Consider the following 57,671-nt stretch of genomic DNA (forward strand, 5'->3'; position numbering starts at 1 on the left):
GTGGTACCCGTGCACGGCAACGACAAATCAGCCGAGGTACCGGCCGACTGAGCCGACACCGAGCCACCGCTGAACGAGCCGGAACCCGTCACGGTGTAGCCGACGATCGGATCGGTCGACGACACCGCACTCCAGCTCACCGTCACGACCACCGCAGAGGAGGTGCGCGACTTCTCCCGCACCGTCACCCCGGCGGGCGCGGCCGGGGCCGCGCCACCTGACGTGGAAGGCGGCGTGGAAGACGGCGGCGGCGAGCGGTCCGGGTCCTTCACCGGCACTTCGGGACTGCGGATCGTCAACGACCGCGTCGCGCCGTCGGTGTCGACCAGCACACCCGTCGAGGAGCCCGGCACGTTCACGAACAGCCGGCCGTCGTCGAACACGAGCTCGGGGTCGGACCCACCGGCGGTGCGCACGTCGTCGCCACCGCGGCTACCACCGCGGTCGAGGATGATGACCTTGCCGGATCCCTTGCACGGCACGTAGACCTTGTCGCGGTAGACAGCGGGCCGCCCCGGCTTCGGGCACCCCATCGCGCCGACGTCGATGCGCAGCACATCGCGCCCCACGACCAGCACGACCACCGAGGACGACGGCAGCGAGGCGGGCACCAGGTCCAGCGGCGACGACTGCGCGGCGATCACCTCGGCGTCCGAGCGGTCGGTCATCGACGACACGTCCTCACCCGTGCCGTCACGAACCACGACACCGCCGTCGAGACCGATCAGCGTGACGCCCTGGTCGTGCGGCACCAGCACCGTGCGCGGCCCGGCACCCGAGACCTGGCGCTGCGATCGCTCCTGGAACCGCTCCTCGTCGTCGGACCAGTCCAGCGACCGCAACGTGCCGCCGTGGTCGACCAGCCACAGCACGCCGCGCTCGTCCACGACGGCGTCGGCGAGGGGCTGGCCCGCCTCCCACGTCTGCCCGATGTCGGCCAGCGTCAACGGGTCCGCGGTGTGCACCGTGCCGGCCGCGCGGTCGACGACGAACACCATCCCGTTCGCCACCAGCACCTTGCTCGACGCTCCGGGCGGCGCCTGCCGGCGGCCGGACGCGAGCAGCGTGGCCAGGTCGATGACGGTGATCTCGCCGGTGCGCCGGTTCAGGACGATCAGCCGCCCGTCCTCCTGCGCGATCTCCAGCTGCGAATCAGGACCGCTGATCTGCAGGCGCGTCTGCGGCTTGCCCGACACCGGGTTCACCTGCACGACCTCGCCGCGCTGGTCGTCGCCCAGCCAGGTGAGCCCGTCGGAGACGTCGACCGACGTCCGGGAGATGCCCTGCCCGAGCGCGGCGCCCGCGAGCACCAGAACACCCAGCAGTGCCGCCACGAAACTCGCCGATTCCCGCCCTCCACCGGAGATAATGCGTTTGATCCGGTGCCACCAAGCCATGCGCGCCTCCCTCGCCCGCCGGGGATGCTAACCCCCGGCTCTGACAACTTCGGACGGCGCACGGTTCCCGGATCGCCCGGTCAGCCGACTGGCAGACATCAGCGAATGTAATGACGAGGTCTGACAGTTTTGAAAACCGAATGGCGCTACGCCGAACCGATCAACGCATAAGGCAGAGTGGACGCATGGAGATCCCCGGCATGGGACTTGCCAAGCAGGCGCTCAACACCGCGCTCGACACCACGGCCGCCGTCGCCGCGGTCCCCGGCCGCGTGCTCGACCTGATCACCGAGGTCGAACAGCTGGTCCGCAAGGTCAACGGCACGATCGACGCCGTCGACGGCATCGTGGCGAAGGCCGGCACGCTGGTCGACCGCACGGCGAACGTCGTCGCGGACGCCGAGAAGGCGGTGGACGAGGTCCGCGCGATCACGGCGAGCGCGAGTGACGTCGCCGAACGGGCCGCGCAGGTCGTCGTGACGGCCGGCCACACCGCGCACACGGCGAACGAGCTGATCGGCATCTACGAGCCGATCGCCAAGCAGGCCCAGCCGCTCGCGAAGCGGTTCGTGGAGGAACTCTCGCCGCACGAGGTCGAGGCCGCGATCAAGCTGGTCGACGAGCTGCCGGTGCTCACCGAGCACCTGACCAGCGACATCCTGCCGATCCTGGCGACCCTGGACCGGGTCGGCCCGGAGGTCCACCAGCTGCTCGAAGTCACCAGCGACATGCGTCAGGCGATCCTCGGCATCCCGGGTTTCGGGTTCATGCGCCGCCGCGGCGAGAAAAAAGAAGAGGAAGAAGGTGTGAAACCCGCCGAGAACGGGTAGCCCACCCGAATGACCGCTGACGCACGTGTGGATCAACTGACCTGGTGGCTGCTCACCAGCGTGTTCGGGCTCCTGTCCGCGATCAACGTCGCGCTGGCCGTCACCGAACGCACACCCTGGCCCTACGCGCTCGCGGCGTTACTTCTCGCCGCGAGCGCGTGGTGTGCCAGACAGGCGCTCAGGCCTTCCCCGTCGTCTGATGAGTCAGGTTCGACGGTGCTCCGAACCGGAACGCCCGCACCCGATAGGTCGCGGTCTTCTCGTCTGGGAGTGTGATCACTCCGTACGACGTGCTGTCCGGGTCGAGCTGCACGGCGACGCGGTAGTCCGCCGTGCCCGCGGGCCTGACCTCGATCAGGTACCCGTCCTCGTCAGCGGCACGGTCCTCCCAGGTGAACAGGATCCCGTTGGCGTGTTTCACCTCCGCCTTCAGGTTCCCCGCCGCCGCCTCCGGTGATGACACCGGCCGGGTGCCACCACCATCCTCGCGCGCAGCGGTCCAGTCCGGCCCCTCGATCTCCGGCACCTCGTCACCCGGCGGCAACGCGACGTCCACAGTGGCCGAAGCGGGCCCGCTGAACGGCCGGACCCGGTAGTAGAACTGTGTTTCCGGGATCAGGTCGGGGTGCCGGTAGGAGTCCCGGCCCGGCGGGGCGAACTCCAGGACCACGTAGTCGCCGTCGGCCGCGTTCGCGTACTCGACGACCTGCCCGGCCGCTCCCGCCTCCGGACGCCAGTGCAGCGTCACGTCCGTCGGCGAGGTCAGCTCGGACGTCAGCACGGGGTCCTGCTGTTCCTGGCCGCAGGCAGCCAGGAACAGCAGGAGTACCACCAGAGAACACTTGATCACTTGCGCCAGAACCGGATGTTGCTCCACACGACCGTGGCAGGTCCCTGGCCGCTGGCTGTCCGGTACGCGCCGAACTTGTCGTAGAACTGCGAACCCGAGCTCGCGTAGGTGTGCTTGCGCGAGCCGTTGATGTACGTGCGGTGTTCGTTGCCCACGTTGTGCACGGTGTTGACGCGCACAGTCGTGCCCACGGTCGCTCCGGTGGCAATGGTGTCGCCACCGTGCACGGCGTAGAGCCTGCCGCCGCGTTCCACGGCGAGCATGAAGAACGGTCCCGCGTTCGAGCCGTCCCGGAACGTCTGCTTGAGACTGACGCGGGTGCCGCCGAGACTCGTGATCCGGAAGCTCCCTTCGAACTGCCGCGTGCCGCCGGTGTAAGTGGCGTACCGGCGCTCGGCACGCTGATCACCGCTCGCGGTGGAACAGGTGAGGGTGAACGTGAGGCCGCTGACCGTGCCGCAGCCGCGTTGCTGAACGCTGAACGACGGCGATTCACTGGTCCACGGACCGGTTTCCACCTGCGCCAGGGCGGGAGAGCCCGCCACGAGCAGACCGGTCGCCAGCGCGAACCCCGCGACGATGCGGAGTCGTTCGGACATACCGATACCTCCTCAAGACGTGCTGAGGACAGCACGTTCTTTCTCAGGGGGCGGTGACGGCAGCGTAGCCGATAATGATCTGATGTTCGACCTCCACCGGCTGCGACTGCTGCGCGAACTTTCCCAACGGGGCACGCTCGCCGCCGTCGCGCAGGCGCTGAACTACAGCCCGTCCTCGGTGTCGCAGCAGCTGTCGTTGCTGGAGACCGAGGTCGGTGTGCCGTTGCTGGAGCCGGTCGGAAGGCGAGTGAAGCTCACCCCGCAGGCCGAGATCCTGGTGCGGCACACCGAAGAAGTGCTGACCCGGCTGGAACAGGCCGAGTCGGAGGTCGCCGCCTCGCTGCACGAGATCACCGGGACGCTGCGGGTCGCGACGTTCCAGACCGCGGCACTGGCGTTGATCCCGGCGACGCTGGCGCGCATGAGAGACGAGCATCCGTCGCTGCGGATCGAGTTCCAGGTGCTCGACCCCGCGGAAGCGCTGTCCGCCCTGAACGCCAGGGACTTCGACCTCGTCTTCCTGGAGGAGTGGCCGGACCAGCCAGAGCCCCGGTTCGCGGGCCTGGAATACCGGGAACTGTTCCGGGATCCCATCCGGCTGGCCGTCCCACGTGGACTGCCGGTCGCCGAGGCGAGCACGTTCCCGTGGATCATGGAGACCCCCGGCATGCCGCAACGGAGCTTCAACACGAACTGGTGCCGCCATCAGGGTTACGAGCCCGACGTGCGGTTCGCCTCGGTCGACGTGCTGGTGAAGCTGCGGTTCGTGGAACGGGGTCTCGCGGTCGCGCTGCTGCCGGACCTGGTCTGGTACGACCGCGAGATCACCGTCGACCTGCACGAGTTGCCGGTTCCCCAGTCCCGGCTGCTGTTCACTGCGGCACGGGCAGGACGAGGTCAGCATCCCGCGGTGCGGGCGTTTCGCGAGGCGCTGGCGGTTTCCGCAGCGCCGCTCCCACCCCGGCCGTGATCACCAACGCGATGGCGCACAACGAGACCACGCCCAGGTGCTGGCCCAGCAGCACCGCACCGGCCAGCGCCGCCGCGGCCGGTTCGAGCGCGAGCACGACGCCGAAGGTGCTGGGCTGCAACGTCTTCAGCGCCCTGATCTCCAGCGTGTACGGGATCGCGGACGCCAGCAGCGCCACCAGCGTGCCCAGCACCAGCATCCTGGGCTCGAACAATGCCGCGCCGGCCGTCGAGAGCCCGTACGGCAGCGTCAGAGCGGCCGCGATCAGGCTCGCGCCCGCGAGCCCACCGGTGCCGAGCCCGGCCGTCGCGAGCTTGCGGCCCGCCAGCACGTAACAGGCCCAGAACGCGGCCGCGAACAACGCGAGGACCACCCCGATCAGGTCGAGCCTCGCGCCGGTGTACTCGCGCACCCCGAGGATCACCACGCCGGCCAGCGCGAGCCCCACCCACACGAAGTCCCGCGGCCGCCTGCTCAGCACCGCCGCGAGCCCCAGCGGCCCGAGGAACTCGATCGTCACCGCCACCCCGAGCGGGATCCGATCGAGCGCGAGGTAGAACGTGCCGTTCATGCCGGCCATGGTCATCCCGAGCACGACCGTCTCCTGGCGGAACTTCGGCCGTACGACGATCGCGAGCATCACCGCGGCGATGCCGAGCCGCAGCGCCGTCGCGCCCGGCGCGCCGATCTGCCCGAAGAGCTGACTGGCGAAGGCCGCGCCGAACTGCAGTGAGATGACCGAACCGAGGACCAGGAAGACCGCCATGGCCACAGCCTCGTTGACCAGTTCTCTTCGGTACAGCGAATGTTTTCGAGCGATATCGTTCGGTTTTTTCGAACGTTTAGACTGACCGTGCGATGAGACGCAAACCTTCCTCCCCTCTCCCCCAGCGCAACGGCCTGGACGCGGCGCGGCTGAAGCTGCCGCCAGAAGGCCACTGGGTGCTGTTGCGCGACCACCTCGTGGAACGGCTGCCGCGGGTGGCCGCCGAGCGCATCGAGGAGATGCTGCGCGAGGAACGGATCTGGGGCGTGACCGGCCCGTTGGGCATCGACACGCCGTTCGTCCCGGACAGCTACATCTGGTTCCACCGCGACCTGCCCGTCGAGGTGCCCGTGCCGTTCGAGGTGGGCGTGGTCCACCAGGACGAGAACATCGTGATCGCCGACAAACCGCACTTCCTGGCCACGATCCCGCGCGGGCAGCACATCATGCAGACCGCGCTGGTGAAGCTGCGCGACTCACTGGGCCTGCCCGACCTCTCCCCCGCGCACCGGCTGGACCGGGTCACGGCCGGGCTGGTGCTGTTCGTCGTGCGCCGCGAGCTGCGCGGCAAGTACCAGACGATGTTCCGCGACCGGTTGGTGCGCAAGGAGTACGAGGCGATCGCCGGGTACGACCCCGCGCTGGAGCTGCCTCGCGTCGTGCGGTCGCGGATCATCAAGGAACGCGGCATCATCACCGCGTTCGAAGTGGACGGCGAACCGAACGCCGAGACGCACGTGTCCCTTGTGGAGCATCGCAACGGCCTGGGCCGCTACCACCTGAAGCCGCTGACCGGCCGCACCCACCAGCTGCGTCTGCACATGTCCGGTCTGGGCGTGCCGATCGTGAACGACGACTTCTACCCCGCGCTGCGCGAACGCCCGCTGGACGACTTCTCCTCGCCCCTGCAGCTCCTCGCCCGCACGTTGTCCTTTGTGGACCCCGTGACCGGCGAGGAGCATTCCTTCACCTCACGGCTGAAGCTGTCCGCCTGGTCATGAGATGTGCGTGCGCCGGGTCTCGATCGGCTGCGGTTCCCAGATCCGGCTCATCCGCTCGAGCAACCGCCCCGCGAGCGCGCTCATCGCGGGGTGGGTCTCGGTGAACCCCGCCACCACCCGCGCCCGGAACATCAACCGACCGCGCGCGGTCGTGCTGTACCAGAACCAGTCCTCGTCGACGACCCTGGCGAGGTGGTCGGTGCCGTCCCGCTCGGCCCGCTGCACCAGCGCGTCACCCTGCACCAACCACCGCACGCAGGCGTCCTCCAGCGGCTCGGCCCAGCCACGTTCGGCGGGGTAGGCCTGCTCGGCGGCCTCCATCAGCTGTTTCGGCGTCTCCGGCACGAGGGCTCGGGGCAAGAACCCCGATGCGAAGGTGCACGAGCTCGGTGGCCAGTCACCGAATTTCGCGCTGAGGGCAGGGCCCCGCCCTCCTCGGGGGCAGACCGGCCAACAAATCCAGCCTATTCGAAAGTTCGCCGTGTCAAGCGACCTCTCGGCGATCTGTGGACAACTCGGCACCAGCCAACCCCCGACCGCCGGGTTGTCCACAGATCGCTGAACGGCACCTTGACACGGCGGCGGCGCGGCTAAAGTCAGCCATGCGCAGTGGTGGTTAGTCCCCCGTGGAGGGCGGGGCCCTGCCCTCCGGCGTAGTCGATCACCCAGTCCTCGTCGAACGGATGGGACGGCAGCCGCTCCAGCACGACGGTCCGCGCGTCCTCGTCGACATCGAGGACGCGCGGCACCATGCCGGTGTGTTCGGCCAGCCGCAGCGCGGTGACCTCGCGGGTGAAAGCGGCCGCATCGCCGACAACCTGCTTGACGATGCGGTCGCCGTCAGCCCACACGCGGGACCGCACTCCGCTTTTCAGTCGTTCCATCAGGCAAGTGTGAGCGCGTACAGCTCCACTCGCGGGTCGTTGGGCAAAGTCACCGAACGGACCGTCTTGGCCGCGTCCAGCCGCAACGACTGCCCGAACAACCGGACCGGCGGCCCGTCGACGCCCTGGCCCGCCTTGATCCGGTGCGGCATCTCCAGCACCACCGGGCCACCGGCCGCCCAGTCCGGCACCGTGGCCGCCACCTCGGCCGACGTGCCGTCGGTGTACCAGACGGTGAAGGCCGTGGACACCGGGCCGTTGTGCGACGCGCCCACCACGTGCAGCCAGGAGAACTGGCCGGCGGGCAGCAACAGCCCCTGCCCCCGCGCCTCGACGAAGTTCGGCGTGGTGCCCGCCGGATCCGGTGCCTGGTAGGTGATCCCGCCCCACGTCACGGGTCCGGCCGGCGGCAGCAGCGCGGCGTCGTAGCTCCAGCCGCCGCCGTCGAAGTCGCCGGAAGCCGAGTCGGCGACCGTCGCCGTGCCGTCGTGGTTGCGCTCCGGGCCGACGTCCACCGCACAGGTGGAGAACGCGCACAACGCGGCCGGCTTCACCTCGATCACGGCCTTCACCGTCACGGAGTCGACGACGACCGAGACCTCGTAGGAACCCACCGGGGTCCCCGCCGGCACCGACACCGTCAGCGGCACGGTCTTCTGCGTCGGCAGATGCCGCGACACGATGACGAACGGCTTGGCACCGCTCACCTTCCAGCCCGCGGGAGCCTTCACCTCAGGCCGCACGGACATCCCGGACGGCGACTGCGCCAGCACGTCGAGCTGCAGGGTCAGCGACTGTGCGGAGTCCGAGGTCGGCATGACGATCTCGCTGTTCCGCAACGACGCCGACAACGCGCGACGCGAGTCCACGTTGCCGTTGTTGAGCGACGGCGGCTCGTCCGAACGGCTGGCGCCCCACGAAGACGGCTTCGAGGAGACCTCGTACGAGAGCTTTCCGCCACGCTGCACCGCGGACCAGTCGAGCCAGGTCTTCCGCACGTCACGCCCGTTCAACGACGCGCTGCGCACGTACCGCACCGAGTCGGAGACGTTGGGCGCGGCCACGGTCAGCGTGCCGCCCTGCGAGCCGTACTGTCCGATTCGGACGGTCGCGGACGGGAACTGCGGTGACGACAACGCGAGGAAGTCGCCTCCGCTGAACGTCGGGTACAGGCCCAGCGACGAGAAGACGTACCAGGCCGACATCGTGCCCAGGTCGTCGTTGCCCGTCATGCCGTCGGGACCGGTCGTGAACAACGTCATCGCCGCCCGCACGACCGTGGCGGCCTTCGACGGCGTGCCCGTCCACAGGTACATGTACGGCGCGAGCAGGTCGGGCTCGTTGTTCGGGTTGTAGGTCGGTTTGCCGTAGTAGTCGTACGGTTCGGTGATCCAGTCGTGCCGTGCGGTACCGGCCGGGTCCACCAACAGCTTGTCGTAGACGAAGAAGGAGTCGAGGCGTTTCTCGGCTTCCTTGCGCCCGCCCATCAACGACACCAGACCGGCGGGATCCTGCGGGACGAGCCACTGGTACTGGTAGGCGCCGCCCTCGTGGAACTGGTGCGAGGCGTCCACCGCGTTGTACGGCGTGAGCCAGGTGCCGGCGGTCGTGCGCGGCCGGAACTGGCCGATCGACGAGTCCCACAGGTTGCGGTACCACTGGCCGCGATCGGCGAACAGCCGTGCGTCCGACCGTTTGCCCAAGCCCTGGGCCATCAACGCCAGCGAGGCGTCCGCCGCCGCGTACTCCAGCGTGGCCGAGGCCGGGTGCACGCAGTCGTTGTCGCCGCCCTTGTGCGCGCAGTCCGTGCCGAGCTTCAGCCCGGACGGGATGTACCCGCGGTCCGAGTAGTACTTCACGCCCGAACGTCCGTTGTACGGCGACTCGGCGGGAGGCAGCGACAAGGCGTTGGTGCGCAACAGCTGGTACGCCTCTTCCTCGTGGCCCTTCAGCAAGCCCTTCGACCAGGCCTCGACCAGGAACGGCGTGACCGGGTCACCGGTCATGATGTTGGTCTCGGACGACGCCAAAGCCCAGCGCGGCAACCATCCTCCGTCCCGGCCACTGGCCACGACGGACAGTGCGACGTCTCTGGCCACCCGTGGTTCCAGCATCTGCAGCAGCTGGTTCTGTGGCCGGTACGTGTCCCACAACGAGAAGTTCTGGTACGGCGTGTAGCCCGAAGCCGTCCGCACCTTCCCGTCGAAGCCCATGTACCTGCCGTCGACGTCACCGGCGAGGTTCGGGTGCAGCACCGAGTGGTACAGCGCGGTGTAGAAGGCAACCTGCCGATCGCGCGGCCCGCCGGACACCCGCACGGCGTCCAGCTGCTTCTTCCACACCTCCTTGGCTCCCGCCACCACACCGTCGAAGTCGTGGGAAGGGGCCTCCGCCGCGAGGTTCTTCCGCGCGCCCTCGATCCCGGTGTAGGACAGGCCGACCTTCAGCACGACATCACGGTCGGCCGTCGCGTCGAAGGTGACCCACGCGCCGTTCCCACCGGTCCCGGCCGCGTCCCGGACGCCCGCCGTGGGAACGCTCCCGCGCCACGCGCCAAAGGAAGCGAACGGCCGGTCGAACGACGCGGTGAAGTAGACGGTGTGCTCGTCCTTGCCCGCGCAGAACCTGCCGTTGCGGACCCTGCCCTCGATGGTCCGGTCACCGACGACGTGGATCTCCGAGTCGAGCACCGTCTGGTTGGACCGCCCGGTGTTGAACAGGACGTTGGCCGCACCTGACGACGGGAACGTGTAGCGCTGCCAACCGGTTCGCGCGGTGGCAGTGACCTCGGCGTTCACCCCGTAACGGGACAGCCCGACCCGGTAGTAGCCGGGCTGCGCGGTCTCGTCCGAATGGCTGAACGCCGACTTGTAGGCGTTGATGTCAACGTTGTCAACGGGCCCGACCGTCGGCATCACCGGCAGCTCGCCCATCACCCCGCAGCCCACACCGGAGAGATGTGTCTGCGAGAAGCCGTAGATGGAGCCGGCCTTGTAGTCGTATCCGCCCTGCCCTCCCGTGTCAGGGCTGACCTGCACCATCCCGAACGGCACCGAGGCGCCGGGAAAGGTGTTGCCGAAGTTTTGCGTACCAACGAAAGGATTGACGAGCGACGAGGGGTCTTCGTCCGCCTGAGCGGCTTGCGCAGGAACTGTTAGACCCAGTAACAGCCCGGCTACGACGAGTATCCGCATGCCAGGCAGTATTGTCCGATCACCGCCGCGCCGACACCCATCAGAGGTCTGCGATGGGTTGCTCTTGCCGCCCTTGTCGCGGAAGCTCCGCGCTGACAACTCCCTGACACCGGAGTAAGCAGGAGCTATGCCCGTACAGCTCAACCACACCATCGTCCACGCCACCGACCAGGAGCGTTCGGCGCGCTTCCTCACCGAACTCCTCGGCCTGCCGGAGCCGGTGCGCTTCGGCCCGTTCCTCGTCGTCGAGGTCGCGAACGGCGTCTCGCTCGACTACCTGACCAGCCAGGCCCCGATCACCGACCAGCACTACGCGTTCCTGGTGACCGAGGACGAGTTCGACCAGATCTTCGGCCGGATCCAGGAACGCGGCCTCGACTACTGGGCCGATCCGTTCCACTCCCGGCCCGGCGAGATCAACCGCAACGACGGCGGGCGCGGCGTCTACTGGAACGACCCGGACGGCCACGCGCTGGAGATCATCACCAGGCCCTACGGTTCCGGCGCGTAGATCAACTCGTTCACATCCCTAAAAGGTATAGACCACCTCTTGTGCTCGGAGCACTGGGACTGCCACCGTGAGAGCGGTAACACACCGTGGGCGCGCAGAAGCTCCGAGGAGTTGGTCCCCATGTCCGGAACTCGCGCCGCCGCCCTGATCGTCGCGCTGCTGAGCGTTTTCACGTTCGTGCAGCCGGCGACGGCGGCGCCGTTCATCGTCACCGAAGCGCAGTTCAACCGCATGTTCCCGTCCCGCAACAGCTTCTACACCTACAGCGGCCTCAAGTCCGCGATGGCCACGTTCGGCTCGTTCGCGAACCAGGGCAGTGACACGGTGAAGAAGCAGGAGCTCGCGGCGTTCCTCGCGAACGTCTCCCACGAGACCGGCGGACTGGTCCACATCCGCGAGATCAACCAGAACGGCGACTACTGCGACGAGACCAGGCCGTACAAGTGTCCCGCCGGCGAACGGAACTACTACGGCCGCGGCCCGATCCAGCTGTCGTGGAACTTCAACTACAAGGCGGCGGGTGACTACCTCGGCGTCGACCTGCTGAACAAGCCGGACCGGGTCGCCACGGACGCGACGATCTCGTGGCGGACCGGGATCTGGTACTGGATGACGCAGAACGGTCCCGGCACCATGACCCCGCACAACGCCATGGTCAACTCGCGCGGCTTCGGTCAGACGATCCGCAGCATCAACGGATCCCTGGAGTGCGACGGCCGCAACCCCGGCACGGTCGAGAGCCGCGTGTCGAAGTACCGGCAGTTCACCGGGATCATCGGCGTGGCAACGGGCAGCAACCTGTACTGCTGACCCGCCAGAACAGGTCTAGACCCTTGACTGGTCTGGACCACTGGTGCCAATCTCAGCGTTGTTCACATCCTTGATTCCTCGGGCGCGCAGACTCCAGGAGTGGGTGACCCTTGCTGAGAAAACGCATCTTGGCGTCTATCGCGGCTGGTGTGATGGCGGCGGCTTTGGCCGTCATCACGCCCACCGCGTCCGCACAGGCGGAAGTGTCGGCGCAGGCCTGCACGTACACCGACTGGGTACAGGGCAAGCAGTACTACACCGGCAACATCGTCCGGTTCGAAGGCAACTTCTACATCGCCGAGCACGACAATCCTGGTTACAGCCCAACGATTTCCACCTGGTACTGGGAACCGACGAGCTGTGACGGTGGCGGAGGTGGCGGCGGCACCTGCACGTACACCGACTGGGTGCAGGGCAGGCAGTACTACACCGGCAACATCGTGCGGTTCCAGGGCAGCTTCTACATCGCCGAGCACGACAACCCCGGTTACGACCCGACGATCTCCACGTGGTTCTGGGATCCGTACAACTGCGACGGTGGCGGCGGAGGTGGCGGCGGTGACTTCGTCGTCAGCGAGTCCCAGTTCAACCAGATGTTCCCCGGCCGCAACAGCTTCTACACCTACAGCGGTCTCGTGGCCGCGATGAGCTCGTTCCCCGGCTTCGCGAAGACGGGCAGCGACACGGTGAAGAAGCAGGAAGCGGCGGCGTTCCTCGCCAACGCCTCGCACGAGACCGGTGGCCTCGTGTACATCGAGGAGATCAACAAGAACAACGACCTCTGCGACGAGAGCAAGCCCTACGGCTGCCCGCGCGGGACGTACGCCTACTACGGCCGCGGCCCGATCCAGCTGTCGTGGAACTTCAACTACTACTCGGCCGGCCAGTACCTCGGCCTCGACCTGCTGAACAACCCGGGCTGGGTGGCGAGCGACGCCGCGATCTCGTGGAAGACGGCGCTCTGGTACTGGAACACGCAGACCGGGCCGGGCAGCATGACCGGGCACAACGCCATGGTCAACGGGGCCGGGTTCGGCGAGACGATCCGCAGCATCAACGGTTCTCTCGAGTGCAACGGCGGCAACCCGGCGCAGGTGCAGAGCCGCGTCTCGAAGTACCAGCAGTTCGTCGGGATCCTCGGCGTGCCGGCCGGCGCGAACCTGTACTGCTAGTACCGCGTCGCGGCTTAGTTCTGGCGCTTGCCCCGTGGATGAAGGGACCCTTCATCGACCTGAGGTGGATGAAGGGACCCTTCATCCACAACCGGGAGCACAACTAGGCCGCGACAACCTACTAGCACCAGCGATCCGCTCATCCTGGACGGGTTCATCCCGTCCAGGATGAGCGGCTGTTCAGCTGGCGGCCAGCTGGTCCCGCACCTGGGCCAGCGACGGGTTCGTGAGCGCCTTGCCGTTCGGGAAGTGGACGGTCGGCACCGTGCGGTTGCCGCCGTTCACGCTCATCACGAAGTCGGCCGCGCCCGGCGTCTCCTCGATGTTGATCTCGACGTACTCGATGCCCTCGCGGTCGAGCGAGCTCTTCAGGATCCGGCAATAGCCGCACCACGAGGTCGAGTACACGGTGAGCTGGTCAGGAGCCATCAGTGGCACTCCTCATCGAGGTTGGTCAACGTCGTCAGTATCAACGCCCGACGAGGAGTGGTTCATCCCAGGGTGCGTCAGCTCACTTCCGGCGCCTGAGCCCGCATCACTCGGACGGCCCAGCGAACGGCGATCGTCAGGCAATCGTCAGGTTAATTCCGCACACCGTGGGTGAGCATAGTTCGCGCACGGCCGAAAATTTCGGGCGTGCAATTGGTCGTGCTTTCCCACAAGCATTGCCGAGAAATTCAGTCACCCATTCGGCGGCCCTTCACCACGCAGGGTTTCCGATATCGTCTGGATTCCGTCGCCGGTACCACACTTCGGAAAGAAAGGCTGGCCATGCTGAAAATGGTGGCGGCTGCTGCCCTGGCACTGTCCGCGGTTCTCACCGCACCCGCAGCGCAGGCAGTTCCCGACGTTCCCGATTTCGTCACGATCGACGTCGTCACGGTGAACGGTTCCGGCTGCCCTGCCGGCACCGCGGCGGTCGCGTCGTCCGACGACCGCACGGCGTTCACGGTGACCTACAGCGATTACCTCGCCCAGACAGGACAGGGCTCAGGCCCCACAGACTTCCGCAAGAACTGCCAGCTCAACATCAGAGTGAGCTATCCGCAGGGCTTCACGTTCGGCATCGCCCAGGCGGACTACCGCGGTTTCGCCAATCTGCAGCAAGGGGCGACTGGCACCGAAAAGGGCAGTTACTACTTCCAGGGCATGTCGCAGACCACGAGCCGTACGCACAACTTCTCCGGCCCGAAGAGCGACAACTGGCAGGCGACCGACCGCGCCACGGTGTCGGAAATCATCTACGCGCCCTGCGGAGAAGTGCGACACCTGAACATCAACACCGAGCTGCGCGTCAACGCGGGCACCGCGTCGAAGGCCAACAGCTTCATGACGATGGATTCGACCGACAGCAGCGTGAGCACGAAGTACCAGTTCTCCTGGAAGCGCTGCTGACCCAGGCACCCATTCCCCGCCGCCGTTCTTTGTTGAACTTCAGACGGAAAGGTGCCCCATGCTCAACACACTGGCCGCGGCCGCGCTCGCGATGTCGACGATCATCATCCCGCCCGGCGGCGCCCCCGGAGACACGCCGCCGCCGGACATCATCACCATCGACGTCGTGACGATCAACGGCTCAGGCTGCCGGGCGGGAACGGCAGCGGTCGCCGTCAGCCCGGACAACAAGGCCTTCACCGTGACCTACAGCGAGTTCATGGCGCAGGTCGGCCCACAGGCACTCCCGACCGACTTCCGCAAGAACTGCCAGCTGAACCTGCGCGTCAACGTGCCGTCCGGCTTCACCTACGGCATCTCGTCCACCGACTACCGCGGCTTCGCGCACCTCGAGCGCGGCGCCACGGCCCTGGAGAAGGCCAACTACTACTTCCAGGGCATGTCGCAGACCGCGTTCAAGCAGCACAACTACAACGGACCGTTGAGCGACGACTGGCAGGCGACCGACACCACCGACGTGGCCGCGATCGTCTACCACCCGTGCGGTGAGAAGCGAAACTTCAACATCAACACGGAGCTGCGGGTCGCCGCAGGCACGTCCGACCCGAAGAAGGTCACCAGCTTCATCTCGATGGACTCCACCGACGGGTCAATCGAGACGACCTACCACTTCGCGTGGAAGACGTGTCCACCGAAGCCGTAACCCCTCACCCGGTGCCGGGCACTCCGAGAACGGGGTGTCCGGCATCTCCCCTCAGATCAGGAACCGGTACGCCGTCGAGCCCGGCGCCACGTGCTGGATCTTCAGCGGGGACTCCTTCATCCGGCCCCACAGCAGGTCGTAGTCCTCGCGGCGGCCCAGCTCGATGCACACCAGCGCGGCGCCGGTCTCGCGGTTGTCGCGCTTGATGTACTCGAACAGCACGATGTCGTCGTCCTTGCCGAGCACCTCGTCGAGGAACCGCCGCAGCGCGCCCGGCTCCTGCGGGAACTCCACCAGGAAGTAGTGCTTGAGGCCGCGGTGGACCATCGAGCGCTCGACGATCTCGGCGTAGCGCGAGACGTCGTTGTTGCCGCCGGAGAGCAGGCACACGACCGTCGAGTCCGGCGCGACGGAGATCTCCTCCAGCAGCGCGGCCGAGGCCAGGGCGCCCGCGGGTTCCGCGATGATGCCGTCGATCTGGTACAGCTCCAGCATCTCCGTGCAGACCGCGCCCTCGGACACGCTCAGCAGCTCCGCGCCGCTGTCGCGCACCATCGGGAACGTCACCTCGCCCGCCCTGCGCACCGCGGCGCCGTCGACGAACGAGTCCACCTCGGGCAGCGTCACGGGGTGACCCGCCTGCATCGCGGCGATCATGCTCGCCGCGCCCGCCGGTTCCACGCCGATGATGCGGGTGCGCGGGAAGCGTTCCTTGAACCACGTGCCGACGCCGGACAGCAGCCCGCCGCCGCCGACCGGGACCACGACCACGTCGGGGGCGCCGCCGAGCTGCTGGACGATCTCCAGGCCGACGGTGCCCTGACCGGCGACCGTGCGGCGGTCGTCGAAGGCCGGGACCAGGGTCGCGCCGGTGGTCTGCGCGTACTCCTGGGCGAGCGCGGCCGCGTCGTCGTAGGTGTCGCCGTCGACGATCAGCTGCACCATGCCCTGGCCGAGGGCCGAGATGCGGTCGCGCTTCTGGCGCGGGGTGGTGCGGGGGACGTGCACGCGGCCCTCGATGCCGAGGCGGCGGCACGCGTAGGCCATGCCCTGGCCGTGGTTGCCGGCCGACGCGCAGACGGCGCCACCGAACGCGAACTCGGTCTGGCACAGCAGGTTGAAGGCGCCGCGCAGCTTGTACGAACGGCCGACCTGGAGGTCCTCGCGCTTGAACCACACGCGCGCGCCGGTCCGCTCGGACAACCGCTGGTTCACCTCGAGCGGTGTGGTGCGTGCGACTCCGCCCAGCCGGGCTGCGGCGGCGGACACCTCATCAGCGAAGGACATGACATTACATCTTCCGTGAACGACTCGGGTCTGGCACGCGTACCCCTAGAAAGACAGGGGAGGTGCTCGTGTTTCGCCTTGTGGGCGTTCTGACGCTGCTCATGATGCTCTCCGCGGTTCCCGCGCACGCCCATGGCGCGCCTACCGACCCCGCGAGCAGGGCTTTTCTGTGCTCGCCTGGTCAGGCAACAGCATCATCCTCGCCGTGCCGCAGTGCCATTCAGGCGGGGTTGCCGTCCAAGGACTGGGACAACATCCGGCTGCCGAACGTGGCCGGGCGCGACGCCGAGAGGGTTCCTGACGGCAAGCTGTGCAGCGCCGGGCTCGCGAAGTACGCGGGTCTCGACCTGCCGAGCGCGCAGTGGCCGGCGACCAGGCTCAAGAGCACGGACTTCACCTACCGGGCGACGATCCCGCACCAGGGCTCGTTCCGGTTCTACGTGACCCGCGACGGCTACTCGCCGGTCCGGCCGCTGCGGTGGGCGGACCTGGACCAGTTCCTGAACGTGCCCTCTCCCCCGCTGGTCGACGGCTCCTACGAGTTCAAGGTGCAGCTGCCGCGGAATCTGACCGGACGTCACCTGATCTACACGGTCTGGCAGAACACCGACACGCCCGACACCTACTACTCGTGCACCGACGTCGAGATCGCGGCACCGGCCGCGGCGCCCGCTCCGGTCGCGCCGGTCGTACCGCGACCAGAACCGGCCCCGCCCGCCGAGGCACAGGCGGCCCCGGCAGCGGCGCCGCCGTCGAGTTCCACGCCGACCTCGACGCCGACCTCCACGCCGAAGTCGAGCACGCCGCGTCCTGTTCCCGTTGCGTCGACCGCCGAACAATCTCCTTCCAACGCAACGAGGTTCGGCATGGCCGCTGTGGTAGCCGCACTGGGAGGTCTCGCGGTGATCGGCGGGATCATGTTGTGGCGCAAAAGAATTCTGTGAACGTCCCGGTCCCCAATAGGTCTGGACCACCTCTACGATGATCTTCGGGCGCGCAACCCTGTGATGGTGAGGTGTGCCCCGCATGACAAGAAAACTGCTGGCGCTACTGGCATTGCTGGCCGCAACGCTCGTCCCGGTCTCCGGCCCGGCACACGCGGCCCCGTTCAAGGTGCTCGGCTTCTACTACGGCACCAACGACCTGGCGCACATCTCGTTCGTCAAGGAGGCCAACCCCTGGCTGGCCAGGGCCGCCCAGGAGAACGGGTTCACCTACGAGGCGACGACCGACTGGAACCGGCTGAACAACCTGACGCCGGCCCAGGCCCAGGTCGTGGTCTTCCTCGACGACCTGCCGAACGGCACCCAGCGCGCGGGGTTCCAGCGCTACATGGAGGCGGGAGGCGCGTGGTTCGGCTTCCACGTCTCGGCGTTCACGCAGAACGCGAACGAGTGGTCCTGGTACCACAACACGTTCCTGGGAAAGGGGAACTTCGTCAACAACACCTGGGGCCCCACCACCGCGACGCTGAAGGTCGAGACCCGCACGCACCCGTCGACCCTGCGGCTGCCGGAGAAGTTCACGTCGTCGGTCAGCGAGTGGTACAGCTGGTCGCGTGACCTGCGCACGAACCCGGACATCCAGATCCTGGCGAGCGTCGACCCGTCGAGCTTCCCACTCGGCACCGACCCGAACCAGCAGTGGCGCAGCGGGTACTACCCGATCATGTGGACGAACAAGAACTACAAGATGATCTACGCGAACTTCGGCCACAACGCGATGGACTACGCGGCCAACCGGCCGCTGTCGTCCACCTTCGCCTCCGCCACGCAGAACAACTTCCTGATCGACAGCCTGCTGTGGCTGGGCGGTGGCGGCACCCCGCAGCCGCAGCCCGACTGGAAGACGATCGCCAACAGGGGCAACGGCAAGTGCGTCGACGCGCGGTCCGCGGGTCTCGACAACGGCACCGTCATCCAGCAGTACTCCTGCAACGGGACCACCGCGCAGAACTTCCGCGCGGTGGCGACGAGCGACGGCTACTCCCGCCTCGAGTACCGCAACAACCCGGCCAAGGTGCTGGACGTGAGCGGCGTGTCCACTTCGGACGGTGCGGGCATCCACCTGTGGGACTACGTCGGTGGCACCAACCAGCAGTGGCGCGTCACGACCGGCGCGGACGGCTACTCGACGCTGACCGTCCGCCACTCCGGCAAGTGCCTCTCGGCCCCGGCCGGCTCGACCGACGGCGTGCAGTTGGTCCAGGCGACCTGTGACGGATCGGCGGCCCAGAGCTTCAGGCTGGGCTAGCCGAAAAGCTCGCGGCAGCGTTGCGCTGAGCTTATGGTCCGGTGGTGGACCTGCCCGTGATGCCGCCGGTGAAGCCGATGCTCGCGAAGTCCGTCCCCGCACTGCCGCGCGGGGACGGACTGGCGTACGAGCCGAAGTGGGACGGCTTCCGCTGCATCGTGTTCCGCGACGGCGACGAGGTCGAGCTGGGCTCGCGCAACGACAAGCCGCTCACCCGGTACTTCCCCGAGGTCGTGGAGCTGCTGAAGCAGGCGCTGCCGCCGCGGTGCGTGGTCGACGGCGAGATCGTGCTGGTCACCCCGGCCGGACTGAGCTTCGACATCCTTCAGCTGCGCCTGCACCCGGCGGCTTCGCGCGTGCGGAAGCTCTCCGTCGAGACGCCCGCGAGCTTCGTGGCGTTCGATCTGCTGGCGTGCGGCGACACCGACGTCACCGGGCTGACGCTCGGTGAACGCCGCACGCGGCTGGAGGAGATCGTCACCGAGGTCCCCGGTGTCTACCTGACACCGTCCACGACCGACCCGGACGTCGCGCAGGACTGGTTCACCCGGTTCGAGGGCGCTGGCTTCGACGGGGTGATGGTCAAGGCGGTCGACGGCGTCTACGAGCCGGACAAGCGGGTGATGTTCAAGGTCAAGCACGAGCGGACGGCCGACTGCGTGGTCGCGGGCTACCGCCTGCACAAGGACGGCGAGACCGTCGGATCGCTGGTGCTCGGGCTCTACCAGGACGGCGAGCTGCGCAACGTGGGCGTGGCGAGCAGCTTCACCGCCGCCCGGCGCCGCGAACTGGTCGAGGAGCTCAAGCCGCTGCTGAACCCCGCCGAGCACCCGTGGAGCGCGTGGGCGACCTACGAGGGTCCGGGCATGAACAGCCGTTGGAACCCCGACAAGCAGCTTCAGATCGTGTTGCTCGATCCGTCACGAGTGGCCGAGGTGCGCTACGAGCACGTGCAGGGCGGACGGTTCCGGCACACCTCACGGCTCGTGCGCTTCCGTGCGGATCGCGATCCGGTCAGCTGCACGTTCGAGCAGCTGGAAGAAGTACCGCCGGCCGAGCTGGACGCCCTGTTCGGCGAGGCGGAGAGAAGGCGGACAATCGACCGGTGAAGGTGATCAAGCGGGACGGCACGCACGAGATCGAGATCCAGCGATCGCGGTTCCTGTGCCACGTCGCCCGCGTCACCTCCGACCAGGAAGCCTCCGACTTCTTCGCGCGGATCCGCAAGGAGCACTGGCAGGCCACGCACAACTGCACGGCGTTCCGCACGAAGGACACCCAGCGCTCGTCCGACGACGGCGAACCCGCTGGTACGGCCGGTGTGCCGATGCTGGAGGTGCTGACACGGCGCGATCTGGTCGACACGGCCGTTGTCGTCACCCGCTACTACGGCGGCATCAAACTCGGCGCCGGCGGCCTGGTCCGGGCGTACGGACGGGCGGTGTCCGAGGCCATTGACGCGTTGGGCACGCTGACCCGTGAACGGCACGAGAGCGTGCTTCTGGCCGTGGACCACGATCAGGCGGGGAAGCTGGAGAACGCGTTGCGCGCGGCCGGCCACCACGTCGCCGACGCCGAGTACGGCCGTGACGTGACCTTCACCGTGCTGACGACGGACCCGGGGGCGTTCGAGGTCTGGCTCGCCGCGCAGACCGGCGGTGCGGTCACCGCGATCAGGGGCGAGCCAGTGGATCTCGACGTTGACTAGGTCTTCGGCTCCGGCGGCGGGTTGTCGGGTTTGCGGGTCTCGACGAGCAGGTCGCGAATGTCACCGTTCATGGGTCCTTCATAGAGCGAACGCGTTGTTCGGTTCCGCCGACTGGACGCCGAACAAACAACGAGAGAACAATCCGGCGCGTGCCGAGACCCGAGCGCCCGCTGGATTCCGACGATGACGAGCTGCTCAGGTTCGCCGCGGACTTGAGATTGTTGCGTGAGAAAGCAGGTAAACCGACCTACCGCGAGCTGAGCAAGGCCGCGCACTATTCGGTGACGATGCTCTCCGAGGCCGCGAGCGGGCGGAAACTGCCCAGCCTGGCCGTGACCACGGCCTATGTCCATGCCTGCGGCGGTGACGTCGAACAATGGCGGCGAAGATGGCACGAGGTGGCCGAGGGCGCGAAGCCCGCCGATCCTGACCGGGAACCGCCGTACCTCGGTCTGGGTGCCTTCCAGGCCGCGGACGCGAGCCGGTTCTTCGGCCGGGAAAAGCTCGTCGGACAACTGCTGGAGAAAGTGCGCGAGCGTCCTTTCGTGGGCGTTTTCGGCGCTTCCGGTTCCGGCAAGTCGTCGCTGCTGCGCGCCGGTCTGGTGGCGTCACGGCCCGCGGCCGTCCTCACCCCCGGCCCGCACCCGCTCGCGGTCTGGGGCGAGGTCACCGCGGACCTCGTGGTGATCGACCAGTTCGAGGAGCTGTTCACGCTCTGCCGCGACGAGGACGAGCGGGTGGCGTTCCTCGACGCGATCACCTCGGTGGCCGGCAAGAAGGTCGTCATCGGCGTCCGCTCGGACTTCTACGGCCACTGCGGCCGCTATCCGCAGCTGGTCGACGCGTTGCACGACGCGCAGATCCTGGTCGGCGCGATGAGCCCGCAGGAGCTGCGGCGCGCGATCACCGAACCGGCGTTGCGCGCCGGCTACACCGTCGAGGGCGCGCTGGTGTCGGTGCTGGAGGCCGAGCACGCGCCGTTGCCGCTCGTCTCGCACGCGTTGCTGGAGACGTGGCGTCGTCGTCGCGGCACGCGTCTGACCGTGGCCGGTTACGAGGAGACGGGTGGCGTCCGGCACGCGCTGGCCCAGAGCGCCGAGGCCGCATACCTGGCGTTGGACGCCGAGCAGCAGGCGATCGCGCGCAAGATCTTCCTGCGGCTGACAGCGCTGGGCGAGGGCACTGAGGACACCAAACGACGGGTGAACCGTGACTCTCTCGACAACGATGACGACGTGTTGGTCGTGCTGGACCACCTCGCGCGCGCACGGCTCATCACGCTCGACGACACCGGTGTCGACCTCACGCACGAAGCGGTCATCCGGTCGTGGCCGCGGTTGTCCGGCTGGCTCACGGCGAACCGCGACGGCCTGCGCGTCCACCACCAGCTCACCGAGGCGACGGCGACCTGGGAGTCGTTGAACCGTGACTCGGGGGCGCTCTATCGGGGCGTGCGGCTCGCACAGGCCCGTGAGTGGGCGACGGGCGACGACGACGCGATGTCCGCGCGCGAACGCCAGTTCCTCAAAGCCAGCGTCGAGGCCGAGGAGGCCGAACAGGAGACGGCCCGGCGCACCACCCGCCGGCTGCGGCAGCTCGTCGGGCTGCTCACCGTGCTGCTCGTGCTCGCGGTGACGGCCGTCGGGTACGCGATCACGGCCGAGCGGGAAGCCACGACCCAGCGGAACCTCGCCATCGCGCACAAGGCCGTGACCGACGCGAAGGCGACGCAGACCGTGGACGCGACCCTCGCGCTGCAGCTCGGACTCGGCGCGCACGACCTCGTCGACGACGGCGAGACCCGCGACAACGTGCTCAGCGCCCAGTCCGCGCCCTACTTCACGCGCGTGCCCGCACACGACAAAGACGTCACCGCGGTCGCCGTCGCCCAGGGGATGGCGGCGACGGTGAGCTGGGACGGCACCGCGAAGCTGTGGGACATCTCCGACACCACGAACACGCGCGAGCTCGGCCGCGTCACGACGAAGGCCGAGCTCAACGCCGTCGACCTGAGCAAGGACGGGCGCAGGCTCGCGTTCACCGCCGACAACGCCGCGCCGCTCTACGACGTCAGCGATCCGCGCTCACCGCGTGCCGCGGGAGTGCTCCCCGGCGGCGCCGCCTCGGTGGAGTTCAGCGCCGACGGCCTCCGTGCGGTCACCGCGCTCGCCGACGGCACCACGCGGCTCTGGGACGTCGGCGACCTCGACCACCCGCGCGAGATCGCCTCGCTGCCCGCCGAGGTGAAGCACGTCAAACGCGCCACCTTCAGTCCGGACGGCAGGTTCGTGGCCGTCGGTGAGGCCAAGATCGTCACGCTGTGGGACGTGACCGGGACGCCGGTGCGGCGCGGCACCCTCTCCGGGCACACCGACCTGATCGAGTCCATCGCGTTCTCCCCGGACGGCACCAGGATCGCCACCGGCGGCTGGGACCACGTGACCCGCCTGTGGGACGTCCGCGACCCCGCTCAGCCGGTGTCGCTGGCCGCGCTGACCGACATCTCCTCGATCGTGTGGGGCGTCGCGTTCTCCCCCGACGGCACGATGTTCGCCGCCACCGGCAACCTGACGACGCAGCTGTGGAACGTCACGGAGCCGCGGCCGCGCAAGCTCGCCACGATCCCCGGTGGTGTCTACGCGGCCGAGTTCACCCCGGACAGCGGCACGCTCGTGATCTCGGAGGGCGCCAAGGCGATGCGGTTGCAGCGGCTGCGCGACCTGCCGCTCGCGGGGCACCAGAACAACGTGTCGATGGTGACGTTCCGCCGTGACGGCGAGGTGCTCGCGAGCAGCAGCTGGGACGGCACGGCGTGGCTGTGGCGGATGACGCCGGAGCGCACCCGCGAGCCGTTGGCGCAGATCGGCACCGACTCGGGCGCGATCCTGCGCTGGCTCGAGTTCAACCCGGACGGCACGCTGCTCGCACTCGCGTCCGATGACGGGTTCATCCGCCTGTACGACGTGCGCGACGCGCGGAAACCGTTGCTGCTGCGCAAGTTCGACAGTGTCTTCGACAACTCCGCGTCGGTCACGTTCTCCCCGGACGGCCGCACGCTCGCGGTCGGCGGCAACCGGGTGGTGTCGCTGTGGAACGTCACGAACCCCGCGGAGCCGGTGAAGTTGTCGCACGTCGGCGGCTTCCCGAACACGGTGTGGTCGGTGGCGTTCACGCCGGACGGGGGCCGCCTGATGGCCAGCACGGGCCTGCGCAGCAGGATCTTCGACGTCGCCGACCCCACCGCGCCGCGGGAGCTGCCGTTCCTCCGGCCGGCCGACGGCGTGCCGCGCGGCGGGATCAGCGCCGACGGGCGTTACGTCGCCGCGGTCGTCGGTGATCGGGAGATCGTGCTGCTGGACGGGACGGGTCAGCGGGAGCTCGGCAGGCTGACCGGGTTCGAGCGCAACGCCTACACCGTCGCGTTCCACGGCGACCGGATGGCGACCGCGCACGCCGACCACCTGGTGCGGTACTGGGACATCGGCGATCCGGCACACCCGCGGCTGATCACGACGTTCACCGGGCACACGGTCGACGTGGGGACCGTGGCGGTGAGCCCGGACGGGTCGTACCTCGCGTCCGGCAGCAACGACACCACGATCCGGTTGTGGGACGTGGACGTCTCGCGGGCGATCGCCCGGATGTGCGGGCGCCGGCTCGCGCCGATGACCCGTGAGCGGTGGGAGGAGCACTTCCCGGACGTGCCCTACCGGCAGGTCTGCCGGTAGGGCACGTCTTTCGGGCCAGATGCAGGTTTCGGGCTAGTGCCGTAACCGGCAGCCTTTGCCCCGTATTTCGGTGTCCAGACGGGTGGATCGCGGTGCCGGCCCCGCGTCCTCATCCTGGTTGGCTGCGGGTGCGGGGCCGGTGCCGCGAGGCGCCCTGCTGGGCGCCGGAAGACGCGGTGAAGGTTGCCGGTTACGGCACTAGGTGCAGGGGACCACGTCCGGATCGGCGCCCGCCTTGGGCACCCAACGCACGTTCGCGAAGGACGCCTGGAACGTGCCGTCGGTGTAGACCAGGAACGGGGTGTTGACGTTCTCCAGGTCCAGTCCCTTGTTGGAGAAGCACGACACCGGGATCTTGACGGTCGCCTTCTGTCCGATCGGGAGGTTGCGGAACACCTGCGTGGCGTCGATCTCCGCCATGCACGGGTACACGCAGTGCGCGCTGACGACCGTGCGGTTGGCCGGGGCCTGGTGCACGATCACGTCGAACTGCATGGCCGCGTCGGCGTTGCCGTAGCCGCGCAGGTCGGCGCCGGCCGGGCTCTGCAGGTACACCTGGCCGGGGCCGGTGCCGGTCCACGTCGTCTTGAGCGCGTCCTGCTGGACGTTGACGTCGGACTGCACGACGTTGATCTCGGCGTGCGAGGCCTGGCCGTCGGGCCCGATCACGGTGCCGCCCCAGTTCTCGGGGGAGCCGATCATCGCCTGGTACGGCGCGATGTCCGCCCGGTTGAAGATCTCCAGGTCCTCGGTCGCCGTGCCACCGCCACCACCGGAGCACAGGGCGCCGGGGCTGGTCTCGTCGAGCTTGCCGACGTTGCCGGTCTGCCAGTCGCGCAGGCCGTAGCCGAGCTTGAACAGCGGGGCCTTGGCCGGCTCGCCGGGCAGTGCCGGGCAGGCCGCGCCGGGCCACGTGTAGGACAGCTTGCCGTTGAAACCGTTGTGGCGTCCCCGGATCAGCAGGTCGGCGATGCCGCCGCCCTCGGTGCCGGGCAGCCAGGCGGCCACGAACGCGTCGGAGCGGTTGATCTCCTTGTTCATGTACAGAGCGCGGCCGCCGACGTAGACGGTGATGACCGGCTTGCCCTTGCCGGACACCTTGTCCAGCACGGCGAGGTCCTGCGGCTGCAGGCGCGCGGCCTCGAACGACCGCTTGCCGAGGTCGCCCACGCCCTCCGCGTACGGCGTCTCACCGATCACGGCGATGACGGCGTCGAACTGCGCCGGATCCACGTTGTCGGCCGTCTCGGCGAACGTGACGTTGGCGGCGCCCAGCGTGTCCTGGATGCCCTTGAGGATGCTGGTGGCGTTGGGGAAGTCGGCGTTGGTGTTGCCGGTGCCCTGCCAGGACAGCGTCCAGCCACCGGTCTGGTTGCCGATGTTGTCGGCGCTCTTGCCGACCACCAGAACCTTGCTGCGCTTGGACAACGGCAGGGTTCGGTTGTTGTTCTTCAGCAGCACGGCGGACTCGCGCACGGCCTCGCGAGCGAGTTCCTTGTGCAGCAGCGCCTCCTGCTCGCCGGCGTGGTCGCGCTGCGACGGCTTCGGCGCGTCGAACGTGCCGGCGCGCAGCTTGACGCGCAGGATCCGGGCGACGGCGTCGTCGATGCGTGCCAGCGGGATCTGCCCGGACTCGACCTGGGCGATCGTGTTGGTGATGAACGCCTTCCAGTCGTTGGGCACCATGATGATGTCCATGCCGGCGTTGATCGCCTGCGGGCAGCTGGCGTTGGTGCAGCCGGTGACCTGGCCGATGCCGTTCCAGTCGGAGACGAGCAGGCCGTCGAAGCCCATCTTCTCCTTGAGGATGCCGGTCTGCACGTACTTGCTGCCGTGCACCTTGCCCTCGTTGATGACGTCGTTCGTCCAGCTGTTGAACGAGATCATCACGGTCTGCGCACCCGCGGCCAGTGCCCCGTAGTAGCCCTGTCCGTGAATGTTGATCATGTCCTGCTCGGACGCGGCGTTGACGCCCTGGTCCTTGCCGCCGGTCGTGCCGCCGTCACCGAGGAAGTGCTTGGCGGTGGCGATCACGCCGTCCTCGCCGATGCGCTTCTTCGCGTTGTCCTGCAAGCCCTTGATTGCCTCGAAGCCGTACGCGCGGGTGATCCGCGGGTCCTCGGAGAAGCCCTCGTACGTGCGGCCCCACCGGTCGTCCTGCACGACCGCGAGCGTCGGCGAGAACGCCCAGTCCTGGCCGGTCGCGCGAATCTGCTCGGCCGTGGCCTCGTTGATGTCGCGGATGAGGCACGGGTCGTGCGCGGCGCCGAGACCGATGTTGTGCGGGAAGACCGTCGCGCCGTAGACGTTGTTGTTGCCGTGCACCGCGTCAATGCCCCAGATGACGGGAATCTTGGTGCGCGTGGCCTTCGAGGCGTCCCAGTAGGCGTCCGCGAGCTTCAGCCAGTCCTGCGGCGTGGCCTTCTTGTTCGCGCCGGGCCAGCTACCCCCACCGTTGAGCACGGAGCCGAACCCGTAGGTCGTGACGTCCTGTGCCGTGATGGCGCCGATCTCGGGCTGCGTCATCTGGCCGACCTTCTCGGCCAGCGTCATGTTCCTGAGGATCGCCTTGATGCGAGCCTCGTCCTTGCGGTCCCCCTTGAGCTGGCTCTCGACCTTGGGCCAGTCCTTGAGGGTGGGCAGGGACTTCTCGATGCGGGCGCACCCGTGCTCCGTCCGGGGCTGCCCGATGACCGTCTGCTTCGACCCGTGCTGCTGCGCGTCGGGCGCGGCGGCGGCGGCCGACGTGGCGCTGGCGGCGAGCGTCAGCCCCAGCACTGCGGCGAGAGTGCTTCTCCAATGCATGGGGTGGATCCTCAACGGCGTGTTACGTCCGCGTCAATGGGAACGCTCTCACGACTTTTTTCCGGAACTCTTCCGGACGAACCACGCATACCGTCACCTGGTCGTTCGCTCGCCCTCGCTTGGCCGTGGGGGTGGTGGGCCGGATGGGTGGCTGGGGTGGGCGGGCTGGGTGACGGCCGGTGGGGTGGTCGCCTGCCGTGCGTCGGGTCTCACCCAGCGCGGCAGGAGTCATGCCAACCCAGCCGCGTCTCACCCGGCGCGGTGCTGCTCCGCACTGCTCGCCGCGCCGCAGTCGAACCCTGCGGCACGGGCTCACGGCAGTCGGCTGAGGGCCCTTCGCGATCGGCCGGCCGCAGGCGAACGGCCCCCGGTTCCCGTAGGAGCCAGAGGCCGTCGCGACGAACGTCAGCCTGCCAGCGCGCGCACTCGGCGCAGGACCTCGTCCTTGCCCAGCGTGCGGGCCACCGCGTGCAGGTCCGGGCTGCGGGTCGAGCCGGTCAGGGAGACGCGGATCAGCTGCGCCGCCTCCTTGATCGAGCCGGGGTAGGCGTCCGGGTTCTTCTTGAACTCCTTGGGGTTCGGCGCGAAGCCGTGCTTGCCGGCGAGCTCGCGGATCTGGCCGAACCACTCCTGGCCGTCCTCGACATCCACGTACCCGTCGGCGAAGTCCGCGGCGAACGCCGAGATCAGGTCCGGGGACAGGCCGCCCAGGCGCTCGTCGGCGCGGTCGGACACCAGCTCGAACAGCGACGGGAAGAAGAAGCCGTAGGCGGTGCGGAAGTCGGACCACTTGCGGAGGTCCTTGCGCGGGTTGGCGACCTCCGGGCCGCGCTCGACCTGAAGGGCCGCCAGGGCCTCGTCGCGCGAGTCGGCCAGCACGGAGACCAGAGCCGGGTCGTAGGTCGCGGCCCAGGCCGAGATGCGGGCGATGATCTCGTCGCCGGAGAGCGTGGCCACGTAGTCGGCGGCGATGTCCTCCAGCTTGACCAGGTCGACCAGCGGGCCGGCGACACCACACTCGGCCAGGGAAATCGGAGCCGCCAGCGCTTCCGCCAGGGGCAGGTCGGCCAGGCGGGCGTTCACCAGGCCGCGCAGGTAGTACTGGACGGCCTCGGCCGGGAAGCCCGCCTCGATGAAGAACTCGACGGAGGCCTCGGGGTCCTTGCGCTTCGAGAGCTTGCGGCGGGAACCACCCTGCTGCTTCATCAGCGGCGCGATGTGGGCGTACTCGACGCGCTCGAAGCCGAGGGCGTCGAACAGCTGCAGGTGGGTCGGGACGGAGGAGATCCACTCCTCGCCGCGGATCACCAGGTTCACGCGCATCAGGTGGTCGTCGACGGCGTGCGCGAAGTGGTACGTGGGCAGGCGCGGGGACTGGTCGGAGGCCTTGAGGATCACCACGTCGTTGCGGTTGGCCTCGTGCTCCAGCGTGCCGCGGATGGCGTCCACGAACGACGTGCGCTCGCCCGCCTTGCCCGGCGAGCGGAAGCGGACGACGTACGGGCGGCCGGCCTCAAGAGCCTCGGCAACGTCCTCGGCGGTCTTGTCGCGCCAGATCGCCCAGCGGCCGTAGTAGCCGGTGGGGAGCTTGGTGGCCTGCTGGCGCGCGGTGATGTCCGCGAGCTCTTCCTTCGTGGCGAAGCAGAGGTAGGCCTTGTCCGAGCGCAGCAGCTCACGCACGTAGGTCAGGTAGATCTGCTCGCGCTGCGACTGGTGGTACGGGCCGTAGGCGCCCACGGAGTCGGCCTCGTCGGGCTCGATCCCGAAGTACTTGAACGCGGCGTTGAACTGGTCCACCGCGCCGGCGACCTCACGCGCCTGGTCGGTGTCCTCGACGCGCACGATGTACGAGCCGCCCGACTGCGTGGCGAGGTCGCGGTCGATCATGCCGACGTACAGGCCGCCGATGTGCAGGAACCCGGTCGGCGACGGGCCCAGACGGGTGACCTTGGCGTCCGCGCCCAGCCCGCGAGGCGGGTACTGCTCCTCCCAGAACGACGGCTCGGGCAGGTCCGAGGGGAAGAGGGCGTCGACGACGGCACGGTCGAGCATCGCTGGGGGTCTCCAAACCGGGGAAAGAGAGTCGTCCCAGGTTATCAACGCACGACCGCGGGGAACGCCCTGGGCATGAAGGCAGTCACTTGGCACGGCAAACGCGACGTCCGGGTCGACAGCGTCCCCGATCCGGCTCTCAAGGAACCGGAGGACGTGATCGTGAAGATCACCTCCAGCGGCATCTGCGGGTCGGACCTGCACCTTTACGAGGTGCTCGGGCCGTTCCTGACCGAGGGCGACATTCTCGGGCACGAACCGATGGGCGTGGTGGAGGAGGTCGGCGCCGCGGTCACCGAGCTGAAACCCGGCGACCGGGTGGTGATCCCGTTCAACGTCTCGTGCAACTCCTGCGCGATGTGCGCGCAGGGCCTGCAGAGCCAGTGCGAGACCACCCAGGTCAGAGAACACGGGTCCGGCGCCGCGCTCTTCGGCTACACCAAGCTCTACGGCCAGGTCCCCGGCGGCCAGGCGGAGTATCTGCGGGTCCCGTTCGGCAACAAGCTGCCGATCAAGGTGCCGGAGGGCCCGCAGGACGACAGGTTCGTCTACTTGAGCGACGTCCTGCCCACGGCCTGGCAGGCCGTCGAGTACGCAGGCGTCCAGGCGGACTCCACCGTCGCCGTCCTGGGTCTCGGCCCGATCGGCGACATGGCGTGCCGGGTCGCCCAGCACAAGGGCGCCAGGGCGATCGGCATCGACCTCGTCCCCGAACGGCTCGCGCGCGCCAAGGCCCGCGGCATCGAGACCATCGACCTGCGCGGCGCCGGCAAGCGTCTCACCGAGGTCGTCAAGGACCTCACGAACGGCCGAGGCCCGGACGCGGTGATCGACGCGGTCGGCATGGAGGCCCACGGCGCGCCGGTCGGCAAGCTCGCCCAGCAGCTCACCGGCCTGCTGCCGGACACGATGGCCCAGAAGCTGATGAAGGAAGCGGGCGTCGACCGGCTGAAGGCGCTCTACACCGCGATCGACATGGTGCGCCGCGGCGGCACGGTCTCGATCGTCGGCGTGTACGGCGGCATGGCGGACCCGCTGCCGATGCTGACCATGTTCGACAAGCAGCTGCAGCTGCGGATGGGGCAGGCCAACGTGTGGCGCTGGGTCCCGGAGATCCTGCCGCTGCTCACCGACGACGACCCGCTGGGTGTCGACGACTTCGCCACGCACCGCTTGCCGCTCGAAGACGCCCCCTCGGCGTACGAGACGTTCCAGAAGAAGAACGACGGCATGGTCAAAGTGCTGCTCAAACCTTGATCGGCATATCCTGCCCCGCATGGCCAAGTACCTCGACGTCCACCCGGTCAACCCGCAGAAGCGCGCCATCGACCAGGCTGTGCGGATCCTGCAGGAGGACGGCCTGATCGCGTACCCGACCGACTCCTGCTACGCGCTCGGCTGCCGCCTGGGCAACAAGGACGGCATCGACCGCATCCGCGAGATCCGCAAGCTCGACGACAAGCACCACTTCACGCTGATGTGCGAGAACTTCGCGCAGCTCGGCCAGTTCGTGGTGGTCGACAACGCGGTGTTCCGCGCGATCAAGGCCTCCACGCCGGGCAACTACACGTTCATCCTGCCCGCGACGAAGGAGGTGCCGCGCCGCATGATGCACCCGAAGAAGAAGACGGTGGGCGCGCGCATCCCCGACCACGTCGTGACGCAGGCGCTGCTGGAGGCGATGGGCGAGCCGCTGCTCACGTCCACGCTGCTGCTGCCCGACGAGGCCGAGCCGCTGGTGCAGGGCTGGGAGATCAAGGAACGGCTCGACCACGTGGTGGACTTCTCCAGCGGCGAGGCGGAGATCATCCGCTACGGCGCGGGCGACGCCGAGCGGTTCGAATAGCCGCTACGACACGACCAGCGCGTAGTCGGCGTCGGTCGCGGCCGTCTCGACGTGGCCGTCCACGTTGACCGCGGTCGCGATCACCTCGACGGTCCACGTTCCCGCGTCCGCGGCGTCGACGAGCACGTTCTCCACGGTGTCGACGGTGTTCGCGGCACCGCCGGCCAAGGACCAGTTGCCGGCGTCCAGGCCGTAGTTGCCCCAGTAGACGGTGCCGTCGGGCGCGGTGACCTTCAACGACAGATCGTTGACGGTCGCCTTGGTCGCGGTCGGCGAACCGGCCGGGTCCGTGTACGCGAGCGTCGCGCGCAGCGGCGTCTTGCCGTCGGTCGTCACGGTGTACTTGCGCGTCTGACCGGTCGTGACGAGGTCGGTCTCGTTCACCAGCACGGGCAGCTTCCAGCCACCGGCCTTCGCACGGTCGTACAGGTTGCGGACGGACGCGGTGCCCCAGCCCTGATGCGTGCGCGTCTGGTCGTGCGCGGCGCCGATGAACGGGTGCTGGTTGGCGGTGTTGATCAGCAGTGCCTTCGCGGTCGCCGCGTGCGGGCGTGCGGCGAACACGTCACGTCCCTTGCCGGGACCGCCGTCGAACACGCCGTCGGCCCACATCTGGAACATCAGGCCGGCGTTGCCGCAGGTGATCGGCGTGGCGCCGGACGTGCCCCCGAACGACGCCGTGTAGGAGGTGTCGTTGCTGGACGACGTGGTGTCGATCTGGTCGTAGTAGTTCGACAGCTCCGGCTTGATGCGGCCGTCGGCGGCGGGACCGATCGACGCGCCGCGGTTCCACTTGTCGTCGGTGCGGTCGAGGGTGTTGTAGTGGTAGTGGCCGCCGACCGAGAGCACGTTCTTCGCCCACGCCTGCGGACGCGACGACTGCGATCCCGCGTTGCTCTGCGACTGGCAGATCAGGATGTCGTGGTCGAACACGATCCGGTCCATCTGCTGGGAGACCGCCGTGTATTTGGTGGTGAGCGAGTCGCCCCAGCTGTTCGACTGGAACACGGCGCGGTACTGGCCGGCCGGGTCGACGAGCTGCTTGGTGTGCGCGTAGCGGTCACCGCTGTTGTAGACGGCCGTGATGCCCTGGCCTTCGGGCAGCAGGCCGCGGCGGGTGGGCGAGACACCGGACGCGAAGATCTGCCCGAACGTCGAGGTGCCGTGCGAGGTGTCCGTCGAGTTGGCGGTGTGCTGCACCGGCGGACGGGCGCGGAACTCCTGGTGCGTCAGGCGGAACCCGCCGTCCATCACCTCGCCGCGCACGCCCTGGCCGCGGTAGCCGCCGGCGGTCTCGACGTGGTTGGCGCCGGACGACTCGCGCGACTTGTCCATGTCGGTCTCCGGCGCGGACACCGGGTCGACGGCGATCACCGCGGGCAGCTTCGCGACCTGCGCGACCTGGCCCGCGTCGAGCACTGCCATGATGTGCTCACGGCTCGTGGACACCTCGACCACCTTGCCGCCCAAGGACTTCACCTTGTCGGCGACGATCTTCTGGTCCCGCTCGTCCTGCTCGGCCAGCGCGATCAGGTAGGTCGAGGAACCGCCCAGCGCGGCGATCTGCGGCTGGGCCTGGAACGGACGCACCTCGCGTACGTAGCTCAACCGCGAGACGCGTGAGGTGCTCGTCATGCGGGCCACGTAGGTGCCGTCCTGGACGAACACGCCGAGCCGCACGCCGAGGCCCTTGAGCTGGTGACGCTGGGCGTCGGACAGGGTGGTGCGGAACTGCAGCAGGTAAGCGCTCTCCGCCGGAGCCGCGACCGCCGGCACGACGCTGATCAGCGCGAACGCGGATAATGCCGAGATTATTGTGCGCAGCACGAATACGACCTCCACATCAGGCAGGGTCGGCGGGGACTGGAGGGAGTCACCGCCCGTGACCAGGACGTTACCGCGAAAGACCAGGTCAGGACATCAGTCGATCGGCGGTGATCATCGCGACCGGCGGTGTAGAAGAATCCATCCGGAGTAACGTCACGGCGAGTAGGCCCGACATGCCCGGCAAAGCATTTCCGCGCGGAGGACGGATGTCTGTCTCACCTGAGCAGCTGATGGAAGAACTGCGCACGTTGTGCCGCGGGCGCGGAGTGCAGACTCCGGGAATCGACTTGCACGTCGGGCCGGCACTGAGGCAGGTGTGCGGCGTCGTGGAGACCGACGGCGCGGAAGCCGTCAGAACGAAACTGCGCGACTGGGTGACGAACGCGGCGCGCGGTTTCCCGGTCGAGGTCCGCAACGCGGTTCTGGCCCCGCTCGGACTGCACGAGGAAGCGCAGTTCCGGTTCCTCAACGAACGCATCGAGTGGCTCGCGAAGCAACAGGACCGCGGGGCGCGCACGGTGCGCAGAAGGATGGAAGCCGGGCTGCAGCGCCTGGTGGAGGTGGCACTGCAGCCCGCCCCGTCGACGGCGCACGTGACGCCGTCGGAACTGTGGCACGTCAAGGAGTTCGACGCGCTGCTGAAGCTGGACGGCCCGACGCCCGCGTGCACGGAACGCCGGACCGTTGTGGCCGACACCGACGGTGTCAACGAGATCGCATGGTCCATCACGATCCCCTCCCCCACGCCCGACGGTGCTCCGGGTGACCTGGACGTGGAGGTGTTGCACGGGGTGGAACTCATCGGCCACGAACGGCCGTCCCCCCGGCGTTTCCTCATGAAGCTGCGTTTGCCCCGACCCCTCAATGCGGGGCAAACGCACCAGTTCGCACTCGAGGTGCGAGTTCCACGAGGACAGTCGATGCGTCCGACCTACGTGTTCTGGCCGGAGCGGATGTGCGAGTCGTTCCGGTTGCGAGTCCGCTTCGACCGGGACGACCTGCCCGGCTCGGTGTGGCGCGTCGAGGAAGCCCTGGCGCGCGACACCGACGACCTGACGCCTTGGCCGAGGACGCTGGCCGTGGACGAGATCGGCGAGATCGACGTGTCGTTCCCGCATCCTCGTCAGGGCCGCGGCTACGGCGTGCAGTGGGCGCCACGGGTCTAGCCGAGCAAGTTCAGATCAGGTCGATGCAGAAATGCGGTTCCACGGCTGACACCTCCCTTGTGAGCTAAGGGAGAACCGCAGTCCGAAGTCGTCAGATCACCGATACCATGAAGAAACTGCCGACCACGAATCCCAGGAACAGGCAGATCGCGGCAACCTTCACAACGGTGGCGAGTGAGCAGATCATTCTCATCGAGAAATTCACCTTCTCATTCTGACTGGCTTTCGGGCTGATGTTCTCGCCGATGCACCAAGAGTGGCTTTGCGCCAGTCGAATGAGAACGGGTTTCCTGTTTCCAACGAAATCAGGAAACCCTGGAAACGCTATTTCTGGGCTGTGCGGCGCAGCGCCATCACGAGCAGCGCGTGCGAGCTGCCGGCGTGCGGGAGCATGCCCCGGCGGACCAGGTCGAGCGCATGGCAGAACGGCATGGTCCGCACGCGCAGGTCCACCTCACCGGGCCCCAGGGACGGCTTGCCCTGGGTGAGGCCGGTGGCGAGGAAGATGTGGTCGACGTGGTTGCTCAGGCTGTCCGCGCCGTGGATCTGGCCGAGCGGTTCCCACTTCGCCGCGCGCAGCCCGGTCTCCTCGGCGAGCTCACGGCGTGCGGCGGCGAGCGGATCATCGTCCGCGTCGTCGACGGCGCCGCCGGGCAGCCGCCACTCGGTCCCGCCGTGCGTGTAGATCCACTGCCGGGTCAGCACGACATGGTCGTCGTCCTGGATCGCCAGCACCGTGACCGATCCCGGTGCCACCACGTGGGTATAAGTGTCGTGGCCGCCGTCCGGTCTGACGACATCATCGGCGCGCACCTCGAACCACGCGGACCGGTGAACCACGTTGGTCGCCAAGCGCTGCCAGACCATCACCACACCAGCCGCCTCGTCGGAGCGCGTCATCACCATGCTCACATGGAACCATCGACGCCCGCTCCACTTGTCCCCAGTTGATCGTCAATCTCCGGACAAATCGTGGACATCTGGTATCTGAAGGTTTGAAGACGGAGACACTGTCGGTGAGGGGGTGTAGCCGTTGTCGCCCACGTTCGCACAGGAGGTACGCCGCCTGCGCAAGGAGCGCGGGTACTCGCTCACCCGGATGACCGGTCTCGTACCGTACAGCAAGGGGTACCTCAGCAAGATCGAGAACGGCCAGGTGCAACCCCACGCCGAGATGGCCAGGGTCTTCGACGACGCGCTGCAGGCCGACGGCAGCCTGATCGAACTGGCCGACGTCCCGGCCCGCCCGATTCCCAGTGACCACACCACTTTGCTCACCTACGACGCGATGTTCGAGCAGCATCGCGCGCTGGGTCACCGGCTCAGTCCCGACGTGGTGCTGCTCGGCGGTCTGCGTTCGCAGGTGGACCTGCTGAGCTCGATGGCGCGTTCCGCCGACGATCCCGGCCTCGGCCGCGGCCTGTGGCTGCTGGCGGCCCGGTACGCCGAGTACGCGGGCTGGATGGAACAGGAGCGCGGCGACGACGCCTCCGCCGTCGAACTGACCAAGCGAGCGGTCCAGTACGCCGCGAAGGGCGGTGACCTGGAGCTGGAGGCCTGGGCGTTCGTGCGGGCCGCCGAATTCGCCCTGTACCGGGGGGACGCGCGGGCGACGGTCCACTACGCCCGGCGCGCGAGCAAGTCCCGCTTCACCGCCGTGCAGGGCGCGGCGGCCCAGCGCGAAGCTCATGGCTACGCGTTGGCGGGTGCCGCCGACCGTTGCCTGAGCGCGTTGGACCGGGCCGCCGAACTCCAGTACGCGGTCGGCCAATCCTCTTACGGCTCAACGAGTCTGCTCGACCAGGTCGCCGTCGCACGGGCGTGGTCCTACTACGACCTGGGCCGGCACGCCGAGGCCGCCGCCATCCTGGACGCACAGCTGCCGCTGATCGCGCCGACCGCGTTACGCGCGCGCACCCGCTTCGGGCTGCGCCGTGCCCTCGCGCACGCCTCGGCGGGCGACGTCGATCACGCCTGTGAACTGGTCGAGGCTCTGCTGGACGACATCCGCCAGGTGCAGTCCGCGACCGTGCACATCGACCTCACGGCGTTCAGCAAGCTGTTGTCGCAGCAGCTGCCGGCGGCGGGCCGCGAGGTGGCCGGCGAGATCAACGACATCCTGTTCGGCTAGCTGGCTAGCCCGCGGCGCGGTCCTCCCGTTCCAGCGCCTCCGCCATCTCCAGCCACGCCTCGGCGCAGCCGCGGGCCATGTCCGCCACCAGCTCCCGGCAGTGCGACGGCACCCCGGACACCACCGCGGCCCACTCCCCCGGCGACACGGCGTGCCCTTCCAGCCAGCGCAGCACGTGCCGCCCGTGCTCGTTGAATCGCAACGAGGGATCCCGCCGCAGGATCGGCAGGGTGGTGTGCGGTGCCCGGACCTCGGTGCGCGCCACCGGCACCTCGACCTCGGCCCGTTCCGCGGCGCGCATGCGTTCGGGCACCGGGTCGAGCCCGGCGGACAGCCGCCGCCGGACATCCCGGACGGTGCCCGGCGACACCCCGGCCGCCCGCGCGATGTCGCGCAACGACGCCTCGGGCCGTTCCGAGATCATCTGCCCGGCCAGCCGGCGCCCGGCGGCGGAGTTGAGCGGGCGGACCTTGCCGTCGCGGCCGACCCGCACCTCGGCACGGCCGCCGACCGCGCGCCGCAGCACGCCGACGGACTTGGCCGCGAGACCTGTCGAGGCCGCGATGGCGCGGTCCGACCACTGCGGGTGCGAGCGCAGCAACCGCCGCACCGCCGCCTCACGGTCGGCGGTGGACAGCGTCGAGACGTTGGCGGACACGGACAGGGCGAACACGTCCTCGGCCGGACCGCCGACGTACTCGACCTCGACGGCACGGCTGCCGCGCAACACGGCCGCGCGCAGGCGGTGCATGCCGTCGACGACCTTCATCGTCGGGCGATGCACCACGATCGCGGGCAATGAGACGTCCGAGGACGCCAGTGAACGAACGAACTCCTCGCTGCAGCCACCAAGTCGCGGCGAATCCGCGGGCTGCAGCGCGTCGATGTCAACGAGCATGCGAAATCAAGCCCCCCAGGCTGATCGCGTCCCCAGAACCCCCAGATGGCCGAGGACGACCTTCGCAGATTAGCTACTCGGTCACCGCGAACGCCACTCGATCGCGGGACAAACGTCCATGACCATCTTCAGCCCGGCGTCCTTCGCCCGTCCGTACGCCTCGTCGTCGACCACGCCGAGCTGGAACCACACGGCTTTCGCACCGATCGCGACGGCCTCGTCCGCGAACTGACCGGCGTCCTCCGAGCGGCGGAACACGTCCACGACGTCGACCGGGAACGGGATGTCCGCCAGCGTCGCGTACCCCGGCTCACCGTGCACGGTCTCGGCCGCCGGGTGCACCGGCACGATCTTCTTGCCGCGCTCCTGCAGGAACCTCGCGACGCCATGTGCCGCGCGGGACGGGTTGTCCGCGAGCCCCACGATGGCCCAGACCTGGCAGTTCTCGAGGATCCAGTCGACGTCTTCGCGCATGGGCCCAGCGTAGTCGCGCGCCCAATGGTGTGATGGCGGTCACATCCAGCCGAAGCTCGTCGAAACGCGTCTCTCCCGATCGACGGCTGAGTAGAAACGCACCGGACAACACCTGACGCGAGGAGATCGAGATGCGGTTCATGGTCATCGTCAAGGCGAACGAGGACACCGAGAACGGCGTCATGCCCACCGCCGAAGAGCTGGCCGCGATGAGCAACTACAACGAGGAGCTGGTGAAGGCCGGCGTGATGCTCGCGGGCGACGGTCTCTACGGCAGCGACAAGGGCGCGCGGGTCGCGTTCGACACCAAGGGCGGGACGACGGTCACCGACGGCCCGTTCGCCGAGGCCAAGGAGCTGATCGCGGGCTTCTGGATCTGGGAGCTGCCCTCGTTGCAGGACGCCGTGGAGTGGCTGAGGAAGGCGCCGTTCCAGAGCGGTGAGGTGGAGATCCGGCAGATCCACGGTCCGGAGGCGTTCGAGGGCATCATCACGCCGGAGACCCAGGCGCAGGAGGAGCGGTTGCGCGACCAGATCGCCGCCCAGAACCAGTAAGCACCGAACCAGTGAACGCAGAACCAGTGAGTGCGCGGCAGTGGCACTTGAGGCGTTGAGCGAGCAACGAACGCGGTGAAGTCGGACGGCAGCCGGTGAGCCGTTCGACCAACCGCAGCGTTCTCCAGCGTCATGCCAGTGTTGGCCAGCCTAACGTCGGGTGCATGGCACCTCAGCTGCTCGCTCCGGCGCGGCCGCCGATCCTCGCGCCCTCCACCGAGGCGTGGCGCCAGTTCGCCGGCGCCCTGGAGCCCGCCGAGTTCGGCCGCGGCGACGTGTTGCTGCGGCTGGGTGCGCGTACCGAGGAGCTGCTCGTGATCCGCACGGGCAAGGCGAAGACGTGCCACACCGCCGCCGACGGCCGCGAGCTGGTGCTGGACTTCCACTGCGCGGGTGACGTCCTGGTCGAGCCGACGCTGTTCGACGCCTCCCCGTCGGTGACGACGACGGTCGCGATCACCGACGTGCGGGCGGGCCGGATCGCGCGCGCCGACCTCACGAAGTGGCTCGCGCTGTGCCCGGAGATCACCGAACGGCTGCTGGGCCGCATCGCCCGCCGTCAGCGCGAGTCGCACCAGATGCGGATGGACGTGGTGCAGCTGGACGCCCCGGCTCGGCTGGCGAAAGCGTTGCTGCGCCTCGCCGGACGGTTCGGCGACGACCCGCGCGGCGCCCTGCTGATGATCGAGGACCTCACCCAGGAGGAGCTCGGCCAGTACATCGGCGCGCGGCGCGACACCGTCAACAAGACGCTCTCGGACTTCGCCCAACGTGGCTGGATCTCGATCGAGCGCAAGAGCATCTTCCTCACCGATCCGGCACAGCTGTCCCGCCGGGTCCGCGCCGGGATGGCCGCCGTGCCCGCGCAGCGCTGAAACCCGGCCGCGACGCTGACGCAGGGGCCCCGACAACGTCCCGTCAGGCCATCCGCCTGGCTGGCGATGGCGTGTGCAAGTACCACCAACCCAACATCAACAAGCACTTTGCTACAACCAACTGGCCTCGTCGATCCCAGCGCCCGGCCCAGACATATTCGACAACTGACGAACATGTTGGGTGTAGTTGGCGGCGATTTGATCAAGAGTTGGTAGTACTTGCAGACCCCCACCAGCAGAAACGACTTTGCCGGGCCAGGGGGAACCCTGTTCTTCATTCTTCCAGGCGGGTCTGACAATCGCGTTGTCGCAGGTCAGGCCGTGCTCGGCAGGTACGAGTGCAGGTCCGCGGGCAAGTCCTTGCGGTACTTGACGTTCAGCTTGCGGTACACCCGAGTCAGGTGCTGCTCGATCGTCGACGGCGTGATGTACAGCTTCGACGCGATCTCCCGGTTCGTGTACCCGACGGCGGCCAGCGCGGCCACCCGCCGCTCGGCATCGGTCAGCGTCGCGATCGGATCCACCGGCCTCTCCTCCGCCGGCGCGTCCTCCCCATCGGCCTTGCCCCGCGACGGCAACAGTTCCTCGCACAACTCGGCGGCGTCACACACGTTCGCGACGTGCCAGGCGCGCCGAGCCACCGTCCACGCCCGCCGATGTTCCCGCAAAGCCTGATGCGCCTTGGACAGGTCGGCCAAAGCGCGGGCCAGCTCGTACTGGTCCCCGCACTCCTCCAGGATCACCACGGCGTCCTGCAACAGCTGCGGCCGGGAGTGCGGCTGGTTCGCGGCGGCCAGCAGCCGCAACGCCACTCCACGCGTGCTGGACGCCTCCGGACCCAGCCGGGCCAGCTGCTCGTTGATCAACCGCTTCGCCTCGTCGCGGTTCGCCCCGTGCAGCAGCCAGGCCTCCGCGGCCGAGGTCCGCCACGGCACGACACCGGGCTGATCAACGCCCCACGACGTCATCAGTTCGCCGCACGAAAGGAAATCCGCCAACGCCGCGTAGTGACGCGAGGTGGCCAGGTAGTGGTGTCCTCGCGCGTACAGGTAGTGCAATCCGTACCGTGACTGGAACATCACCTCTGGCACCGGCTGCTCCAGGAACGACGCCGCGGCCTCGTGCCGGCCCGTCCTGGTGGCGGCGTTGATCAGGATCCCGAGCGGCATCCCCAGCGCGACACCCCATCCACCGGCCGGCATGAAGTCCAGTGCGTTCTGCGCGTGCTCGAAAGCCGTGGTGAGATCGCCGCGCCGCAACGACACCTCGGCGCGCACGCAGGAGAAGAACGCCCGCGCCACAACGAGATTCTTGGCCCGCGACTCTTCCAGCAGCCGGTCGCACCACTGCGCCGCCACGTCCAGCCGGTCCGCGTACACCAGTGCCTGCAACGCCAGCATCGCCGACTCCGGCCCCCACGATCCGCTGTCGGACGGCCGCGCCGCCTGCAGCACGTGCTCGGCGTCGGTGGCGGAGGAGTCGTTGGGGCCGTGGGTCAGCACGTTCGCCAACGCCATGACGGCTTTCAGCATCGGCCCGGACGTGAGGCTCACCGTCCGGGTCTTCACCGGCTCGGACTGCGGGCGCCGCGCCAGCGTCGGATGCGAACAGGCCAGCCACAGCTCCATCGCGCGCATCCCGCTGCTGGGGCCGGAAACGCGCCGGACCCGTTCCAGTGCCTCGGTCGCCTCGTCGACCTGACCGTTCCACAGCATCGGCTGCACCAGCGAGGCCACGTCGCGGTCGGACAGCTGCCCCGCACGCATCGCCGGTACGACGATCCCCAGCCGGCGCCCGGCGGCGGACGGGTTGACCCGCCACTCCACCCGCACCAGCTTCGCCGCGATCGCCGCCCGCGCGTGCACCTCCACGCACGCCCGGTGCGCCAGTTCCAGGTACCGCAACGCCGTGTCGATCTGCTCGTCGCGCAACGCGTGCTCGGCGGCCTCCTCGAACACCGGGACCATCCAGGGCTTCTCGGCGTGATCGGCCAGCACCAGACAGGGAGCCACCTCGGTCGCCGGCGCACCTTCGTCGTGCAACAGCAAAGCCGCCCCGAGGTACATCTCCCTGCGGTCCTGTGTGGACATGTCGTCCAGCACGGCATCGCGCGCGGCCGGGTCGCGGAACCAGCCGTCGCGCAGCAGCCCTGCCTCGTTCATGACGTCCAGTGCGGACGTGACGGCCGCCGCGTCGACGCGAGCCAAGCGCCCCAACGACTCCCGCGTCGCCTGCTCCCCCGTCACCGCCAACGCGCGCGCGACGGGCAGCACGTGGTGGTCGGACCGGTGCAGGCAGCTGACCAGCGCGCGCCGGTAGCTCGGGCCGATCACGAGACCGCCGTCGTCGCTCGGCCTGCACAGCCTCTGGTCGTCGAGCAGCGACCGGATCAGCAACGGGTTGCCGCCGGAGAGCCTCATCGCGGCGTCGGCGTGCAGCGGCGTGTGGAACAGGTCGCGGACAGAACTCAGTGGTGCCAAAGGAACATCGCGGCAGTGCGGGTGGCTCAGCAGTTCGGTGTGCAGCGGTGTGTGGGCGGCGCGCGGTGACGCGGTCTCGCTCAGCATCAACAGCACCCTGACCTGACCGAGCCGCCGGATCAGGTAGAGCAGCCACTGCAACGACGACGAGTCCGCGTGCTGCACGTCGTCGATCCCGATCACCAGTGGTGTCTCGGTGGTCAGGTCCATCAGGGCGATGCACAACGCGTGCAGCTGCCGCGCGGTCGGGCCTTCCACCGAACGGGCGGCGGCGTCGAGCAGCTCACCGACCTCGGCGGGCGCGTCCAGCGGGTGGAAGATCTGGCCCACCACACCGAAAGGCAGGTCGCGCTCGAACGCCGAGCAGGTCGCCTTGACGAAGCCGACCCCGGACGCCTCACCGAACGCGTGCAGCAGCTCGGTCTTCCCGCTCGCCACCGGGCCGGTCAGCAGCGCGACCCTGCCGGATCCTGACAGGGAGTCCGCCAACAACGTCTCCAAGGTGGCCCACTGGTCGTCGCGCTCGATCAGCCCCGCGAGCCTCGCCTTGGTACTGCTGCTGCCACCCGTCCCGGTCATGATGATGTACCTCTCGCCAGGAAGCCGTCAGCCGCGGCGTGGTGGTGGTGATGAGGCACCACCACGTCCCCCCGGATCGCGGGCACGACGAGTCGATGTCGAGGGTCTCAGCCGGACACGTCCTCGTGACATCGATACATGGCGGTTCTAGGTGTTCTCCTGGAATCGCGCTGCGTTCGAACGGGACGACGGATTCGTCACCGTGCGCGACTAACGGCTGCGACGGGGCTTTGCGCGCTTGGCCGACTGCTTCTTCTGCCCGTTCTTCTGCGCGGGCGCGGGTCCCCGTCGCTGCTGCTGCTTGGGCTGTGCCTTCTTCTGGACGGGCTCGGGACCACGGGTGCTGTTGACCGTGCGGCCGCGGACGATGCCGATCATGTGCTCGACCAGTTCGGGGTTCTCGTCGCGGATCGGGAACGACAGCGCGACGCGGGACTGCGGCGCGTCGCTGAGCGGCACGTACTTCAGGTCCTTGCGGTGGTGCAGGCGCGCGAGCGACTGCGGCACGACCAGCATGCCGACGCCCGCCGCCACGATCTGGACGGCGTCCGCGGTGGTCTCAGGACGTTCGACCGGCGGCTGACCGGGCTGTGCGTCCCACTCCAGCGTGTCGTCGAGCGGCTGCCACAGGACGTGCGGCGACAGGTCCTCAAGGGACAGTTCGCCGGCCGCGGCGAACTCGTGGTCCTTCGGGAACACGACCACGCTGGTCTCGGTGTAGAGCGGGATGGCGTGCAGGTCCTCGCGGTCGCCGGGCAGCCTGAGCAGCGCGGCGTCGGCCTCGCCCGCCCGCACCATCCGGGCGGCGTCGGCGGCGGTCACCTGCACGAGGGTCAGCTCGGTCTCCGGCAGACGGTCCTGCCAGACCCGTGCCCACTTGCCCGGCGTCACGCCTGGGACGTACGCGAGCGTGAACGATCCGGTCACGTGCTGAGGCTACCGGACCGGACGGTTACTCTTTTCGGCATGAAGTCGCAGCAGACGATGAAGCCCGCCACCGCCGCCAAGAAGCTCGGCGTGTACCTCGAGGCGACGCCCGAGGAGTTCCAGGCAGGTGTCGTCTCGCGCGACGAGCTCAACGACCTGCAGGCCAACCCGCCGCAGTGGCTCGCGGACCTGCGCCGCAACGGCCCGCACCCCAAGCAGCTCATCGCGCAGAAGCTGGGCATCTCCACGTCCGGCCTGGTGCGTGCCGGCATCACCGAGGCGCTGACCACCGAGCAGATCAACGCGCTCAAGGACGAGAACCCGGACTGGCTGGTCCGCGAGCGCGCCACCTACCTGGAGTTCAAGGCCGAGGAGGCGCGCCTCGCGGAGAAGGCACGCCTCGAAGAGCAGGAGTGACTGGGCAGGAGTGACTGAGCAGGAGTGACTGGGCAGCTCAGCCCAGGACGAACGGGATCCGCAGGTCCCCCAGTTCGGCGCGCTCCGCTTCGGCCGGGGCGCGCCGTCCCGTTCCCACCAGCAGCACGTCCACGTCCGACCAGTGCTTCGGGAACGCACCGGCGATCTGTTCCAGCATCTCGCGGCACCGGGCCAGGGTTCGCGCGGGCGGGCCGGCGAGGTGCGGCAGGTGCTGCACCAGGTCGAGGTGGTGCAGCGTCCACTCCCAGACGTACGCGCCCAGGTAACCGGACGTGCACAGCACCATGTCCTGAGTGCTGACCTTGAGCGTCGGATCGGCGAGCTCGGCGGCCCGCAACGCCGCCTGCCCCACGTCGTCGACGTGGTGCTTCAGCATCCACGGCTCGCCGTAGGCCGCGGCGAGCCGGACGGTCAACGCCGCCAGCGGATCGTCGGACGGCTCGTGCGCCACCTTCCAGTACGTCACCGAGTCGTGCGTCACGGCGTCCGCGGTCGGCGTCACCAGCGTGATCAGCACGTCCTGCGCGTCGATCACGAAGTGGCACACCAGATCCCGCACCAGCCAGCCCTCACACCCGGACGGCTGGGCGAAGTCCTCGTCCGCCAGCGAGCCGACCGTCGTGAGAAGTGCCCCCAGGGACAGCGAAAAAAGGTCCACAACCGCAAACTACAGCGACGCGTCGCGCACCCACATCTCGCGCGTCACGAGCACCGTTCGGGCTGAAGAAACGCCTGGAAACGGTTAGGTTGGTCGGCATGGGCAAGTCCCCGGCTGTGGAGCTCGAGGTGGAGGACCGCGTCGTGCGGATCTCCAACCCCGACCGCGTCTACTTTCCCGCGCGCGGCGAGACGAAACTGGATCTCGCGAACTACTACCTGTCCGTCGGTGACGGAATCGTCCGCGCGCTGCGGGAACGGCCGTGCATGCTGCACCGCTTCCCCGAGGGCGTGACCGGCGAGAAAGTGCACCAGAAAAGGCTTCCGCACGGTGCACCGCCGTGGGTGCGGACCGTCCGTGTGCATTTTCCGCGCTACAACCGCCACGCGGACGAACTCTGCGTCACGCACGTCGCCGACGTGATCTGGGCCGTTCAGATGTCCACTGTGGAGTTTCACCCGTGGAACTCGCGCGCCGCCGACACCGAGAAGCCCGACGAGTGGCGCATCGACCTCGACCCCGGCCCGACGTGCACGTTCGACCGCGTGAGGCGGGTCGCGGGCGTGGTCGAGGAGGTGCTCGCGGAACTCGGCGCGGTCGGGTTCCCGAAGACGTCCGGAAGCAAGGGCCTGCACGTCTACGTGCGGATCAAGCCGGACCACGGCCACCAGGACGTGCGGACCGCGGCGCTGGCGTTCGCGCGCGAGGTCGAGCGGCGCGCGCCCGACGACGTCGAGACCACGTGGTGGCGCAAGGACCGCGATCCGGCGCTGGTTTTCGTGGACTACAACCAGAACGCCCGCGACCACACGATCGCCTCGGCCTATTCGGTGCGCGGATTTCCCGAGGCCACGGTGTCGACGCCGATCCGCTGGGACGAGATCCCGGACGTCGACCCGCGTGACTTCACCATCGCCACCGTGCCGAAGCGCTTCGCCGAACTGGGCGACCTGCACGCCGGCATCGACGACGCGGTGTGGTCGATCGAGCCGCTGCTGGAGTGGGCCGCCCGAGACGAACTCGAGGTTCCTGATGAACGGTGAGGCCATGAAGTTCTCCTCGCTCGACCAGCCGCTGTTCGGCGGCACGATCAAGGGTGACCTGGTCGAGTACCTGGACTTCGTCGCCGATCGGTTCGTGCCGGTGCTGGCCGGGAGGCCGCTGTCGGTGTGGCGGATCCTGCGCGGCCAGGACCCGTTCATGCAGAAGAACGTCCCCAAGTACACGCCGGACTACGTCAAGACCGTCGAGGTCTGGGCCGAGGCGTCCCACCGCACGATCAAGTACGCGCTGTGCGACGACAAGCAGACGCTCATGTGGTTCGCGAACCAGCGCGCGGTCGAGTACCACGTGCCGCTGTTCCTGGGCGACCACCAGACGCACATGGTGCTCGACATCGACCCGCCGGAAGGCTCCGGTTTCGACGTGGTGGTCGAGTCGGCGTTCCTGATTCGCGAGGCGCTGGCTCAGGCCGGGTTGGAAGGCGCGGTCAAGACCAGCGGCGCCAAGGGCGTGCACATCTTCGTGCCGTTGGAGCAGCACGACCCGGACGACGTGGCCGCGGCGACGAGGGCGGTGGCCGCGCGGGCCGAGAAGCTCAACCCCGAGATCGCGACCACCGCCTACATCCGGGCCGATCGGGACGGCAAGGTGTTCCTCGACTCGACGCGCGCCTGGGGAGCCACGGTCGTCGCCGCCTACAGCCCCCGCCTGCGCGAGAGCCTGCCGATCTCGTTTCCGGTGCCGTGGGACTCACTTCGCGACGTCACCCCGGCCGACTTCACCGTCCGGACCAGGTTCGACGGCGACCCGTGGACGTCGCTGATGCCCGCGTCGCAACGCCTGCCCGACGACCTGATCGCCGAGGGTCACACCATCCCGGTCGCCCGCGTGGTCGCGATGCACGAGGGCAAGCGACGCAAGAATCAGCGCGAACGCGAGAAGTAGGCGACGACCGCGGCGGCCAGCGGCAGGGTCACGTGCATGACGCTCGGGAACGACGGTTCGTTGGCGGACACATATTCGTTGGCGCGCACCAGCAGTCCCGCGGCGACGGCGAGATAGCCGGCGAACCTGGCTGTACCGCTGGTCAGGATGGCGATCAACGGGACCACGACCAGCCCGGCCAGGCTCGCGTGGGTGACGAACAGCGGTACGCCCGTCAGATGCAGGACCGCGTCCAGCAGCAGCAGGACCGGTGCGATCGCGCTGATCCACGCCCGTTCGTGCCAGGTCCGGTAGCCCGCGAGCACGACGAGACCCGCCGCCACGATCAGGAACGTCACGTCCTGCCCGTCCCCGTTGATCGTCGACAACTCGTCGGCCGACGACGCGACCACGAGCACCCCGGTGACCCCCAGCGCGCCACCCACCGCCGCGAGCCACCACGGGCTCGCCAGGGATGCGACCGCGACGACCACCGCGGAAATCCCGAGCAGGAACCACAGGTAGTTCCAGTCGCTGCCGCCGAGCAGCCCGGCGAGGCCGGCCAACAGGCCGAGCGCGGCGCCCGGCACCCACGGGTGGTCGCGGCACACCAGCACGAACGTCGCCGCCACCAGCACCCACGGCCACAACGAACCGAACAGCCACGTGCTCGGCGTGGTGTCGCCCAGGTGGCCGAGCACGCCGCCCGGGACGGACAGGAGACCGACCATCAGCAACGCCAGCGCGAGACCCGCGACCACGCGCGGCAGGGCGGCCCTGATGCTCTCCGGCGAGGCGACGGATCCGCCGGGCTCCGGGGTGCGCCTGGGGATCGATCCGACCGTGGCGGAGCCGGAGCCGGACGCGGTGAGCGCGGCCCGTCGTGGTTCCGAGCCCAGGTCGTCCTCGCCTGCCGGACCGGAAAGAGCGCGCGACGAGCCGGCATCCGCGCTGCCGGACGCAGCCGTGGCCTGCGACGAACCGACACTCGCGCTGCTGGACGCGGACGTGGTCTGCCGAACCTGCGACGAGCCGGCACTCGCGGTCCCGGCCGTGGCGTGCTGAGCCCGCGACGGGTCGTCACTCGCGGTACCGGCTGTGGTCTGCCGAGCCCGAGATGAGCCGGCACTCGCCCGGCCAGACCCGGCCGTGGCTTGCCGGCCAGCACCTTCGTCAGGCTCATCGGCTGGGCCGTCGCCGGTCGTGCTCGACTTCGCCGGAGTGTCAGACCCGCTGAGTACCGTTGAACGCGGGGGTTCCCGATCCGGGGGTACCCCTGCGCCAGCGTGGCCAGCACCAGCGTGGCCAGCACCGGCTCCGGCCGTACTTGACCTCGCCGGAGTGTCAGACCCGCTGAGTACCGTTGAACGCGGGGGTTCCCGATCCGGGGGTACCCCTGCGCCAGCGTGGCCAGCACCAGATCCAGCCGCCGAACCCGCTGCCCGACGAGCCTCCGAGGCACGCGAGCCCGTGCCTGGCGAGGCCACCGTGCCGGGCGATGCCGACGTGCCCCGCGAAGCCGACGTGCCCCGCGAAGCCGACGTGCCCCGCGAGGCCGCCGTGCCTGGCGAGGCCTGGTCCCACGAAGCCGCCGTGCCTGGCGAAGTCACCTGGCCCGCCGAGGCCGGGTCCCACGAAGTCGCCGTGTCCTCCCCCAGCGCCCGGCGCGCCGCCGCCGCCACCATCCGGCTGTCGTCCTCCACGAGCCGCGCCAACGCCAGCCGCGCCGCCAGCACCCGCCCCTCGTGCGCGACCGACAGCATCCGCCGCAGTTCCGGGACCGCCCCCGCCCGCACGCCCGGCAGCGAGTGGTCGATGGCGTCCTGCAGTTCCGACGGCAGCGCGGCGGGCACCGTGACCGGGCGGGCGCGGCGGGCGATGCGCAGGTCGCCGCGCACGTCGAGCATCCACTTGCCCGGCGTCTGGTGCGGGGTGACGCGGCGGACGCGGTCGTAGACGTATTCGTAGAGTTCGTCCAGGCCGACGTGGCCGTCCTGGTCGCGGTCGGCGTCGCCGGATTCCAGGCCCTCGACCAGGGCCGAGGTGAACACGGACGGTTCGCCCTCGGAGGTGTCGGCCACCGAGGCGCCCTCGAAGGCGTACTCCATGGCGGACGAGGCGGTGATGACGGCACGGCCGCTGCCGCCGAACTGTTCCTCGATGCCCACCGAACCGCCGGCGCGGGCGACCATGCCGCGGCCGAACGCGCCGGAGTAGCAGCAGTCCAGCAGCAGCACGATGCGGCGTGAGCGGGAGCGGTTCATGCGGCGGGCCACGAAGTCCGCGGACACGGCGGTGCCGGCCAGGCGGGACAGCTTGGTGCCCGAGGTGGCGAAGTGGAGTTCGCCTGCCTCGTCCTTCACGCCGTGGCCGGAGAAGTGCAGGACCAGGAGGTCGTCGGGCCCGCGGTCGGCGAAGAAGTCCTCGACTGCCTCGTTCACCTCGGCGGCCGAGGTGTTGATCAGTGTGCGGACGTCGAACCCGCCGATGCGCGGGTCGGCGAGCACCTCGCCCAGGCGGGCGGCGTCGTGGGCGGGGGCGCGCAGCGAGGACAGGCCTGGGTCGGCGAACTCGTAGCTCGCGATGATCAGCGCGTAGCGGTGCAGGTGGCGGCCCAGCCAGGCGGACCGCTGGGCGAGTTCGGTTTCCGTGGGCGCGCCGGTGAGTTCCAGGGTGTCGCCGTCGGCTTCGACGGTCACCGACCGTTCGCGGCGCTGGCCCAGCCACGACGACACGGCGTTGATCAGGGCGGCCAGGACGGTGGACTGGGAGACCGTGGTCAGCAGGGTGCCCAGCTCGTTCAGATCGACGGCCTTGCTGCCCTCGGGAGGGACGGCGGGAACCCCGGAGACAGCGGCGAACTCCTGGATCTCGGTCCGCAGGAACGCGGTGAGCTCCTCGATGCGCTCGTCGTCGGCCCCGTCCTCGTTAACGCGCAGTGTGACGTCGGTCATAGCGACCTCCTACGATAGGGAGGTCGTTCACCAACCACAAAGCATTACGACGGGTCGGAGCCGCGGAACGCGCCCCACCACAGGCCCAGCACGGCGGCGACCACCGTCGCGGTGATCCAGCCGATGAACCCGCTGCCGTCCAGGTAGGCCCAGAACATGCCGACGAACGGCGCGGGCACCATGAACACCGCGTCCACCCGCAGCTGGGCGAGCAGACCGCGCGGCGCCCGCGTCTCCGGATCGGGCTGCGCGGGGTTGTCGAGACGCCGGCCCCGCGGGTGCTTGGTCACCGCACGGCCGGACGGGTAGATCGTCACGCCGTCCACCACGGCGACCCGGCCACCGCGCAGTTCGACGTCGACCGGCGACGGCAACGTGACCAGCACCGGGTCGTAGAAGACGGGCAGCCACCGCTCGACCGGACCGTCGATCTCCAGCCACGACCGCACCATCAGCCCGGACTGCAACCGGATCCGCCGCACGGACACCGTGACCGGCTCACCCCGAACAGATCGCACCGCCAGCAGCACCCGCACCACACCGGCGAGGACCACCAGCAGTGCCACGGCCAACGAGAACGTCACGCCGCCCAGCGCGCGGTCTGCCTCCAGGAACAGGTCCGAGCCCGGAATCACGGCACGGGACGGATCCGCGGGATCGAACGCCACCTGCGTCTGCCGTCCCACGTACCGGGCGCCGTCCTCGTACGGGACGCGCGCGGAACCCGAAGGCCAGCGCACCTCGACGAAACCGTCCGAATAGGACACCACGGAACCGACCTCGCGAGACGTCATGGAGGCCAACGAGGCACGTGAGTCCGAATAGGACAGCCAGGAGAAGATTCCGACCACGAGGCAGACGAACAACACGATCGCCGTGGCGAGAACACCATGACGCAGCGCGCGAACCCGGGAACGCAACAAGAGAAGCTCCAAACAGAAACGAACGGCCCGGCGGGAAGCCCGCCGGGCCGTTCAACAGCTAACTACACGTCACTCGGTGAAGCCCATGTGGATGTAGTCGTACGGACGGTTCGCGAACGCGACGGCACCCATGTTGGCGACGTTGCTCTTGATCGCGACCGCGCCGGGCAGCTGGTAGAGCGGCAGCTGGTGGCCCAGCTCCCAGATCTTCTTGTCGGCCTCGTTGGCCAGAGCGGCGCGCTTGGTGTCGTCCAGCTCACCGTTCGCCTGCTCGAGCAGCTTGTTGACCTCGTCCGAACCGATGCGGCCGTAGTTCTGGTTGGTCGCGGCCGGGTCGAGCGAGTAGATGCCCTTGCTGTCCGAGATCGGCGTGGCCGAGGACAGCCAGCGGAAACCGGTCATGTCGAAGTTGCCGACGTTGACGAACTGCTTGAAGAAGTCGGTCGAAGGCACGGCCTGGACGTCGACCTTGGCGCCGATCTCCTTCAGCTGCGACTGCACGAGCTTCGCGATCTGGTCGGAAACCGGGTTCGGCGTCGGGATGACGTACCGGATCACCAGTTCCTTGCCGTCCTTCTTGCGGGTCTCGCCCTCGAGCTTCCAGCCCAGCTCGTCGAGCTGCTTCTTCGCGGCTTCCTTGTCGAACGACGCGACGGCCGAGTTGTCCTTGTACTCCTTCGTGCCGAGCAGGAAGAAGTGGTTACCCGTGACCTGCGCGTCACCCTTGAGCATCTGGCCGAGCAGCGCCTTGGCGATGACCTTGGGGTCGATGCCGCGCATCAGCGCGACGCGGAGCTTCGCGTCCTTGAGGATCGAGGAGTCCGCACCGTTGAACGTGATGTGCGAGTAGTCCGGCGTGATCGCCTGACGGATCGTGACACCCTGCATCGACTTGGCCCGCGTGAAGTTGTCGACGCTGGAACCGATGTCGAAGTAGTCGATCTGGCCGTTGGCGAGCGCGTCCGCGAGCGCGGTGCGGTCGACCTGACGGAACGTGATCTTCTCGAGCTTCGGCTTGTCGCCCCACCAGGCGGAGTCACGGACGACCGTGACGAGCTTGCCGGTGCGGTCGATCGTGCCGATCTTGAACGGACCGGCGGTGATCTTCGGGGCGTCGGCCCAGCCCTTGTTGAACTCCTCGGCCGAGGCCGACATCGCCTTCGGGTAGAGGGGCGAGAAGATGCCCTTCCACTCGGCGAACTTCTTCTTGAAGGTCACCTTGACGTCCTGGTCGGACGCGCCCTTCTCGACCTTCTCGATGTCCTCGTAGCCGGTGCTGCCGGCGATCTCGTAGGCCTTGTCGGTCCCGTTGAGGGACTTCCACATGGCCTCGAAGTCTTCCCAGGACAGCGGCTTGCCGTCCGACCACTTGGCCTTCGAGTTGATCTTGAACTCCAGGACCTGCGGGTCGCTGGAAGCCAGCTTCGCCTCGTCCAGGTAGTCCTTGTTGACCTCGATGGTCGAGTCGGGGAGCTGCTTGTACAGGTTCGGCATCATCGTGTCGATCATGCGACGACCATCGGCGACCGTGCCGTCGAGCTGGTTGTAGTTCCAGTTGTCCGGCAACTGGTCGACCGGCCAGCGGAACTCGCCGCCGTCCTTGACCTTGGACGCGTCCTGCGGGTTGATGTCCGCCTGACCGACCGTGCCCTCCGACCCCTTGAGCCCGGAGTCGGTCTTGCTGGGCCCCCCACACGCGGTAAGCGTGAGGGCGATCGCGGCCAGCGCGGTCACTCCCACCTTGGTACGTCGACTCACTGTCGTGAACCTCCCTCGTGCCCGGACACCAGTTGCCGGGGACACTGTTCCTTCGTGCTCGCAGGTCTTCTTCTGAGGCGACGGGTGCATCAGAGGACCTGACGGATCTGGGCGAAGTGGCAGGCGGCCTCGTGGTCGGGGGCCTGCACCTCGCGCGGTGGTTCCAGCTCGATGCACGTGCGCTGCTGCTCGGGCGGCAGCGACGCGTGCAGGAAGCACCGGGTGCGGAACCGGCAGCCGGACGGCGGGTTCGCCGGGCTCGGCAGGTCGCCGGTGAGGAGAATCCTCTCCCGCTGGCGTTCCTTGACGGGGTCGGGGATCGGGATCGCCGACAGCAGTGCCTGCGTGTACGGGTGGCGCGGCGCGTCGAACACCGAGTCCACCTCGCCGATCTCGACGATCTTGCCCAGGTACATCACGGCGACCCGGTCCGCGATGTGGCGCACCACCGACAGGTCGTGCGCGACGAACAGGTAGGCCAGACCCAGCTTGGACTTCAGCTCCTCCAGCAGGTTGATGACACCCGCCTGGATGGACACGTCCAGCGCCGACACCGGCTCGTCGAGCACGACGAGCTTCGGTTCGAGCGCGAGGGCCCGCGCGATGCCGATGCGCTGACGCTGACCGCCGGAGAACTCACCGGGATAGCGCGACAGCTGCTCGGGCCGCAGGCCCACGAGCCGCATCAGTTCCGGCACGCGCCGGTTGATCTCGTCCTTGCCGTACCCGTGCACCTGCATGGGCTCGGCGATGACGTCGTTGATCGTGAGGCGCGGGTCGAGCGACGCCATCGGGTCCTGGAAGACCACCGACATGTCGCGGCGGATCTCCTTGCGGCGCTTGGAGTCCAAAGAGGACACGTTGGTGCCGAGGACCGAGATCTCGCCGCTCATCGGCTTTTCCAGGCCGAGGATCTCCATCAGGGTCGTGGTCTTGCCACAACCCGACTCGCCGACCAGGCCGAGGGTCTCGCCCTCGCGGATGTCGAACGTGATGCCCGCGACCGCGTGCACGGTGCCGACGCGGCGCTTGAACACCACGCCCTTGTTGACCGCGTACTCCTTGACCAGGTTGTCGAGGCCCAGCACGATCTCGCGCCGCTCGCGCGGCACCTTGGCGATCTCGGGCTCGTCGACGACCTCGGCACCGAAGATCTCGGCGGCGGCCTCGGCACCCTCGGCGTCGGTCGCGGCGATCTCGCCGGTCCTGATGCACGCGGCCTGGTGCTCGTCCGACCCGTCGACCTCGATCAGCGGCGGCTCGGCGGTGTGGCAGGCGTCGACGACCATCGGGCAGCGCGGCGCGAACGGACACCCCGGGGGGAGGTCCGTGAGCGACGGCGGCTGGCCGGTGATCGGGACGAGGGCCTGCTTCTCGCCGACGTCCAGGCGCGGGATCGAGCCGAGCAGACCGAGCGTGTACGGCATGCGCGGCTGCTGGTAGATCTCGTCGACCTTGCCCTTTTCCACGGCACGGCCCGCGTACATGACCATCAGCCGGTCCGCGAACCCGGCGACCACGCCGAGGTCGTGGGTGATGATCACGATGCCCGCGCCGGTGACTTCCTGCGCGGTTTCGAGCAGCTGCAGCACCTGCGCCTGCACCGTCACGTCGAGCGCGGTGGTCGGCTCGTCGGCGACGATCAGGTCGGGGTCGTTGGCGATCGCCATCGCGATCACCGCGCGCTGCCGCATGCCGCCGGAGAACTCGTGCGGGAACGCCTTGGCGCGTTCGACGGCGTTCGGGATGCCGACGAGGTCGAGCAGCTCGACCGCGCGCTTGCCGGCGGCCGCCTTGGACACGGCGCCCTTGCGGTGCACCAGGATCGCCTCGGCGATCTGGTCGCCGACGGTGTAGACCGGCGTGAGCGCGGACAGCGGGTCCTGGAACACCATCGAGATGCGGCGGCCGCGGATCTTCGACAGCTCCGAGTCGCTGCGGCCGATGAGCTCACGGCCCTGGAACTTGATGGAACCGGTGATGCGCGCCGACGAGGGCAGCAGGCCCATGACGGCGAGCGACGACACCGACTTGCCGGAACCGGACTCGCCGACGATGCCGAGCACCTCGCCGGGTGAGACGTGGTAGCTCAGCCCGCGCACGGCCTGCACGCGGCCGGACTCGCTCGGGAAGGACACGTGAAGGTCCTCGACCTGCAGCACCGGCCCCTCGACGACCGGGTCCACCGGCGCGTCGAACTGGATCTCCGAGGTGGTCATCAGGCGGCCTTCTCCTTGGTGTCCTTCTTCTCCTTGCGGCGCACGCGCGTGGAGGTGGGGTCGAGAGCGTCGCGAAGCCCGTCGCCGACCCAGTTCACCGCCAGCACGAACACGACGAGGAAGCCCGCCGGGAACAGGAACAGCCACGGGAAGGTCGTCGCGGACTCGGCGTTGAGCCCGATCAGGGTGCCGAGCGAGACGTCGGGAGACTGCACACCGAAGCCGAAGTAGCTCAGACCCGTCTCGGCGAGCACCGCCGAACCGACGTTGATGGTCGCGTCGATGATCAGCAGCGACGCCATGTTCGGCACGATGTGCTTGGCGATGATGGTCCGCGCGGGCTGGCCCATGAACTTGGCCGCCTTCACGAACTCGCGTTCCTTGAGCGTCAGCGTCATCCCGCGCACGATGCGCGCGGTGATCATCCACTGGAACGCCGCCAGCATGATCACCAGCAGGAACCACGACTTGCCCCGGAACCACGGGCTCAGGATGGCGATGATCAGGAACGACGGCAACACGAGCAGCAGGTCGACCACCCACATGAGCGCCTTGTCGGCGGCACCCATGAAGTAGCCGGCGGTCGCGCCGACGATCGCGGCCACGGTGGTAGAGATGAGCGCCACCAGCAGGCCGATGAGCAACGACTTCTGCAGCCCGCGCATCGTCAGCGCGAACATGTCGGTACCGATCTTGTCGGTGCCGAAGATGTGGTCGGCGTACGGCGGTTCGAGGAACGCGCTGTAGTCCTGCGTGTCGTAGGACCACTTCGACAGCAGCGGGCCGACGAACGCCAGCAGGTACATGCCCACGATGAGCACCAGGCCCACCAGTGCCAGCTTGTTGCGCAGGAAGCGGATGAACACGAGCCGACCACGCGTCATCGCCTTGCCCGGTTCGGGCGCCGCGTCGACGGGGCTGCCAGAGGCGGCGCCGGCGGTTCCCGCGGAGTCGCCCTCGTTGAGGATCACGGTCACGTCGTCGTCACCTTGCCTAGTTCACACGGATTCGGGGGTCGAGCGCGGCGTACAGCACGTCGGCGAGCCAGCCGGAGAACAGCACGCACACCGCGACGAACAGCGTCACCGTGGCCGTGATGTTCGTGTCCTGGGCCGAGATGCCGGTGACCAGCCAGTCACCCATGCCGAACCAGCCGAAGATCCGTTCGGTGAACGTGCCACCGACGACGAGCAGACCGAACCCGAACGCGAACAGCGTCGCCATCGGGATCAGCGCGGTGCGCAGGCCGTGCTTGAACAGCGCCTTGCGGCGGGTCAGGCCCTTGGCCTGGGCGGTGCGCAGGAAGTCGCTGCCCAGCACGTCGAGCATCGACGAGCGCTGGTAGCGGCTGTAGTAGGCGATCTGGCCGAGCGCGATCGTCAGCGTCGGTACGATCAGGTGCTGCAGCCGGTCGCCGAGGTGCTCGAACCAGTTGCCCTGGAAGCCCGGTGTCTCCTCGCCGACGAAGATCAGCAAGTTCGTGCCGATCGAGTCGTTGATGCCCTGGGCGCTCATCTTGAGCAGCGTGCCGAGCACGAACACGGGCGTCGAGAGAAGTATGAAGCTGAACAAGGTCGCGAAGTAGTCGCTGAACTTGTACTGCCTGATCGCGCTCACCACACCGAGCAGCACTCCGAACAGGATGCCGATCGTGATGCCGAGCAGGAACAGCCTCAGACTCACGCCGATCCGGCGGCCCAGTTCGTCGGTGATCGGGCGGTCGGTGATCGTGCGACCGAAGTCACCCTGCACCACACCGCTCATCCACGTCACGAACCGCTGCGGGATCGGCTGGTCGAGGTGCAGGTCTCGTTTCTTCGCCTCGATCGATGCCGCCGGTGGCGGTGGGTTGCGTTGTTGCAACACCCCGATCGGGTCAAAGGTGGCGGAGGCCAACGTGAACGCGAGGAACGTTGCCACGAGGGCAAGCACCACGTAGTTGACCAACCGCCGCAACAGAAATCCGGCCACCCGTGTTCAGTCCTCTCCCCGGTGGTTGCGACGTCGGCACACTGGATTGCAGTGGACGAGTTGCAAGAGATTAACCGCCGATCTGGCGGACCGCCGCCCACCCCCACCGATTCGCGGGGGCCCACTGACCGGGCCATAGTCACCCATGCGTGGCGTTATGCACGGGCGAACTGCCACATCAACAGTTGACTCTCGGCGATTGTGTGTCCAAGCGTGACCATTGTGCGTCCGGATCGCTGTAATTCACCGTGAAGTAACTCTCGCGCCACGGATGGATGTGACGCATCCGGGTGAATGCATTGGCCGGAAGATGTGGGACAAGCAGCGCAATGTGATCCGAAACCGGGCATCACGCTGCGGAGCGCGTTAGGTGTGCTCGGTTACTGTATCGATCACTGGGCCGTCCAGCGGACCGGGAGGTCGGCCACTCCGCCGACCAGCTGTTCCGTCCTCGGGCGCAGTTCAGCGATGTCCACAGCTAGCCCGAACGTCTCAAACCGTCCGGTGAGGGCGCGGAAGACCTCGGTCAGCTCGACCCTGGCGAGCGGGGCGCCGATGCAGAACCTCGGGCCGTGGCCGAACGTGAGGTGCGGGTTGGACTCGCGCTGGGCGAAGGTCTCCGGCTCCGGGAACCTGACCTCGTCCCGGTTGGCCTGGTCGATGCCGAGCAACACCAGGTCGCCCTGCGGGATCCGGACGCCTTCGACCTCGATGTCGGCCATCGCGTACCGGGGCAGGCCGGAGTCCTCGCTGCGGATCGACGTGAGTGAGCGGTGGCGCAGGATCTCCTCGACGGCGCTGGGGATGCTCTCGGGGTCTCGCCTGAGCGCGTCCCACTGGTCCGGGTTGATGCTCAGCAGCATGACGCCGCGGTCGATGGCGGACACGGTCGTCTCGTGGCCCGCGAACAGCAGGCCGGCACTGAGCTGGGCGATCTGCTCGTCCGCCGCGGTGCCGACGAGGCGGGTGATGACGTCGTCGCCGGGGTCCTTCTTCTTACGCTGGACCAGCTCGTTCATGTAGGTCCAGAGGCTGGTGAAGCCTTCGATCGACTTCTGCGGGTCGTTGAGCGTGCTCATGGACTCCGACCAGCGGCGGAACTGGTCGCGATCCTCGTACGGAACGCCCAGCAGCTCGCAGATCACCAGGACCGGGAGCGGCAACGACACGAGCTCGTGGAAGTTCGCGGGCTGGGCGTGGGTGGTGAGGCCGTCGAGCAGGTCGTTGATCACCTGCCGGATCCGCGGGCGCAGCGACTCCATGTTCCTGGCGGAGAACTCCGGGGCCAGCATCTTGCGCATCCAGGCGTGGCGCTCGTTCTCCTCCTGTTCGGTGGCCTGGTGCGGCCGGCCCAGGAGCACGGAGTCGGTGAACCTCGGGGCGTTGTCCGGGTCGGTGTGGCCGCGGCCGAGTCTGCGGTCCGCCAGCAGCGTCTTGACCTGGTCGTATCCGGTGACGAGCCAGGCTTCGTCGCCGGCCGGGGTGGGTACGCGTTTGATCGGCATCGCCAGGCTCCCTTAACGGTCGTACGTGACGCGTCGTCGTCGGTGTGCCAGCGGGGATCCCCCCAACTTCCAGCCTACCGCCGAAAGCTGCTGGTCAGGCCGCGAGTTCGGGGATCTGTGGATAACTCAGTGCCTGTGGACAACTCAGGCATTGTCGATCTTGCCGCGGCGGGACCGTCGGTGCGGGATGGGACGATTTGAGTGGGGGCCTCGGGCTCCCGGGAGGGGGGCGAGGCCGGATCGATTCCGAGATGGGCGGCGGCTCAACCGGTTGCACTCAACGACGTCCGGGATCGTCGATCGGTTGCAGGCGCGCGGACTGGTGACGTGGGAGACCGACCCGCAGGACCGTCGCTACACACGGGTGCAGGTGACCGCGCCGATGCAGCAGTACAAGCAGAACCTGGTGGAAGGCCCGTAGGGAAGGCTCACCCTGGCGCTGGAGACGGCGTCCCCGGCCGAACGCAAAGCCGTGCTGGACGGCCTGGAAACCCTGCGCGCCCTGCTGGCCCGGTGACCAGCTAGGTGAGCCGCTACGTGAGCCGCCACAGCCGGCCGCCCGCGATCACGAACACCTGATCGCCCGCCTTCTCCGCCGCCACGACCTCGCCGGTGGGGCCGTCCGCCGGCCGTTCGTCCTTTTCGGA

49 protein-coding genes (1 of these 49 running past the window's edge) are annotated in these 57,671 nt (G+C 68.5%); 23 read left to right on the top strand and 26 right to left on the bottom strand.

All coding sequences use genetic code 11. The features are described from left to right. A partial coding sequence (locus tag B0F77_RS07960; protein ID WP_143466627.1) for an NHL repeat-containing protein occupies positions 1–1,397 on the bottom strand: 1,397 nt, incomplete at its 3' end. 185 nt (positions 1,398–1,582) lie between these two features. On the opposite strand from B0F77_RS07960, the gene B0F77_RS07965 reads away from it, so the two are divergent. After that, complete coding sequence (locus B0F77_RS07965; RefSeq protein ID WP_086662156.1) at positions 1,583–2,227, top strand: hypothetical protein; 645 nt, start codon at positions 1,583–1,585, stop codon at positions 2,225–2,227. A 178-nt stretch (positions 2,228–2,405) separates the two neighbouring features. Here the strand turns inward: B0F77_RS07965 and B0F77_RS07970 are convergent, their stop codons facing one another. Both B0F77_RS07970 and B0F77_RS07975 read right to left on the bottom strand, forming a co-directional pair. Beyond that, the gene (locus tag B0F77_RS07970; RefSeq protein ID WP_245847881.1) at positions 2,406–3,059 is read right to left on the bottom strand and encodes a fibronectin type III domain-containing protein; all 654 of its coding nucleotides are present in this window, start codon (positions 3,057–3,059) and stop codon (positions 2,406–2,408) included. A gap of 14 nt (positions 3,060–3,073) precedes the next feature. Continuing rightward, positions 3,074–3,676: a polysaccharide lyase family protein gene (locus tag B0F77_RS07975; protein WP_086662157.1), complete on the bottom strand. Its 603-nt coding sequence runs from the start codon at positions 3,674–3,676 to the stop codon at positions 3,074–3,076. Positions 3,677–3,758: 82 nt separating this feature from the next. Here B0F77_RS07975 and B0F77_RS07980 point away from each other — a divergent pair, with 82 nt between their 5' ends. Then, on the top strand, positions 3,759–4,646 hold the full coding sequence (locus B0F77_RS07980) for a LysR family transcriptional regulator (RefSeq protein WP_086662158.1): 888 nt from the start codon (positions 3,759–3,761) through the stop codon (positions 4,644–4,646). Here the strand turns inward: B0F77_RS07980 and B0F77_RS07985 are convergent. Beyond that, positions 4,549–5,412, bottom strand: a complete 864-nt coding sequence (locus B0F77_RS07985; RefSeq protein WP_086662159.1) for an EamA family transporter — start codon at positions 5,410–5,412, stop codon at positions 4,549–4,551. The genes B0F77_RS07980 and B0F77_RS07985 overlap by 98 nt on opposite strands. 92 nt (positions 5,413–5,504) lie before the next feature. Between B0F77_RS07985 and B0F77_RS07990 the strand changes: the two genes are divergently transcribed. Continuing rightward, on the top strand, positions 5,505–6,413 hold the full coding sequence (locus B0F77_RS07990) for an RluA family pseudouridine synthase (RefSeq protein WP_086662160.1): 909 nt from the start codon (positions 5,505–5,507) through the stop codon (positions 6,411–6,413). Here the strand turns inward: B0F77_RS07990 and B0F77_RS07995 are convergent. From B0F77_RS07995 to B0F77_RS08005, 3 genes are all read right to left on the bottom strand, one after another. Then, positions 6,408–6,773 carry a hypothetical protein gene (locus tag B0F77_RS07995; RefSeq protein ID WP_143466628.1) on the bottom strand — a complete coding sequence of 122 codons (366 nt, stop codon included), beginning with the start codon at positions 6,771–6,773 and terminating at the stop codon, positions 6,408–6,410. The two genes, B0F77_RS07990 and B0F77_RS07995, sit on opposite strands and share 6 nt — an antisense overlap. 236 nt (positions 6,774–7,009) lie before the next feature. Further along, positions 7,010–7,297 carry a hypothetical protein gene (locus B0F77_RS08000; RefSeq protein ID WP_143466629.1) on the bottom strand — a complete coding sequence of 96 codons (288 nt, stop codon included), beginning with the start codon at positions 7,295–7,297 and terminating at the stop codon, positions 7,010–7,012. Beyond that, on the bottom strand, positions 7,297–10,491 hold the full coding sequence (locus tag B0F77_RS08005; protein ID WP_086662163.1) for a GH92 family glycosyl hydrolase: 3,195 nt from the start codon (positions 10,489–10,491) through the stop codon (positions 7,297–7,299). Before B0F77_RS08005 ends, B0F77_RS08000 begins: the two co-directional genes overlap by 1 nt. Positions 10,492–10,618: 127 nt before the next feature. Between B0F77_RS08005 and B0F77_RS08010 the strand changes: the two genes are divergently transcribed. From B0F77_RS08010 to B0F77_RS08020, 3 genes are all read left to right on the top strand, one after another. Further along, positions 10,619–11,002, top strand: coding sequence for a VOC family protein (locus B0F77_RS08010; protein WP_086662164.1), 384 nt, complete (start codon positions 10,619–10,621; stop codon positions 11,000–11,002). A 120-nt stretch (positions 11,003–11,122) separates the two neighbouring features. After that, on the top strand, positions 11,123–11,812 hold the full coding sequence (locus B0F77_RS08015; RefSeq protein ID WP_086662165.1) for a chitinase: 690 nt from the start codon (positions 11,123–11,125) through the stop codon (positions 11,810–11,812). A 152-nt stretch (positions 11,813–11,964) separates the two neighbouring features. Next, positions 11,965–12,984, top strand: coding sequence for a chitinase (locus tag B0F77_RS08020; protein WP_086662166.1), 1,020 nt, complete (start codon positions 11,965–11,967; stop codon positions 12,982–12,984). A gap of 180 nt (positions 12,985–13,164) precedes the next feature. On the opposite strand, the gene B0F77_RS08025 is transcribed toward B0F77_RS08020, so the two are convergent. Next, positions 13,165–13,413: a mycoredoxin gene (locus B0F77_RS08025; protein ID WP_086662167.1), complete on the bottom strand. Its 249-nt coding sequence runs from the start codon at positions 13,411–13,413 to the stop codon at positions 13,165–13,167. A 342-nt stretch (positions 13,414–13,755) separates the two neighbouring features. Between B0F77_RS08025 and B0F77_RS08030 the strand changes: the two genes are divergently transcribed. Both B0F77_RS08030 and B0F77_RS08035 read left to right on the top strand, forming a co-directional pair. Beyond that, a complete protein-coding gene (locus B0F77_RS08030; protein ID WP_086662168.1) occupies positions 13,756–14,379 on the top strand; it encodes a DUF4360 domain-containing protein in 624 nt (207 codons plus the stop codon). 58 nt (positions 14,380–14,437) lie between these two features. After that, positions 14,438–15,082 carry a DUF4360 domain-containing protein gene (locus B0F77_RS08035; protein ID WP_086662169.1) on the top strand — a complete coding sequence of 215 codons (645 nt, stop codon included), beginning with the start codon at positions 14,438–14,440 and terminating at the stop codon, positions 15,080–15,082. A gap of 51 nt (positions 15,083–15,133) precedes the next feature. Here B0F77_RS08035 and ilvA read toward each other — a convergent pair whose 3' ends face one another. Beyond that, on the bottom strand, positions 15,134–16,369 hold the full coding sequence (ilvA, locus tag B0F77_RS08040) for a threonine ammonia-lyase IlvA (protein ID WP_086662170.1): 1,236 nt from the start codon (positions 16,367–16,369) through the stop codon (positions 15,134–15,136). 68 nt (positions 16,370–16,437) lie between these two features. On the opposite strand from ilvA, the gene B0F77_RS08045 reads away from it, so the two are divergent. From B0F77_RS08045 to B0F77_RS08065, 5 genes are all read left to right on the top strand, one after another. Further along, positions 16,438–17,313 (top strand): lytic polysaccharide monooxygenase auxiliary activity family 9 protein, encoded by an 876-nt coding sequence (locus tag B0F77_RS08045; RefSeq protein WP_143466630.1) that lies wholly within the window; start codon positions 16,438–16,440, stop codon positions 17,311–17,313. A gap of 82 nt (positions 17,314–17,395) precedes the next feature. Beyond that, complete coding sequence (locus B0F77_RS08050) at positions 17,396–18,622, top strand: RICIN domain-containing protein (RefSeq protein ID WP_086662172.1); 1,227 nt, start codon at positions 17,396–17,398, stop codon at positions 18,620–18,622. Positions 18,623–18,666: 44 nt separating this feature from the next. Next, a complete protein-coding gene (locus B0F77_RS08055) occupies positions 18,667–19,731 on the top strand; it encodes an ATP-dependent DNA ligase (protein WP_211293713.1) in 1,065 nt (354 codons plus the stop codon). Next, positions 19,728–20,330 (top strand): YigZ family protein, encoded by a 603-nt coding sequence (locus B0F77_RS08060; RefSeq protein WP_086662173.1) that lies wholly within the window; start codon positions 19,728–19,730, stop codon positions 20,328–20,330. The genes B0F77_RS08055 and B0F77_RS08060 overlap by 4 nt, the downstream gene beginning before the upstream one ends. A gap of 149 nt (positions 20,331–20,479) precedes the next feature. Continuing rightward, entirely contained in the window at positions 20,480–24,058 is a 3,579-nt protein-coding gene (locus B0F77_RS08065) for an nSTAND1 domain-containing NTPase (protein ID WP_086662174.1), read from the top strand. 198 nt (positions 24,059–24,256) lie between these two features. On the opposite strand, the gene B0F77_RS08070 is transcribed toward B0F77_RS08065, so the two are convergent. Together B0F77_RS08070 and B0F77_RS08075 are read right to left on the bottom strand one after the other, a co-directional pair. Next, positions 24,257–26,863, bottom strand: coding sequence for a glycoside hydrolase family 3 protein (locus tag B0F77_RS08070; protein ID WP_086662175.1), 2,607 nt, complete (start codon positions 26,861–26,863; stop codon positions 24,257–24,259). A 405-nt stretch (positions 26,864–27,268) separates the two neighbouring features. Further along, positions 27,269–28,915: a glutamate--tRNA ligase gene (locus tag B0F77_RS08075; protein ID WP_086662176.1), complete on the bottom strand. Its 1,647-nt coding sequence runs from the start codon at positions 28,913–28,915 to the stop codon at positions 27,269–27,271. A gap of 75 nt (positions 28,916–28,990) precedes the next feature. On the opposite strand from B0F77_RS08075, the gene B0F77_RS08080 reads away from it, so the two are divergent. Both B0F77_RS08080 and B0F77_RS08085 read left to right on the top strand, forming a co-directional pair. Beyond that, positions 28,991–30,172: a zinc-dependent alcohol dehydrogenase gene (locus B0F77_RS08080; protein WP_086662177.1), complete on the top strand. Its 1,182-nt coding sequence runs from the start codon at positions 28,991–28,993 to the stop codon at positions 30,170–30,172. 19 nt (positions 30,173–30,191) lie between these two features. Beyond that, positions 30,192–30,761: an L-threonylcarbamoyladenylate synthase gene (locus B0F77_RS08085; RefSeq protein ID WP_086662178.1), complete on the top strand. Its 570-nt coding sequence runs from the start codon at positions 30,192–30,194 to the stop codon at positions 30,759–30,761. Between the two features lie 3 nt (positions 30,762–30,764). On the opposite strand, the gene B0F77_RS08090 is transcribed toward B0F77_RS08085, so the two are convergent. Beyond that, positions 30,765–32,588 (bottom strand): S8 family serine peptidase, encoded by a 1,824-nt coding sequence (locus tag B0F77_RS08090; RefSeq protein ID WP_245847882.1) that lies wholly within the window; start codon positions 32,586–32,588, stop codon positions 30,765–30,767. Between the two features lie 206 nt (positions 32,589–32,794). Between B0F77_RS08090 and B0F77_RS08095 the strand changes: the two genes are divergently transcribed. Next, positions 32,795–33,754, top strand: a complete 960-nt coding sequence (locus B0F77_RS08095) for a hypothetical protein (RefSeq protein WP_143466631.1) — start codon at positions 32,795–32,797, stop codon at positions 33,752–33,754. Positions 33,755–34,078: 324 nt separating this feature from the next. Here B0F77_RS08095 and B0F77_RS08100 read toward each other — a convergent pair whose 3' ends face one another. After that, positions 34,079–34,660: an NUDIX domain-containing protein gene (locus B0F77_RS08100; protein ID WP_245847883.1), complete on the bottom strand. Its 582-nt coding sequence runs from the start codon at positions 34,658–34,660 to the stop codon at positions 34,079–34,081. Positions 34,661–34,787: 127 nt separating this feature from the next. On the opposite strand from B0F77_RS08100, the gene B0F77_RS08105 reads away from it, so the two are divergent. Beyond that, positions 34,788–35,885: a helix-turn-helix domain-containing protein gene (locus tag B0F77_RS08105; RefSeq protein WP_086662181.1), complete on the top strand. Its 1,098-nt coding sequence runs from the start codon at positions 34,788–34,790 to the stop codon at positions 35,883–35,885. 4 nt (positions 35,886–35,889) lie between these two features. Here the strand turns inward: B0F77_RS08105 and B0F77_RS08110 are convergent, their stop codons facing one another. Both B0F77_RS08110 and B0F77_RS08115 read right to left on the bottom strand, forming a co-directional pair. Beyond that, entirely contained in the window at positions 35,890–36,783 is an 894-nt protein-coding gene (locus B0F77_RS08110) for a ParB/RepB/Spo0J family partition protein (RefSeq protein ID WP_086662182.1), read from the bottom strand. An 81-nt stretch (positions 36,784–36,864) separates the two neighbouring features. Continuing rightward, positions 36,865–37,257 carry a CoA-binding protein gene (locus B0F77_RS08115; RefSeq protein ID WP_086662183.1) on the bottom strand — a complete coding sequence of 131 codons (393 nt, stop codon included), beginning with the start codon at positions 37,255–37,257 and terminating at the stop codon, positions 36,865–36,867. Between the two features lie 131 nt (positions 37,258–37,388). On the opposite strand from B0F77_RS08115, the gene B0F77_RS08120 reads away from it, so the two are divergent. Together B0F77_RS08120 and B0F77_RS08125 are read left to right on the top strand one after the other, a co-directional pair. After that, the gene (locus tag B0F77_RS08120) at positions 37,389–37,811 is read left to right on the top strand and encodes a YciI family protein (protein WP_086662184.1); all 423 of its coding nucleotides are present in this window, start codon (positions 37,389–37,391) and stop codon (positions 37,809–37,811) included. A 164-nt stretch (positions 37,812–37,975) separates the two neighbouring features. Next, the gene (locus tag B0F77_RS08125) at positions 37,976–38,686 is read left to right on the top strand and encodes a Crp/Fnr family transcriptional regulator (protein ID WP_086662185.1); all 711 of its coding nucleotides are present in this window, start codon (positions 37,976–37,978) and stop codon (positions 38,684–38,686) included. A gap of 314 nt (positions 38,687–39,000) precedes the next feature. Here the strand turns inward: B0F77_RS08125 and B0F77_RS08130 are convergent, their stop codons facing one another. Beyond that, positions 39,001–41,745 carry a helix-turn-helix transcriptional regulator gene (locus B0F77_RS08130; RefSeq protein WP_086662186.1) on the bottom strand — a complete coding sequence of 915 codons (2,745 nt, stop codon included), beginning with the start codon at positions 41,743–41,745 and terminating at the stop codon, positions 39,001–39,003. Positions 41,746–41,955: 210 nt separating this feature from the next. After that, a complete protein-coding gene (locus B0F77_RS08135; RefSeq protein WP_086662187.1) occupies positions 41,956–42,672 on the bottom strand; it encodes a LysR family substrate-binding domain-containing protein in 717 nt (238 codons plus the stop codon). Positions 42,673–42,729: 57 nt separating this feature from the next. Between B0F77_RS08135 and B0F77_RS08140 the strand changes: the two genes are divergently transcribed. Further along, complete coding sequence (locus tag B0F77_RS08140) at positions 42,730–43,089, top strand: DUF5997 family protein (RefSeq protein ID WP_086662219.1); 360 nt, start codon at positions 42,730–42,732, stop codon at positions 43,087–43,089. A gap of 37 nt (positions 43,090–43,126) precedes the next feature. On the opposite strand, the gene B0F77_RS08145 is transcribed toward B0F77_RS08140, so the two are convergent. Then, the gene (locus B0F77_RS08145) at positions 43,127–43,768 is read right to left on the bottom strand and encodes a maleylpyruvate isomerase N-terminal domain-containing protein (RefSeq protein WP_086662188.1); all 642 of its coding nucleotides are present in this window, start codon (positions 43,766–43,768) and stop codon (positions 43,127–43,129) included. Between the two features lie 98 nt (positions 43,769–43,866). Here B0F77_RS08145 and ligD point away from each other — a divergent pair, with 98 nt between their 5' ends. Beyond that, positions 43,867–44,811 carry a non-homologous end-joining DNA ligase gene (gene ligD, locus B0F77_RS08150; protein WP_086662189.1) on the top strand — a complete coding sequence of 315 codons (945 nt, stop codon included), beginning with the start codon at positions 43,867–43,869 and terminating at the stop codon, positions 44,809–44,811. Continuing rightward, positions 44,801–45,715, top strand: a complete 915-nt coding sequence (locus B0F77_RS08155) for a DNA polymerase domain-containing protein (RefSeq protein ID WP_086662190.1) — start codon at positions 44,801–44,803, stop codon at positions 45,713–45,715. Before ligD ends, B0F77_RS08155 begins: the two co-directional genes overlap by 11 nt. Here the strand turns inward: B0F77_RS08155 and B0F77_RS08160 are convergent. The 7 genes from B0F77_RS08160 to B0F77_RS08190 form a co-directional block, all read right to left on the bottom strand. Next, a complete protein-coding gene (locus B0F77_RS08160; protein WP_086662191.1) occupies positions 45,694–48,648 on the bottom strand; it encodes an effector-associated constant component EACC1 in 2,955 nt (984 codons plus the stop codon). The genes B0F77_RS08155 and B0F77_RS08160 overlap by 22 nt on opposite strands. Positions 48,649–48,692: 44 nt before the next feature. Further along, positions 48,693–49,571 carry a bifunctional DNA primase/polymerase gene (locus B0F77_RS08165; RefSeq protein WP_143466632.1) on the bottom strand — a complete coding sequence of 293 codons (879 nt, stop codon included), beginning with the start codon at positions 49,569–49,571 and terminating at the stop codon, positions 48,693–48,695. A gap of 69 nt (positions 49,572–49,640) precedes the next feature. Next, positions 49,641–51,329, bottom strand: coding sequence for an ABC transporter family substrate-binding protein (locus B0F77_RS08170; protein WP_245847884.1), 1,689 nt, complete (start codon positions 51,327–51,329; stop codon positions 49,641–49,643). 89 nt (positions 51,330–51,418) lie between these two features. Continuing rightward, a complete protein-coding gene (locus B0F77_RS08175; RefSeq protein WP_086662194.1) occupies positions 51,419–53,548 on the bottom strand; it encodes a dipeptide ABC transporter ATP-binding protein in 2,130 nt (709 codons plus the stop codon). Beyond that, positions 53,548–54,525 (bottom strand): ABC transporter permease, encoded by a 978-nt coding sequence (locus tag B0F77_RS08180; RefSeq protein ID WP_211293714.1) that lies wholly within the window; start codon positions 54,523–54,525, stop codon positions 53,548–53,550. The genes B0F77_RS08175 and B0F77_RS08180 overlap by 1 nt, the downstream gene beginning before the upstream one ends. A 16-nt stretch (positions 54,526–54,541) precedes the next feature. Next, positions 54,542–55,519, bottom strand: a complete 978-nt coding sequence (locus B0F77_RS08185; RefSeq protein ID WP_086662195.1) for an ABC transporter permease — start codon at positions 55,517–55,519, stop codon at positions 54,542–54,544. Positions 55,520–55,911: 392 nt separating this feature from the next. Continuing rightward, on the bottom strand, positions 55,912–57,024 hold the full coding sequence (locus B0F77_RS08190) for a cytochrome P450 (protein WP_086662196.1): 1,113 nt from the start codon (positions 57,022–57,024) through the stop codon (positions 55,912–55,914). A gap of 187 nt (positions 57,025–57,211) precedes the next feature. Between B0F77_RS08190 and B0F77_RS50505 the strand changes: the two genes are divergently transcribed. After that, positions 57,212–57,445 carry a MarR family transcriptional regulator gene (locus B0F77_RS50505; protein ID WP_086662197.1) on the top strand — a complete coding sequence of 78 codons (234 nt, stop codon included), beginning with the start codon at positions 57,212–57,214 and terminating at the stop codon, positions 57,443–57,445. Positions 57,446–57,557: 112 nt separating this feature from the next. Here the strand turns inward: B0F77_RS50505 and B0F77_RS08200 are convergent, their stop codons facing one another. After that, a protein-coding gene (locus B0F77_RS08200) for a hypothetical protein (RefSeq protein WP_143466633.1) crosses the window boundary here: on the bottom strand, positions 57,558–57,671 show its final stretch. Its footprint extends 912 nt past the window's final position; only the last 114 of its 1,026 coding nucleotides appear in the window; its start codon lies beyond the right edge, outside the window — the gene reads right to left on this strand; its stop codon occupies positions 57,558–57,560.

Source organism: Lentzea kentuckyensis (assembly GCF_002150765.1).
GTDB classification, from domain to species: domain Bacteria; phylum Actinomycetota; class Actinomycetes; order Mycobacteriales; family Pseudonocardiaceae; genus Lentzea; species Lentzea kentuckyensis.

Excerpts from the sequence above, each read along its gene's own strand:
- B0F77_RS07965 (WP_086662156.1), top strand. The coding sequence starts at position 1,583 with ATGGAGATCCCCGGCATGGGACTTGCCAAGCAGGCGCTCAACACCGCG.
- B0F77_RS07975 (WP_086662157.1), bottom strand. The coding sequence starts at position 3,676 with ATGTCCGAACGACTCCGCATCGTCGCGGGGTTCGCGCTGGCGACCGGT.
- B0F77_RS07980 (WP_086662158.1), top strand. The coding sequence starts at position 3,759 with ATGTTCGACCTCCACCGGCTGCGACTGCTGCGCGAACTTTCCCAACGG.
- B0F77_RS07985 (WP_086662159.1), bottom strand. The coding sequence starts at position 5,412 with ATGGCGGTCTTCCTGGTCCTCGGTTCGGTCATCTCACTGCAGTTCGGC.
- B0F77_RS07990 (WP_086662160.1), top strand. The coding sequence starts at position 5,505 with ATGAGACGCAAACCTTCCTCCCCTCTCCCCCAGCGCAACGGCCTGGAC.
- B0F77_RS08000 (WP_143466629.1), bottom strand. The coding sequence starts at position 7,297 with ATGGAACGACTGAAAAGCGGAGTGCGGTCCCGCGTGTGGGCTGACGGC.
- B0F77_RS08005 (WP_086662163.1), bottom strand. The coding sequence starts at position 10,491 with ATGCGGATACTCGTCGTAGCCGGGCTGTTACTGGGTCTAACAGTTCCT.
- B0F77_RS08010 (WP_086662164.1), top strand. The coding sequence starts at position 10,619 with ATGCCCGTACAGCTCAACCACACCATCGTCCACGCCACCGACCAGGAG.
- B0F77_RS08015 (WP_086662165.1), top strand. The coding sequence starts at position 11,123 with ATGTCCGGAACTCGCGCCGCCGCCCTGATCGTCGCGCTGCTGAGCGTT.
- B0F77_RS08020 (WP_086662166.1), top strand. The coding sequence starts at position 11,965 with ATGGCGGCGGCTTTGGCCGTCATCACGCCCACCGCGTCCGCACAGGCG.
- B0F77_RS08025 (WP_086662167.1), bottom strand. The coding sequence starts at position 13,413 with ATGGCTCCTGACCAGCTCACCGTGTACTCGACCTCGTGGTGCGGCTAT.
- B0F77_RS08030 (WP_086662168.1), top strand. The coding sequence starts at position 13,756 with ATGCTGAAAATGGTGGCGGCTGCTGCCCTGGCACTGTCCGCGGTTCTC.
- B0F77_RS08035 (WP_086662169.1), top strand. The coding sequence starts at position 14,438 with ATGCTCAACACACTGGCCGCGGCCGCGCTCGCGATGTCGACGATCATC.
- ilvA (WP_086662170.1), bottom strand. The coding sequence starts at position 16,369 with ATGTCCTTCGCTGATGAGGTGTCCGCCGCCGCAGCCCGGCTGGGCGGA.
- B0F77_RS08050 (WP_086662172.1), top strand. The coding sequence starts at position 17,396 with ATGACAAGAAAACTGCTGGCGCTACTGGCATTGCTGGCCGCAACGCTC.
- B0F77_RS08070 (WP_086662175.1), bottom strand. The coding sequence starts at position 26,863 with ATGCATTGGAGAAGCACTCTCGCCGCAGTGCTGGGGCTGACGCTCGCC.
- B0F77_RS08075 (WP_086662176.1), bottom strand. The coding sequence starts at position 28,915 with ATGCTCGACCGTGCCGTCGTCGACGCCCTCTTCCCCTCGGACCTGCCC.
- B0F77_RS08080 (WP_086662177.1), top strand. The coding sequence starts at position 28,991 with ATGAAGGCAGTCACTTGGCACGGCAAACGCGACGTCCGGGTCGACAGC.
- B0F77_RS08085 (WP_086662178.1), top strand. The coding sequence starts at position 30,192 with ATGGCCAAGTACCTCGACGTCCACCCGGTCAACCCGCAGAAGCGCGCC.
- B0F77_RS08095 (WP_143466631.1), top strand. The coding sequence starts at position 32,795 with ATGTCTGTCTCACCTGAGCAGCTGATGGAAGAACTGCGCACGTTGTGC.
- B0F77_RS08100 (WP_245847883.1), bottom strand. The coding sequence starts at position 34,660 with ATGGTGATGACGCGCTCCGACGAGGCGGCTGGTGTGGTGATGGTCTGG.
- B0F77_RS08110 (WP_086662182.1), bottom strand. The coding sequence starts at position 36,783 with ATGCTCGTTGACATCGACGCGCTGCAGCCCGCGGATTCGCCGCGACTT.
- B0F77_RS08115 (WP_086662183.1), bottom strand. The coding sequence starts at position 37,257 with ATGCGCGAAGACGTCGACTGGATCCTCGAGAACTGCCAGGTCTGGGCC.
- B0F77_RS08120 (WP_086662184.1), top strand. The coding sequence starts at position 37,389 with ATGCGGTTCATGGTCATCGTCAAGGCGAACGAGGACACCGAGAACGGC.
- B0F77_RS08125 (WP_086662185.1), top strand. The coding sequence starts at position 37,976 with ATGGCACCTCAGCTGCTCGCTCCGGCGCGGCCGCCGATCCTCGCGCCC.
- B0F77_RS08130 (WP_086662186.1), bottom strand. The coding sequence starts at position 41,745 with ATGACCGGGACGGGTGGCAGCAGCAGTACCAAGGCGAGGCTCGCGGGG.
- B0F77_RS08140 (WP_086662219.1), top strand. The coding sequence starts at position 42,730 with ATGAAGCCCGCCACCGCCGCCAAGAAGCTCGGCGTGTACCTCGAGGCG.
- ligD (WP_086662189.1), top strand. The coding sequence starts at position 43,867 with ATGGGCAAGTCCCCGGCTGTGGAGCTCGAGGTGGAGGACCGCGTCGTG.
- B0F77_RS08155 (WP_086662190.1), top strand. The coding sequence starts at position 44,801 with ATGAACGGTGAGGCCATGAAGTTCTCCTCGCTCGACCAGCCGCTGTTC.
- B0F77_RS08160 (WP_086662191.1), bottom strand. The coding sequence starts at position 48,648 with ATGACCGACGTCACACTGCGCGTTAACGAGGACGGGGCCGACGACGAG.
- B0F77_RS08175 (WP_086662194.1), bottom strand. The coding sequence starts at position 53,548 with ATGACCACCTCGGAGATCCAGTTCGACGCGCCGGTGGACCCGGTCGTC.
- B0F77_RS08190 (WP_086662196.1), bottom strand. The coding sequence starts at position 57,024 with ATGCCGATCAAACGCGTACCCACCCCGGCCGGCGACGAAGCCTGGCTC.
- B0F77_RS50505 (WP_086662197.1), top strand. The coding sequence starts at position 57,212 with ATGGGACGATTTGAGTGGGGGCCTCGGGCTCCCGGGAGGGGGGCGAGG.